The organism is Neobacillus sp. C211, assembly GCF_051842875.1.
GTDB lineage: Bacteria > Bacillota > Bacilli > Bacillales > Cytobacillaceae > Neobacillus.
Genome location: NZ_JBPXRO010000004.1, coordinates 57,672 through 115,342 on the forward strand (window position 1 = coordinate 57,672; position 57,671 = coordinate 115,342).

48 protein-coding genes, 2 tRNA genes and 1 pseudogene (2 of these 51 cut by a window edge) are annotated in these 57,671 nt (G+C 38.2%); 40 read left to right on the forward strand and 11 right to left on the reverse strand.

The features are described from left to right. Positions 1-607: the 3' portion of a DMT family transporter gene (locus ACSU6B_RS05450; protein WP_410883418.1), read on the forward strand. It extends 311 nt beyond the left edge of the window; the window shows 607 of its 918 coding nt (coding positions 312-918); the start codon falls outside the window, past its left edge; the stop codon is at positions 605-607. A gap of 147 nt (positions 608-754) precedes the next feature. Here ACSU6B_RS05450 and ACSU6B_RS05455 read toward each other — a convergent pair whose 3' ends face one another. Beyond that, the gene (locus ACSU6B_RS05455; RefSeq protein WP_439276538.1) at positions 755-1,990 is read right to left on the reverse strand and encodes a helix-turn-helix domain-containing protein; all 1,236 of its coding nucleotides are present in this window, start codon (positions 1,988-1,990) and stop codon (positions 755-757) included. A gap of 163 nt (positions 1,991-2,153) precedes the next feature. On the opposite strand from ACSU6B_RS05455, the gene ACSU6B_RS05460 reads away from it, so the two are divergent. Continuing rightward, positions 2,154-4,454 (forward strand): glycoside hydrolase family 3 C-terminal domain-containing protein, encoded by a 2,301-nt coding sequence (locus ACSU6B_RS05460; protein WP_410883422.1) that lies wholly within the window; start codon positions 2,154-2,156, stop codon positions 4,452-4,454. 143 nt (positions 4,455-4,597) lie between these two features. Here the strand turns inward: ACSU6B_RS05460 and ACSU6B_RS05465 are convergent, their stop codons facing one another. After that, on the reverse strand, positions 4,598-5,482 hold the full coding sequence (locus ACSU6B_RS05465; RefSeq protein ID WP_410883424.1) for a LysR family transcriptional regulator: 885 nt from the start codon (positions 5,480-5,482) through the stop codon (positions 4,598-4,600). Positions 5,483-5,652: 170 nt separating this feature from the next. On the opposite strand from ACSU6B_RS05465, the gene ACSU6B_RS05470 reads away from it, so the two are divergent. From ACSU6B_RS05470 to carB, 4 genes are all read left to right on the forward strand, one after another. After that, the gene (locus ACSU6B_RS05470; RefSeq protein ID WP_410883426.1) at positions 5,653-8,532 is read left to right on the forward strand and encodes a 2-oxoglutarate dehydrogenase E1 component; all 2,880 of its coding nucleotides are present in this window, start codon (positions 5,653-5,655) and stop codon (positions 8,530-8,532) included. A 96-nt stretch (positions 8,533-8,628) separates the two neighbouring features. Continuing rightward, on the forward strand, positions 8,629-9,888 hold the full coding sequence (gene odhB, locus ACSU6B_RS05475; RefSeq protein ID WP_410883428.1) for a 2-oxoglutarate dehydrogenase complex dihydrolipoyllysine-residue succinyltransferase: 1,260 nt from the start codon (positions 8,629-8,631) through the stop codon (positions 9,886-9,888). A gap of 706 nt (positions 9,889-10,594) precedes the next feature. Beyond that, positions 10,595-11,701 (forward strand): carbamoyl phosphate synthase small subunit, encoded by a 1,107-nt coding sequence (locus ACSU6B_RS05480; protein WP_410883430.1) that lies wholly within the window; start codon positions 10,595-10,597, stop codon positions 11,699-11,701. Then, entirely contained in the window at positions 11,679-14,864 is a 3,186-nt protein-coding gene (gene carB, locus ACSU6B_RS05485) for a carbamoyl-phosphate synthase large subunit (RefSeq protein ID WP_410883432.1), read from the forward strand. Before ACSU6B_RS05480 ends, carB begins: the two co-directional genes overlap by 23 nt. Positions 14,865-15,295: 431 nt before the next feature. Here carB and ACSU6B_RS05490 read toward each other — a convergent pair. Both ACSU6B_RS05490 and ACSU6B_RS05495 read right to left on the reverse strand, forming a co-directional pair. Continuing rightward, positions 15,296-15,369: transfer RNA gene (locus tag ACSU6B_RS05490), tRNA-Arg, on the reverse strand. Positions 15,370-15,433: 64 nt separating this feature from the next. Then, positions 15,434-16,177, reverse strand: a complete 744-nt coding sequence (locus tag ACSU6B_RS05495; protein ID WP_410883434.1) for a YwaF family protein — start codon at positions 16,175-16,177, stop codon at positions 15,434-15,436. A 230-nt stretch (positions 16,178-16,407) separates the two neighbouring features. Here ACSU6B_RS05495 and mutS point away from each other — a divergent pair, with 230 nt between their 5' ends. Both mutS and mutL read left to right on the forward strand, forming a co-directional pair. Further along, positions 16,408-19,017: a DNA mismatch repair protein MutS gene (gene mutS / locus ACSU6B_RS05500; protein WP_410883436.1), complete on the forward strand. Its 2,610-nt coding sequence runs from the start codon at positions 16,408-16,410 to the stop codon at positions 19,015-19,017. 13 nt (positions 19,018-19,030) lie between these two features. Beyond that, the gene (gene mutL / locus ACSU6B_RS05505; protein WP_410883438.1) at positions 19,031-20,947 is read left to right on the forward strand and encodes a DNA mismatch repair endonuclease MutL; all 1,917 of its coding nucleotides are present in this window, start codon (positions 19,031-19,033) and stop codon (positions 20,945-20,947) included. 314 nt (positions 20,948-21,261) lie between these two features. On the opposite strand, the gene mreBH is transcribed toward mutL, so the two are convergent. Then, a complete protein-coding gene (gene mreBH, locus ACSU6B_RS05510) occupies positions 21,262-22,269 on the reverse strand; it encodes a rod-share determining protein MreBH (protein WP_088086524.1) in 1,008 nt (335 codons plus the stop codon). A 309-nt stretch (positions 22,270-22,578) separates the two neighbouring features. Between mreBH and miaA the strand changes: the two genes are divergently transcribed. From miaA to spoVK, 3 genes are all read left to right on the forward strand, one after another. After that, positions 22,579-23,535: a tRNA (adenosine(37)-N6)-dimethylallyltransferase MiaA gene (gene miaA / locus ACSU6B_RS05515; protein ID WP_410883733.1), complete on the forward strand. Its 957-nt coding sequence runs from the start codon at positions 22,579-22,581 to the stop codon at positions 23,533-23,535. 26 nt (positions 23,536-23,561) lie between these two features. Next, on the forward strand, positions 23,562-23,792 hold the full coding sequence (gene hfq / locus ACSU6B_RS05520) for an RNA chaperone Hfq (protein WP_088086525.1): 231 nt from the start codon (positions 23,562-23,564) through the stop codon (positions 23,790-23,792). A 198-nt stretch (positions 23,793-23,990) separates the two neighbouring features. Beyond that, a complete protein-coding gene (spoVK, locus tag ACSU6B_RS05525; RefSeq protein WP_088086526.1) occupies positions 23,991-24,938 on the forward strand; it encodes a stage V sporulation protein K in 948 nt (315 codons plus the stop codon). Between the two features lie 53 nt (positions 24,939-24,991). Here the strand turns inward: spoVK and ACSU6B_RS05530 are convergent, their stop codons facing one another. Continuing rightward, a complete protein-coding gene (locus tag ACSU6B_RS05530) occupies positions 24,992-25,597 on the reverse strand; it encodes a trimeric intracellular cation channel family protein (RefSeq protein ID WP_214716009.1) in 606 nt (201 codons plus the stop codon). A 194-nt stretch (positions 25,598-25,791) separates the two neighbouring features. Here ACSU6B_RS05530 and hflX point away from each other — a divergent pair, with 194 nt between their 5' ends. The 5 genes from hflX (at position 25,792) to ACSU6B_RS05555 (ending at position 30,844) form a co-directional block, all read left to right on the forward strand. Further along, a complete protein-coding gene (gene hflX / locus ACSU6B_RS05535; protein WP_215000537.1) occupies positions 25,792-27,051 on the forward strand; it encodes a GTPase HflX in 1,260 nt (419 codons plus the stop codon). Between the two features lie 14 nt (positions 27,052-27,065). Next, on the forward strand, positions 27,066-28,337 hold the full coding sequence (locus ACSU6B_RS05540; protein WP_410883441.1) for an aminotransferase class I/II-fold pyridoxal phosphate-dependent enzyme: 1,272 nt from the start codon (positions 27,066-27,068) through the stop codon (positions 28,335-28,337). A 124-nt stretch (positions 28,338-28,461) separates the two neighbouring features. Next, on the forward strand, positions 28,462-28,863 hold the full coding sequence (locus tag ACSU6B_RS05545; RefSeq protein ID WP_215000541.1) for a MerR family transcriptional regulator: 402 nt from the start codon (positions 28,462-28,464) through the stop codon (positions 28,861-28,863). Positions 28,864-28,901: 38 nt separating this feature from the next. Then, positions 28,902-30,236 carry a type I glutamate--ammonia ligase gene (gene glnA, locus ACSU6B_RS05550; protein ID WP_410883443.1) on the forward strand — a complete coding sequence of 445 codons (1,335 nt, stop codon included), beginning with the start codon at positions 28,902-28,904 and terminating at the stop codon, positions 30,234-30,236. A gap of 353 nt (positions 30,237-30,589) precedes the next feature. Continuing rightward, a complete protein-coding gene (locus ACSU6B_RS05555; protein WP_215000545.1) occupies positions 30,590-30,844 on the forward strand; it encodes a hypothetical protein in 255 nt (84 codons plus the stop codon). Positions 30,845-31,350: 506 nt separating this feature from the next. Here ACSU6B_RS05555 and lexA read toward each other — a convergent pair. After that, on the reverse strand, positions 31,351-31,974 hold the full coding sequence (gene lexA, locus ACSU6B_RS05560) for a transcriptional repressor LexA (RefSeq protein WP_168242900.1): 624 nt from the start codon (positions 31,972-31,974) through the stop codon (positions 31,351-31,353). A gap of 157 nt (positions 31,975-32,131) precedes the next feature. On the opposite strand from lexA, the gene yneA reads away from it, so the two are divergent. From yneA to ACSU6B_RS05600, 8 genes are all read left to right on the forward strand, one after another. Then, entirely contained in the window at positions 32,132-32,455 is a 324-nt protein-coding gene (gene yneA / locus ACSU6B_RS05565; protein WP_215000547.1) for a cell division suppressor protein YneA, read from the forward strand. Between the two features lie 12 nt (positions 32,456-32,467). Next, positions 32,468-33,115 carry a YneB family resolvase-like protein gene (locus ACSU6B_RS05570; protein ID WP_215000549.1) on the forward strand — a complete coding sequence of 216 codons (648 nt, stop codon included), beginning with the start codon at positions 32,468-32,470 and terminating at the stop codon, positions 33,113-33,115. 77 nt (positions 33,116-33,192) lie between these two features. Next, positions 33,193-33,423: a DUF896 domain-containing protein gene (locus ACSU6B_RS05575; protein WP_088086536.1), complete on the forward strand. Its 231-nt coding sequence runs from the start codon at positions 33,193-33,195 to the stop codon at positions 33,421-33,423. Positions 33,424-33,600: 177 nt separating this feature from the next. Then, positions 33,601-35,607 (forward strand): transketolase, encoded by a 2,007-nt coding sequence (tkt, locus tag ACSU6B_RS05580; RefSeq protein ID WP_410883446.1) that lies wholly within the window; start codon positions 33,601-33,603, stop codon positions 35,605-35,607. Between the two features lie 256 nt (positions 35,608-35,863). Next, entirely contained in the window at positions 35,864-36,304 is a 441-nt protein-coding gene (gene sirA / locus ACSU6B_RS05585) for a sporulation inhibitor of replication protein SirA (protein WP_215000553.1), read from the forward strand. A 71-nt stretch (positions 36,305-36,375) separates the two neighbouring features. Continuing rightward, positions 36,376-36,591 (forward strand): YneF family protein, encoded by a 216-nt coding sequence (locus ACSU6B_RS05590; protein WP_215000555.1) that lies wholly within the window; start codon positions 36,376-36,378, stop codon positions 36,589-36,591. A gap of 187 nt (positions 36,592-36,778) precedes the next feature. Then, complete coding sequence (locus ACSU6B_RS05595) at positions 36,779-38,530, forward strand: ABC transporter transmembrane domain-containing protein (protein ID WP_410883448.1); 1,752 nt, start codon at positions 36,779-36,781, stop codon at positions 38,528-38,530. Position 38,531: 1 nt separating this feature from the next. Further along, a complete protein-coding gene (locus tag ACSU6B_RS05600) occupies positions 38,532-40,325 on the forward strand; it encodes an ABC transporter ATP-binding protein (protein ID WP_410883450.1) in 1,794 nt (597 codons plus the stop codon). A gap of 89 nt (positions 40,326-40,414) precedes the next feature. Here ACSU6B_RS05600 and ACSU6B_RS05605 read toward each other — a convergent pair whose 3' ends face one another. Beyond that, positions 40,415-40,591, reverse strand: a complete 177-nt coding sequence (locus ACSU6B_RS05605) for an aspartyl-phosphate phosphatase Spo0E family protein (RefSeq protein WP_098932905.1) — start codon at positions 40,589-40,591, stop codon at positions 40,415-40,417. A gap of 276 nt (positions 40,592-40,867) precedes the next feature. On the opposite strand from ACSU6B_RS05605, the gene ACSU6B_RS05610 reads away from it, so the two are divergent. Continuing rightward, entirely contained in the window at positions 40,868-41,575 is a 708-nt protein-coding gene (locus ACSU6B_RS05610; RefSeq protein ID WP_168242909.1) for a cytochrome c biogenesis CcdA family protein, read from the forward strand. Between the two features lie 197 nt (positions 41,576-41,772). After that, entirely contained in the window at positions 41,773-42,252 is a 480-nt protein-coding gene (locus ACSU6B_RS05615; RefSeq protein WP_410883453.1) for a CcdC family protein, read from the forward strand. A gap of 399 nt (positions 42,253-42,651) precedes the next feature. On the opposite strand, the gene ACSU6B_RS05620 is transcribed toward ACSU6B_RS05615, so the two are convergent. Next, positions 42,652-43,077 carry a DUF2621 domain-containing protein gene (locus ACSU6B_RS05620; protein WP_098932902.1) on the reverse strand — a complete coding sequence of 142 codons (426 nt, stop codon included), beginning with the start codon at positions 43,075-43,077 and terminating at the stop codon, positions 42,652-42,654. A gap of 323 nt (positions 43,078-43,400) precedes the next feature. On the opposite strand from ACSU6B_RS05620, the gene ACSU6B_RS05625 reads away from it, so the two are divergent. From ACSU6B_RS05625 to ACSU6B_RS05665, 9 genes are all read left to right on the forward strand, one after another. Next, positions 43,401-43,497, forward strand: a tRNA-Sec gene (locus ACSU6B_RS05625). A 510-nt stretch (positions 43,498-44,007) separates the two neighbouring features. Continuing rightward, a complete protein-coding gene (locus tag ACSU6B_RS05630) occupies positions 44,008-45,723 on the forward strand; it encodes a sensor histidine kinase (protein ID WP_410883455.1) in 1,716 nt (571 codons plus the stop codon). A 23-nt stretch (positions 45,724-45,746) separates the two neighbouring features. Next, positions 45,747-47,366, forward strand: a complete 1,620-nt coding sequence (locus tag ACSU6B_RS05635; RefSeq protein ID WP_439276551.1) for a response regulator transcription factor — start codon at positions 45,747-45,749, stop codon at positions 47,364-47,366. A 128-nt stretch (positions 47,367-47,494) separates the two neighbouring features. After that, positions 47,495-48,988: an ABC transporter substrate-binding protein gene (locus ACSU6B_RS05640; RefSeq protein ID WP_410883459.1), complete on the forward strand. Its 1,494-nt coding sequence runs from the start codon at positions 47,495-47,497 to the stop codon at positions 48,986-48,988. A 281-nt stretch (positions 48,989-49,269) separates the two neighbouring features. Continuing rightward, entirely contained in the window at positions 49,270-50,175 is a 906-nt protein-coding gene (locus ACSU6B_RS05645; protein WP_374103847.1) for an ABC transporter permease, read from the forward strand. A gap of 17 nt (positions 50,176-50,192) precedes the next feature. Next, on the forward strand, positions 50,193-51,080 hold the full coding sequence (locus tag ACSU6B_RS05650) for a carbohydrate ABC transporter permease (RefSeq protein WP_410883461.1): 888 nt from the start codon (positions 50,193-50,195) through the stop codon (positions 51,078-51,080). Between the two features lie 88 nt (positions 51,081-51,168). Next, entirely contained in the window at positions 51,169-51,780 is a 612-nt protein-coding gene (locus tag ACSU6B_RS05655) for a YesL family protein (protein ID WP_410883463.1), read from the forward strand. Positions 51,781-52,112: 332 nt separating this feature from the next. Further along, positions 52,113-53,900: a beta-glucuronidase gene (gene uidA, locus ACSU6B_RS05660; RefSeq protein WP_410883465.1), complete on the forward strand. Its 1,788-nt coding sequence runs from the start codon at positions 52,113-52,115 to the stop codon at positions 53,898-53,900. 114 nt (positions 53,901-54,014) lie between these two features. Then, positions 54,015-54,209 carry a hypothetical protein gene (locus ACSU6B_RS05665; protein ID WP_410883467.1) on the forward strand — a complete coding sequence of 65 codons (195 nt, stop codon included), beginning with the start codon at positions 54,015-54,017 and terminating at the stop codon, positions 54,207-54,209. An 11-nt stretch (positions 54,210-54,220) separates the two neighbouring features. Here ACSU6B_RS05665 and ACSU6B_RS05670 read toward each other — a convergent pair whose 3' ends face one another. Next, positions 54,221-54,397, reverse strand: coding sequence for a hypothetical protein (locus ACSU6B_RS05670; protein WP_410883469.1), 177 nt, complete (start codon positions 54,395-54,397; stop codon positions 54,221-54,223). A 382-nt stretch (positions 54,398-54,779) separates the two neighbouring features. On the opposite strand from ACSU6B_RS05670, the pseudogene ACSU6B_RS05675 reads away from it, so the two are divergent. Then, positions 54,780-55,267: pseudogene (locus ACSU6B_RS05675) on the forward strand (aminotransferase class I/II-fold pyridoxal phosphate-dependent enzyme); the annotation flags it as partial. On the opposite strand, the gene ACSU6B_RS05680 reads toward ACSU6B_RS05675, so the two are convergent. Beyond that, positions 55,260-55,418, reverse strand: a complete 159-nt coding sequence (locus tag ACSU6B_RS05680) for a hypothetical protein (RefSeq protein WP_410883471.1) — start codon at positions 55,416-55,418, stop codon at positions 55,260-55,262. The pseudogene ACSU6B_RS05675 and the gene ACSU6B_RS05680 overlap by 8 nt on opposite strands. Before the next feature lie 210 nt (positions 55,419-55,628). On the opposite strand from ACSU6B_RS05680, the gene ACSU6B_RS05685 reads away from it, so the two are divergent. The 4 genes from ACSU6B_RS05685 to ACSU6B_RS05700 all read left to right on the forward strand — a co-directional run. Next, a complete protein-coding gene (locus ACSU6B_RS05685; protein WP_215000581.1) occupies positions 55,629-55,820 on the forward strand; it encodes a hypothetical protein in 192 nt (63 codons plus the stop codon). Between the two features lie 119 nt (positions 55,821-55,939). After that, on the forward strand, positions 55,940-56,470 hold the full coding sequence (locus ACSU6B_RS05690) for a PLP-dependent aminotransferase family protein (protein ID WP_410883473.1): 531 nt from the start codon (positions 55,940-55,942) through the stop codon (positions 56,468-56,470). Beyond that, positions 56,457-56,771, forward strand: a complete 315-nt coding sequence (locus ACSU6B_RS05695) for an FAD-dependent oxidoreductase (protein ID WP_410883475.1) — start codon at positions 56,457-56,459, stop codon at positions 56,769-56,771. Before ACSU6B_RS05690 ends, ACSU6B_RS05695 begins: the two co-directional genes overlap by 14 nt. Before the next feature lie 151 nt (positions 56,772-56,922). Then, positions 56,923-57,671: the 5' portion of a VOC family protein gene (locus ACSU6B_RS05700; RefSeq protein ID WP_410883477.1), read on the forward strand. It continues 64 nt past the right edge of the window; only the first 749 of its 813 coding nucleotides appear in the window; it begins with the start codon at positions 56,923-56,925; the stop codon falls past the right edge of the window.

The following is a 57,671-nucleotide window of genomic DNA, read 5'->3' on the forward strand; positions in this document are numbered from 1 at the left end:
GGCACCGATAGCGACAATTCTATTGGAACGAATCATCTTTAAGGTCAAGTTTACCGTTAAAAAATCGGCAGGAGCCATTATTAGTTTAATTGGTGTTTTTTCAATTATTGGTGTAGCAAATGGCGGTTTGGGAATCTCATGGGGAGATTTTAACATACTAATCGCCATGCTTTGCCTCTCGATTAGTATATTATTTATCCGAGGTTTATCAAAAACTATGAACACATTTATTATTACAATATACTCAACCGTACTAGGAAGTGTACTAATGATTCCTGCTGCCGGAGTCGAAAACTTTGTGAGCGGCTCTGTCATCAGCCATTCTCTTTTTATGTGGATTTTGTTAATTTTTGCTGGGATCATGGCGCAAGGTATTGCCGGATTTTGGTGGAATAAAGGCGTAGCTAAAGTTGGTGCAGGTACAGCTTCAATGTTCATGAATATCCAGCCGTTTGTCGCCATCCTAGCCTCTCATTTTATTTTAGGGAATCATATCTTGCTGAATCAAATCATTGGCGGTATTTTGGTATTACTAGGCGTATTTATTGCAAATATGCCATCGGCTAAAACCATGGTTTCTACTGGGTCAAATAAAGCGGTAATGTAAAGAGTCCTCCAACTGATTGGTCTAAAAGATCGATCTTTCACAAAAAATATCAATACATCCTGAGAAATGGGAAGGGAATATGAGATAAAAACACCACAGATTCATTTATAATTTTTGATGAGACCGTGGCAGATATACACGGTCTCTTTAATTTACAGGATTATCTTTAAAATGCTTGGGGGTAACTCCTGCAAATTTCTTAAACACTTTTATAAAATAGCTTTGATCCGTAAAGTTTAATAGCGTACAAATTTCGGATAGAGAAGAGGAAGTTAATGTTAATAAATTTTTTGCTTCATCTATTTTCACTTTTTGAATATATTCGCTCAAAGAAACTCCTGTTTCTTTTTTAAAAAGCGAGGATAAATAATTTGGAGTCAATTGTACCAGTTCTGATAATTGAGACAATGTAATGTTTTCATATACATGGTTAAAAATAAAATTCTGACAGAGTGAGATAGGTTTAGAATACTGTTCAATTTGGCTGGTATGAACTCTTTCAGCAAAGTCAGCAAATGCTTTTTCCATTAATTTCTTTACCTCGTGAATATCCTGTAATTCTTCGAGTCTTTGAATATATATATCACTTAAGGAATAGGCGATTTCTGGATATAAACCGCCTTCCATTGCAGCTCTAGTGGCTAAGGTAATGCCTGAAATGGTTAAATTCTTTTCACTTCTTAATTGACTATTCTTTGATAGGACTCCATATTCAAATTCTTCATTAGCGATGTTCAAATAGTTTAACAGTTCCTCTTTTTTTCCTTTTGTTATTGCTCCAAAAAGTTTCTTTTCAATTAAATAATCATGATGGAATTTAGTATTTTGACGTCTTAAAGATATTTCCAAATCGGGACTTTCAGTAAGAACCTCCTGATCACCCATTATTTGATTTTGTTTGATAACATAGTCTGTATTAAGTAATTGATGATAGATCATATAGTGGACAAGGATACCGGCACGTGTCAAGTCATGTAGCTTCATAACTGGAAGTGATTGATAGTAAAGAATAATGAACTCTTGATCGATAAAAAATCCAAGGTCATGATTCATCCTTCTTATCATGTCTTCAGAGTAATTAGTAAAAACGGATGGACCTCCAATAATACTCCCTTGGAATGTATCGCCACCCTGTAAATTAACAATCAAGTAATTTTCAAGTAATTTAGTCGATTTGATTATCGGGTATTCTGATGAATCATCATTCTTCATTAGCTGACTTAAATAGTCTATTTTTGCATGGTATAGTGGGTTTTGTCTATAACCTGATGATGATTCAAAAAGTAATTCACCTTTTGAATCAAGTAGGAAAAAGGGAATTTTGAAAGTCTCATTCATATGCCTGCAAATATACTCTAAGTGGTCTCTATTAAGATATGGCATGTTTAGTTAGTTCCCCTTTTAAAGTAAACGAATTTCAATATTATTTCATTTAGTTAATAAGATAATACTATTTTTCGATAAATATTACCATAACTAACAGAGATAAATTAATACAATATAAAAATAGAAAGCGTTTTCTATTAACCATATTAGGAGGTTCACAATGCGAGATATCAAACAATTAATTTCACAAATGACATTAGAAGAAAAAGCGAGCCTATGCTCTGGATTAGATTTCTGGCATTTAAAAGGGATTGAACGACTAGGGATTCCATCTCTTATGGTGACAGACGGACCCCACGGTTTGCGTAAGCAGGCAGAGGGTTCAGACCATTTGGGGATTTATAACAGTGTTCCTGCCACTTGTTTTCCGTCAGCGGCCGGAATGGCCAGCTCTTGGAATCGCGAACTCATTGAAAAAGTAGGGATAGCTCTAGGAGAAGAATGCCAGGCAGAGGATGTAGCAGTTTTGCTTGGACCTGGAGTGAATATTAAGCGTTCACCGCTTTGTGGAAGAAACTTTGAGTATTTCTCTGAAGATCCTTATTTAGCTTCAGAAATGGCGGCGGGCCATGTAAAAGGGGTTCAAAGCCAGGGAGTCGGAACATCTTTGAAACACTTTGCAGCTAATAACCAGGAGCACCGCAGGATGTCAACGGATGCTGTTGTTGATGAAAGAACATTGCGCGAAATTTATTTGGCCAGCTTTGAAGGCGTGGTCAAACAGTCCCAGCCATGGACAGTTATGTGCTCCTACAACAAAGTAAACGGTGAATACGCATCTGAAAATGAATATTTGTTAAATGAGATTCTGAAAGATGAATGGGGCTTTGAAGGCTTTGTTGTTTCCGACTGGGGTGCGGTGAATGAACGTGCAGAAGGATTGGCAGCCGGATTGGAACTTGAAATGCCATCTAGTAATGGCATCGGTGACCAAAAGATTGTCGACGCTGTGAAGAGCGGTAAATTGTCTGAAGAAAAACTCAATAAAGCAGTTGAACGATTATTGCGGATTATTTTTATGGCCGTTGATCATAAAAAAGAAAATGCTGTCTATGACAAGGATGCCCATCACCAGCTTGCTAGAGAAATGGCAAGGGAAAGCATGGTGTTATTAAAAAATGAAGAAGCTATTCTTCCGCTGAAAAAAGAAGGAACCATTGCCGTTATTGGAGAATTTGCTAAAAAGCCAAGATATCAAGGCGGGGGAAGTTCTCATGTAAAACCGACAAAGCTTGAAAACATTGTGGAAGAAATCGAAAAAACTGCTGGTAAGCACACGAATGTGTTATATGCACAAGGATACAGTCTCGACTCTGACGAAATCGATGGAGCGCTAATTGCAGAAGCAAAAGAAGTGGCGGCTCAAGCAGATACGGTGATCCTTTTTGCCGGACTTCCTGATCGTTATGAATCGGAAGGCTATGACCGCGAACATTTGCGCATGCCGGAAAACCACCGTGTATTAGTCGAAGCAGTTGCGGAAGTGAACCACAATATCATTGTTGTGTTAAGCAACGGCTCACCGATTGAAATGCCATGGATTGGAAATGTAAGAGGTATACTTGAATCTTATTTAGGCGGACAAGCACTTGGAGGTGCCATCGCAGATTTATTATTTGGCGATGCAAATCCGAGCGGAAAATTGGCAGAATCGTTCCCTAAACAATTAAGCGATAACCCTTCTTTCTTGAACTTCCCGGGAGAAGGAGACAAAGTGGAATACAAGGAAGGTATTTTTGTCGGTTATAGATACTATGATACGAAAAAAGTTGAACCTCTATTCCCGTTCGGATTTGGATTAAGCTACACTACCTTTGAATATAGCAATCTTTCAATCAGTCAAACAGAGATTCAAGATACCGAAACTGTGGCAGTCAGTGTAATCGTTAAAAATACAGGTGATCGAGCTGGAAAAGAGATTGTGCAGCTTTATGTAAAAGATGTAAAGAGCAGTGTTAACAGACCTGAAAAAGAGCTGAAAGGCTTTGAAAAAGTAGACTTGCAGCCAGGTGAGGAAAAAACGGTTACGTTCTTATTAAATAACCGGGCATTTGCTTACTATAATGTGGAAATGAAAGACTGGCATGTGGAAACAGGAGAGTTTGAAATTTTAGTAGGAGAATCGTCGCAAGAGATTGTCCTTAAAGATAGCATCGTTGTTCAATCAACAGTTTCCATTAAAAAGCAGGTTCATCGCAATACCCTAGTTGGTGATTTGCTTGCTGACCCGCTTTTAGGGACGTTGGCAACGGAACTAATAAATAAACACAATCCATTCCCAGATTTAGGTGCGAATGAAGGGGATGCTGCCGAAATGATGGAAGCCATGATGAAATATATGCCTCTCCGTGCATTAGTCAACTTCAGCATGGGTGCGTTTACAGAAGAAATGCTAACAAATCTGATGGATCAGTTAAATCGATTTTCCACTAATAATGAACCCAATCTTGTAAAAAAATAGGTAAATTAATACTTTTACCCCCTTCTCACAACTAGAGGAGGGGGTAAAAAATATGATACATTTTAGAAGGATTTTCTTAATGGAGCAGCTATTTATGGAGTGGTCTATTATGATTAAGCTAACCTTTGTCCAGTTTGTTAAATTCAATTGTCCTTCCAATCAAAGTTTTCAATAAAGCGTACAAATGCCTTAACAACATTCCATTCCAGAGATTCCTTATGATAATACATCCACGTTCTTCGCAATATAGGATTTCCTTCTTGATCAAGTAGGTGGATTTTATGTAAATCTTCTATGCCGGTAAGAACCCTGCTAGACAGGATGCCATAGCCTAAACCATTTATAACCATTTCCTTACACGTATCAACTTGGTCAACTTCTATACTAATAAAGGGTGCTTGCGAATAATTTTCACCCCACCAATGATCAATTACTGATTTTAATAAATAATCTCCTCTATATTCGATTCTAGGAAGACGAGGGAGATCCGTTATATCAATCTCATCCATTGACGCAATGCATATGTCTTCCTCAAATAATTGGTGTTTTGATAATCCCCGCCAACCATAGTCCCCTCGAACAAAGCTGATATGAACATCCTTATTGTGTATAAGTTGTGTTACGTCTCTGCTCCACCCTGTAACCACTTTGAATTCCACATGTGGATATTGCATTTTAAATAATTTCAAAACATAGGGAAGTTCATAATTCGCGAAAAAATTGGATACTCCCAATTTCAACGTACCTACCACTTCGTCACTTTCATTATTACTCATATTTTGGACATTTTCTTTAATCTTTTCATAATGAGCAAGGGCCTCCTCAGCACAATGAACAAGATATTCTCCTTGTGGGGTAAAATGCACTCCTCTGCTTTCACGAGTTACGATTTTAACGCCTAGTTCTTCCTGCATATGCTTTAATCGAGTCGTTAACGCGGGCTGAGTAAGAAATAAGAGGCGAGCAGTTTTTGTTAGATTCTTTTGATGATAAAGCACCTTTAGTATTTCCCAGTCACGATAATCCATTTTTCCACCCATCTATCTGATATAAATATTTTTTATAGATTAATATAATTTTTTAGCATTTTATTTATTTCAATTATTACATTATCCTTAACCTAAAGCAATTGATAATTACTTCACTAAATAGTCCGAAACAAAACATATAAAGTAACACAACAATGGGGGAATTGGGAATGGGAGTACAAAAAAACGAACATAATCCATGGCGGAAATTTAATGGTCCAAACCTGGGCTATGTAATCGAACAATATGAGCGGTACACGAACGGGGAAGACACCCTTGATCCAAAATTAAAAGAGCTTTTTATTAAATGGGGCTCACCTTTGTCTTTTGAATCAAGTCATACCGAAGAAACCATCAATAATGAATCTGTCAATCCTAATAATTCCATAAATATACAGAAAGTACTTAAAGTGGTAAAACTGCTTGAAGATATTCGTTCAAACGGTCATTTAGCGGCAAACATGAACCCATTAGAGGGGAATCCACAAAATCAAGAGTTGTTTAATCCAGAAAAACATGGGGTAAGTGAGCAAGACCTGAAAGCGATTCCATCCAAACTTGTTTGGGAGGAGGCACCAGCAGGTATTCAAACCGCATGGGATGCTATCAACCATTTAAAGCGTATTTATACCTCAACACTAGCCTATGAATTTAACCATGTGCAACATATGGATGAACGAGCATGGTTAACTCAAATGGTGGAGACAGGTTCCTTGCATCGCTCCTTATCTAAAGAAGAACAAACGAACTTGTTACAGAGTTTGACAGAGGTTGAAGGATTTGAACAATTTTTGCATAAAACCTTTGTCGGTCAAAAGAGATTTTCCATTGAAGGCGTTGACATGCTTGTCCCCATGCTGAATGAAGCTGTGCACGAAGGTGTCGGGGATGGAGCGCATAATGTCGTGATTGGAATGGCGCATCGCGGCCGCCTAAGTGTCCTTGCGCATGTGTTAAACAAACCATACAGAAAAATGTTCTCTGAATTTCAGCACTCGTCTGCCAAACAACAGGGTCCGTCAGAAGATTTGGTCGACATTAGTGAGGGCTGGACTGGAGATGTGAAATACCATTTAGGGCGAAATCGATTCATGGAAGGCCCCGGAAACGTTCGCGCACGTATTACTTTAGCTAATAATCCGAGTCATCTTGAATTTGTCGATCCGGTAGTCGAAGGTTTTGCAAGAGCTGCCCAAGAAGAACGAAAGTCTGCCGGTTACCCTAAGCAGGATGTTAAGAGGGCGTTTGCGATTTTAGTCCATGGGGATGCAGCCTTTCCGGGTCAGGGGATTGTAGCGGAGACCTTGAATTTAAGCGGGTTAAAAGGATATCGAATAGGTGGAACCATCCACATCATTGCCAACAACATGGTCGGCTTTACGACAGATAGTCACGATTCTCGTTCAACGAGATATTCGAGTGACTTAGCAAAAGGATTTGAGATTCCGATTGTACATGTAAATGCGGACGATCCAGAAGCATGTCTGGCTGCAGTTCGTCTGGCTTATCAATACCGAACTCGGTTCCAAAAGGACTTTTTGATTGATTTAGTTGGGTACCGGCGATTTGGTCATAATGAAATGGACGATGCAGCGGTCACCCAGCCACAGGTTTACAAAAAAATCGCGAACCATCCAACGGTAAGAGCGGTTTATTCCAAACAGTTGCAAAATAGTGGCATTCTCAAACAAGAAGAAGTTGAGCACATTAACCGCAGCGTGCAAGAAATGTTGCAAGCTGAGTTTGAAAAAGCGTCCGAGAAGAAGCAGAGTGAACCCCTTGCAGAAGTAGAGGTTCCGAGGGTGATCGCCAAAGGAATTCCACCGGTGGAAACAAGCGTGCCCCTTGATACCCTTCGTGAAATAAACCAAGATTTGCTGAAATGGCCGGATGGTTTTCATGTTTATCCAAAATTAAAGCGGATTCTGGAGCGCCGCAATTCGGCACTAGAAGAGAACGGGAAAGTAGAATGGGCGGTAGCAGAAGTGCTGGCATTTGCATCGATGTTAAAAGATGGGACGCCGATTCGTCTAACCGGCCAAGATTCTGAGCGTGGAACGTTTGCGCAGCGGCACATTGTGCTCCACGACACGGAAACAAACGATACCTATTCACCACTGCACCAGCTTCCGCAAACACGAGCTTCGTTTGCGGTTCATAATAGCCCGCTGTCGGAAGCAGCGGTTGTAGGTTTTGAATATGGATATAATGTATTTGCTCCTGAAACACTTGTCATGTGGGAAGCACAATATGGCGACTTTGCCAACACAGCACAACCCCTCTATGATCAATTTGTTTCATCCGCAAGAGCAAAATGGGGGCAAAAATCAGGGCTTATCCTCCTGTTGCCTCACGGGTATGAAGGCCAAGGTCCGGAGCATTCCAGTGCCCGTCCGGAACGCTTTTTACAATTAGCTGCTGAAAACAACTGGACAGTCGCCAACTTGACAAGTGCGGCCCAATATTTTCATATTTTACGCCGTCAAGCATCCATCTTAGGAACAGAGTTTGTTCGGCCATTGGTGATCATGACGCCAAAGAGTCTGCTTCGTCACCCGTTGGTCGCTTCTCCAGGTACTGCGCTAAGCGAAGGCCATTTCCAAACAGTAGTGGAACAGCCTCAGCTCGGAAAAGAGATAGATAAGGTAAAGCGTTTAGTATTAACAACTGGTAAGATGGCCATCGATTTGGCTGTAGAAGTCGATGCAAAGAAAGAAAATCGAAACTTAGAAGAGTTACACATCGTTCGAATCGAACAATTGTATCCATTTCCTCAGGAAAAAGTAGAAGCAATCTTGAAGCGTTACCCAAACTTGAAGGAAATAATTTGGGTACAGGAAGAACCGAAAAATATGGGTGCGTGGCACTATATCGCCCCAATTCTCTTTGATCTTGCTCCCGGAAGCCTGACAGTTGGTTACATTGGACGTCAGGAGCGTTCAAGTACGGCAGGCGGTGATCCAATCGTTCATAAAAAGGAACAAGAGCGCATTATCCAACAGGCTTTGAACTATATAGAGTCTAGTAGATACTCAGAAACAAGAAAGTGATTTTAGTTCTAACTAACCATTATCACTCACAAATTACGATAGTTGAAATACAAGCATAATAGGAGACTTACCATCATACCTAGGAGGATACACCACATGATAGAAATAAAAGTACCAGAACTGGCAGAATCCATTACAGAAGGAACCATTTCACAATGGCTCATTAACATTGGTGATAAAGTGACCAAAGGAGATAGTGTTGTTGAACTGGAAACAGACAAAGTGAATATCGAATTAAATACCGAATACTCAGGTATAGTTTCAAAATTATTAAAAGAGACGGGCGATATCGTCGAAGTAGGCGATGTAATTGCGATTATCGAAGAGAATACGGCTGCAGGAGCCACTCCAGGCACTCCAACTGTTCCAGTTGCAGCTCCGGAAAGACCGGCAGAAGAAACTTATAATCAACAAAGCAACCAACCTGAGCCAGAACTTTCGAAAGCCCTACGTCCAATTGCTTCACCAGCGGCAAGAAAATTGGCAAGAGAACGGGGAATCGATTTACATCAAGTAAGCAGCCGTGATCCACTTGGCAGAGTTAGAACAGAGGATGTAAAAGCATATACACATACACCTGCGGTTAAAGAAGAACCAAGGTTGGAAAAGACCAGCCCTAAACCTGTCGTACAACAAATAGATGAAGAGTTTGACAAACCAGTAGAACGTGTGAAAATGTCCCGCCGGCGTCAAACCATCGCTAAACGCTTAGTAGAAGTCCAGCATACAGCGGCAATGTTAACTACATTTAACGAAGTGGATATGTCTGCTGTCATGGATTTACGCACGAAGCGGAAAGATGCCTTTTTTGAAAAACATGGGGTTCGTCTTGGGTTCATGTCGTTCTTTACAAAAGCCGTGGTTTCGGCTTTGAAGCAATTCCCGCTTTTAAATGCTGAAATTCAAGGCGATGAATTGATTTTGAAGAAGTTTTATGATATCGGAATTGCCGTGGCAGCACCAGAGGGGTTGGTCGTACCGGTTGTACGCAATGCGAACCAGAAAAACTTTGCCGAAATCGAACAAGAAATCAGTAATCTCGGTAAAAAAGCTCGTGATAATGCCCTTACTTTAAATGATTTGCAAGGTGGAACATTTACGATTACAAATGGCGGAGTTTTCGGTTCATTAATGTCAACGCCAATCTTGAATAGCCCGCAAGTGGGAATTCTCGGTATGCATAAGATCCAAATAAGGCCAGTAGCGATTGATCGTGAACGAATGGAAAACCGTCCGATGATGTATATTGCCCTTTCTTACGACCATCGAATTGTAGACGGAAAAGAAGCTGTTAGCTTCCTAGTTGCAGTGAAAGAATTGTTGGAGGATCCTCACTCTTTACTATTAGAAGGATAAATCTTATTGATTTGCTTGTTTAATTTAATTCTAAAAAACCAAACAAAAACAGACCTTTGAGGTCTGTCAGGCTGTTGAAAAACCGATACCATTGCGCCACCTTAACGGTGGCGTTTTTTTATATCAAAAAAATGTACGTTTTAACCTCAACTTGTCCCTATCAAAATGAACGCCTTTTGCATTTACTAGTAGATTTTTATTTGCAAGGAATGAATTTGTGAAAATAACAATTATTCATTTTAGCAAAAACAACTGTAAATAAAATTCTATTTAAACAAAAGAAAAGGTACAATTTTTAAACTCAATATTATGTTGTGGGAGAATTCTATACGGAGGAGTTCGATCAGCAATAAATAACCAAGTTTGTTTTTCTAAATGAAAAGGAATGAAAGGATTATATAATAGATGAACCCAATAATAGTGGACAATTTTTCTTATTTATATAATACATTATAGTGGCAAATAAGGAGATTATAGGGAATGACCTGTAAAAAATACAAATTAGGAATAAAGTAGTTCTAACTTTACGCAATATTAGAATTTTTAGCGGAAATACTTCAATTTGTAAATCATTGGAAATGCTCGTGATGCCCTCCAATTACTATAAAATGAACCCTCCTTTTACGAGGAAGAGAAGATCAACAGGGTTAATCAAACGATTGCGGGGTAGAAGGATAATGCGTATGGAAGGAAGGAGTGTAATGGTATGAAACGTCAACTCATTTTAGAAGATGGTACTGTATTTGTTGGAAAAGGATTTGGCAGTGAGAAGGAATTGATAGGTGAAGTTGTATTTAACACAGGGATGACCGGCTATCAGGAAATTTTGTCGGATCCTTCTTATTGCAGTCAAATTGTTACATTGACTTACCCGCTTATTGGTAACTATGGAATTAATCGTGATGATTTTGAATCAATTGAACCAACAATTAATGGTTTGATTGTAAAAGAATTTTGCGAAATACCGTCAAATTTCCGTAGTCAATTTCCACTTGATAAATATTTAAAGGACAAAGATATTCCAGGTTTAGCGGGAATTGATACAAGGAAGCTTACAAGAAAAATCCGCGAGCATGGGATTCTAAAAGGAAGAATCTGCAGCATGGATGTTATTGTTGAAGAAGTAGTGGCAGATTTAAAGAAAGCAGAATGGACGAGAGATCAGGTGAAACAAGTATCAACAAAACGTTCCTATCCGAGTCCTGGAAGAGGTTTTAAAGTCGTGCTAGTCGACTACGGAATGAAGCACGGTATTTTACGGGAGTTAACGCTGCGCAACTGTGATGTTATAGTCGTTCCGTATGATACAACGGCAGAAAAAATATTTAATCTAAATCCGGATGGCATCATGTTAAGTAATGGGCCTGGGGATCCGAAAGAAATAACAGAAGGAATTGAAATGATTAAAGGTGTGCTTGGGAAAATACCATTGTTCGGCATTTGCTTAGGTCATCAATTGGTCGCCCTTGCATGCGGAGCAGATACAGAAAGATTGAAGTTTGGCCACCGCGGGTCAAACCATCCTGTTAAAAATTTAGAATCAAATCGCGTTGAAATTACCTCGCAAAACCATGGGTATACAGTTTGTATGGATTCTTTAGAAGGAACTGATTTATCAGTAACACATATTGCATTAAATGACGGGACAGTTGAGGGGTTAAAGCATGACAAATATCCAGCTTTTACTATCCAATACCATCCTGAGGCATCCCCGGGACCAGAAGACGCAAACTATTTATTTGACCGTTTCATTGAATTAATGGAAGCAAGGAAGAAGGAAGGGACGAACGATGACAAAACGCTTAGACATTGAAACAATTTTAGTAATTGGATCAGGACCAATTGTTATTGGACAAGCGGCAGAGTTTGATTATGCGGGCACGCAGGCATGTATCGCATTAAAAGAAGAAGGGTACAAAGTCATTCTTGTTAACTCAAACCCAGCGACAATTATGACCGATACGGAAATGGCAGATAAAGTATACATTGAGCCGTTAACTGTTGAGTTCGTAAGCTCCATCATATATAAAGAACGTCCGGATGCCATTTTACCGACACTAGGTGGACAAACAGGGTTAAATCTTACCGTAGAACTTGCCAAATCAGGTATTTTAGAAGAGCTGGGAGTTGAAATTTTAGGAACAAAATTAAGCGCGATTGAACAAGCAGAAGACCGAGATTTGTTCCGTTCATTAATGAACGAATTGAATGAACCAGTTCCGGATAGTGAAATTATTCATACGGTTGAAGAGGGATATGCATTCGTGGAACAAGTCGGCTATCCTGTTATTGTTCGTCCGGCCTATACACTTGGAGGAACGGGCGGCGGTATTTGCCACAATAAAGAGGAATTAATTGAAACTGTAACGAGCGGCTTAAAATACAGTCCTGTTACCCAATGCCTGCTCGAGAAAAGTATTGCCGGGTTTAAAGAAATAGAGTACGAAGTAATGCGTGACAGTAACGACAATGCTATTGTTGTGTGCAACATGGAAAACATCGATCCTGTTGGTGTCCATACGGGTGATTCAATTGTTGTAGCACCGAGTCAAACTTTAAGCGATCGTGAGTATCAATTATTGCGTAATGCCTCTTTAAAGATTATTCGTGCACTGAAGATTGAGGGTGGATGCAATGTTCAGCTTGCTTTAGATCCCTTGAGCTTCCAATACTATGTCATTGAGGTAAACCCGCGTGTCAGCCGCTCATCTGCGCTAGCATCAAAAGCAACAGGGTACCCAATTGCGAAACTTTCGGCGAAAATTGCAGTAGGTTTTACGTTAGATGAAATGATGAATCCTGTAACAGAAAGAACATATGCATCGTTTGAACCTGCCCTAGATTATGTGGTAACTAAAATTCCGCGCTGGCCATTTGATAAATTCGAATCGGCCAATCGTAAGCTTGGTACACAAATGAAAGCGACAGGTGAAGTAATGGCAATCGGACGTACTCTCGAAGAGTCATTATTAAAAGCAGTTCGTTCACTTGAATTAAAAGTATATCATCTAAATTTAAAAGATGCCGATCAAATCAATGACGAATTGATTGAAAAACGTATTCGTGTTGCGGGTGACGAGCGCTTATTCTACATAGGTGAAGCACTCAGAAGAGGTATAACGATTGAACAAATTCATGAGTGGAGCCAAATTGATATTTTCTTTCTTGCGAAGTTTGACAATATAGTCAAATTTGAGAAGGTTATGGAAGAAAACAAAGGCGATAGAGAGGTTTTGCTTGAAGCAAAGAAAATCGGTTTCTCAGATAAAACGATAGCAAAACTATGGGGTATGACAGAACGTAAAGTTTATGAATATCGGAAAGAGAATGGAATTATCCCTGTCTATAAAATGGTGGATACATGTGCAGCTGAATTTGAATCTGAAACGCCTTATTTTTACGGTACGTATGAAGATGAAAACGAATCAGCTGTGACTGAAAAGAAGAGTGTGATCGTACTTGGATCTGGACCAATTCGTATCGGACAAGGAGTGGAGTTCGACTATGCAACGGTTCACTCTGTCTGGGCTATTCGCGAAGCCGGTTACGAGGCAATTATTATTAATAATAACCCCGAAACTGTTTCAACCGATTTTAGTATTTCAGACAAGCTGTATTTTGAGCCATTAACGATCGAAGATGTTATGCATATTATTGATTTAGAAAAACCACTTGGTGTTGTTGTACAATTTGGAGGACAAACAGGGATTAACTTGGCTGGAGAATTGGCAAGCCGAGGTGTGAAAATTTTAGGAACATCGCTTGAGTGTCTTGAGGCAGCAGAAGACCGTGAAAAGTTCGAAAAAACATTGGCATCTCTGGATATTCCGCAGCCTTTAGGGAAAACAGCAAAGTCTGTAGAAGAAGCGGTTAAAATTGCAGAGACAATTGGCTTCCCTGTACTTATTCGGCCTTCTTATGTACTAGGCGGAAGGGCAATGGAAATTGTATATCAAACAGAGGAATTACTTCATTACATGAAAAATGCGGTCCAAGTACATGAGGATCAGCCGGTATTGATTGACCGTTATTTAACAGGCCAGGAAATGGAAGTAGATGCTATCTCTGATGGGGAGAATGTATTCATTCCAGGTATTATGGAACATATTGAGCGTGCAGGTGTCCATTCAGGTGACTCGATTGGTGTGTATCCACCACAAAGCCTATCAGAAGATACAAAGGCGACAATTATTGACTATACAACAAGAATTGCAAAAGGTTTTCAAATAGTAGGTTTACTTAATATTCAGTTCGTCTTATCAAAGGGTAAAGTGTATGTATTGGAAGTTAATCCGCGCGCGAGCCGTACAGTGCCATTCCTAAGCAAAATTACACTTGTTCCTATGGCGAATCTTGCTACCAAAATAATGTTAGGAAAAACGTTACCGGAGCTCGGGCTTCAATCAGGTATTCATCCTGAAGAGAACAATGTTTATGTGAAAGTCCCTGTATTCTCATTTGCAAAGCTAAGAAAAGTAGATATAACACTTGGACCCGAAATGAAATCAACCGGGGAAGTTATGGGACAAGATACAACATTGGAAAAAGCACTGTATAAAGGATTTATTGCTGCCGGTACTTCAATCAAGCCCCACGGGTATGTATTGTTCACAGTTGCGGACAAAGATAAGGCAGAAGCTGCTGAACTAGCTAAACGTTTTTATAACATTGGGTATCGAATCCTGGCAACAGCAGGGACTGCTGCTGCATTTAAGCAAGAAGGGATTCCTGTAAATGTTGTGAATAAAATCGAATCCGAAGAGGAAAACTTGTTAGAGGTAATTCGTAATGGTAAAGCACAGCTTGTGGTCAATACACTAACAAAGGGAAAACAGCCTGCACGTGACGGATTTAAAATTCGCCGTGAAGCAGTTGAAAATGGTATTCCATGTTTAACCTCTCTTGATACAGTAGTTGCAATCTTTCGTGTACTTGAAACCATTCGTTTCCAAACAACACCAATGCGAAGTAAATAAGAGCTCGCTTGGTTTTATGATGAAGCTAAGACAATACACAATTGATTCCGTTTTTTAACACTAGGACAAAGTTGCTCTAATAATCAGAGTAATACTAGATTTTTTTCAGGTCAAATTCAAAAAGTTATTGGTAGGATAGGGAGGGGTAAATATTAATAAGTCGGAAGCTGTTACTAAAAAGGAACAGAAACAAGATAACATTAAAAAATACAGTGAAGTCAATGAATTCAACCATGAAAGCAATCAAGTGGCCAAAGCGCAAAAACAAATGTCTTCACAAGAGACAACTGGAGTACTAGATCAGGAATAGTTCCGGTGCCTGGAACGCCCCGAAATCTTGTTTCACAGGTGTATTTAATTATTTAGGAACTATACCAAGTAATTAACAGTTAAATCAGAAAAAAACCCTTGCAATGGCAAGGGTTTTTAGATGTCCCAGAGAGGATTCGAACCTCCGACCTACAGTTTAGGAAACTGTTGCTCTATCCTACTGAGCTACTGAGACAAATAAAATAGGAACGTTATTTATTATAATTTGTTAATTCTAAAAGGTCAATAAAAAGTTGAGATTATTGAATTGGCAGGTCTCTGGTAACTTCGCTTTTTTTCGCACCCTTTTCACGGAATATCAACCAAACGATTAAACTAAGCCCAATTAATAAACCTTCCAGCGATAAAATGTACCAAGGATAGGGTCCTAATACATCTAATAAACTTGCACTGTCAGGTTTATGACTTAAGAACATATAATTTCCGTCTACCAGCTTATTGATCAACATTATAATCGGCATGAGTACATTCAAAAAGATACATAATTTTAATACAGACCAAATTGTCGGTCGGTATCCCTTTGCCCATGTAAAATAAAGCGGCACCCAGATCTCCATCAAATGTGTATAAAAGAAATGGAAAAACCTAAAATGCGGGAAATCATAATTTAATGATGGTGTTAATAACGCCTGTGATGCGCCTAATAATGCAGTGAATAATAAAATCTCATAGATTATTTTTTTCTTAGTTAGCAATAAAATGACGGTTAATATCAGACTGATGCTGCACAATTCTAATGGGATGGCGTGACTCACATCCCAACTTCCATTTAAAAGCATCCAGGTATGATAAGTCGTTTCCATGATGATTAGTGAAATAGCGACCCCGATTTCAGTTCGTCGCCATTCATTAGCCTTCAATTTATCTCTAAACAGGAATAGGCAGACTGAAACTAAGAGTAAGATAGAGATAATAACAAAGTGACTTGCAGAAAACATCTCAAAATCAAAGTTTTTGTTACTTCGGCCAAACACTCCCTCCATATTACCACCACCCCTGTAGACAATAATCAAAACAATTATCAATTGTAAATTAATGCTAGTTTTACCTTAATAATTATATTCTATGGGATATGCTTTTACTCCTCTTAAGAAATTTTAATTATTTCTATTTTGACTACGATTAGGTTTTTTCTTCCTAATAAAGTTTTCTCGAATTATGGTATAATAATTTGTCGAAGAAAATCGAAAGTCTTTATATAGTGGAGGTCATTATGGCTGCATATACGCCGATGATACAGCAATACTTAACAGTTAAGGCAGATTACCAAGATGCCTTTTTATTTTTTCGTTTAGGCGATTTTTATGAAATGTTTTTTGACGATGCGATTAAAGCTTCGCAAGAATTAGAAATAACTTTAACGAGCAGACAAGGTGGCACGGATGACCGGATTCCGATGTGCGGCGTTCCCTACCATGCGGCACCGAACTATATTGAACAACTCATTTCAAAAGGCTACAAAGTGGCCATTTGTGAGCAAGTGGAAGACCCGAAACTGACCAAAGGGATGGTAAAAAGGGAAGTTGTCCAATTGATCACACCGGGAACAGTGATGGAGGGCAAGGGGTTAAATGATAAAGAGAATAACTATATTGCCTCGATCACAAGCTTTGATGACCAAACCTATGGTTTTGCCTACAATGATATCTCAACTGGTGAAAGCCGGGTTACGTTACTATCGAATAATTTTGACGAAGTTTTAAATGAGTTAGCCGTATTAAGTGCAAAGGAAGTCGTTGTCTCTAGCAGTTTTGACGGAGAATTACAAAAAAAACTTCGTGAACGCGATGTACTAGCGATTTCGTTTGAAGATAATAGTTCAATAGATATCAATTATTCGCATTTACTTCAAGATTTGAATCAAGAAAAATTAAAGCAATCCATCGCAAGACTTTTTAACTATTTATACCGGTCACAAAAAAGAAGTTTGGACCATCTTCAGCCAGTCACTACCTATCAAATCCATCAATATATGAAAATTGATTACTATTCAAAGCGCAATCTTGAACTTACGGAAACGATTCGTTCCAAAGGAAAGAAAGGTTCATTATTATGGCTCCTTGATGAGACGATGACCGCTATGGGCGGAAGAATGTTAAAACACTGGATCGACCGACCGTTAATCAATCAGAATGAAATTGAATTACGTCAAACCATCGTTGAAGTCTTGATGTCTTATTATTTTGAGCGTCAGGAACTTCGTGAAAAGCTGAAGGAAGTTTACGATTTAGAACGATTAGCGGGAAGAGTAGCCTTTGGCAATATTAATGCCCGTGATTTGGTTCAATTAAAACGTTCTTTAATGCAGGTCCCTTACTTGAAACAAATCCTTGCAGGCATGCAGAATGAAAAAGTGAGCCAAATTGCCGATCTTCTTGACCCATGTGAAGAGATCACAGATCTATTGGAGCAGTCGATTGTTGAAAATCCACCGCTTTCCTTAAAAGAAGGCAATATGATTCGTGATGGATACAATGCTCAGCTCGATCAATATCGTGATGCCAGCCGGAACGGGAAAACGTGGATTGCCCAACTTGAACGTGAAGAGCGTGAGAAAACCGGTATTAAATCGTTGAAGGTTGGCTATAATCGTGTATTTGGTTACTATATTGAGATTACCCGGGCGAATCTGCATCTTTTAACAGAAGGTCAGTATGAACGGAAGCAAACCTTATCGAACGCAGAACGGTTTATTACTCCAGATTTAAAAGAAAAAGAAGCATTAATTTTACAAGCTGAAGAAAAATGCGGTGAACTTGAATATGAGTTGTTTACCGAAATTCGCGAAATTGTGAAGGAACAAATCCCGCGCCTACAGGCCTTGGCAAAAGCGATTAGTGAGCTTGATGTCTTGCAGTGTTTTGCTCAAGTAAGTGAAGACCGGCACTATATAAAACCGCAGTTTTCTATGGAAGGCCGGGTCGTTGTAAAGGAAGGCCGCCATCCAGTCGTTGAAAAGGTATTAAACGCCCAGGAATATGTTCCGAATGATTGTTTCATGGACAGCGAGCGCGAAGTCATGTTGATCACGGGTCCGAACATGTCAGGGAAAAGTACGTACATGCGCCAAATCGCGTTAATCTCGATATTAGCCCAAATTGGTTGTAATGTTCCGGCCACAGAAGCCATACTGCCGATTTTTGACCAAATATTTACCCGTATTGGTGCCGCGGATGATTTGATCTCAGGACAAAGTACCTTTATGGTTGAAATGTTGGAAGCCAAAAATGCGATTTCAAATGCGACACAAAACAGCTTAATTTTGTTTGACGAAATCGGGCGAGGTACATCTACTTATGATGGAATGGCACTTGCTCAAGCTATCATTGAATATATTCATACCCAGATTGGGGCAAAGACTCTTTTCTCCACCCATTATCATGAATTAACGGTTTTAGAGGAAGAACTGGATAAGTTAAAAAACATTCACGTCAGTGCGATTGAACATAATGGAAAAGTTGTTTTCCTTCATAAAATTAAAGAAGGACCGGCTGATAAGAGCTACGGGATTCATGTTGCCCAGCTTGCAGGACTGCCGTCAGAATTAATCAGCCGCGCTAATGAAATATTAACAGCACTCGAGCAGTCTGATAACCAACTAGACACGCCAAAAAAAGATGTGGTAAAAGTAGCGGAAGTAGTGGAGGTACAAGAACAACCTGCCCAACTATCTTTCTTTGATGAACCAAAAGATGTGAAAAAGCAGGAACTCTCCTCGAAAGAGAAACGTGTAATCGAGAAAATGAAAGAATTAGATATATTGGATTTAACACCACTTCAGGCGATCAACCTGTTGTACGAGCTTCAGAAAAAGTTAAAGTAGGGGGTGAATCCGAATGGGTAAAATTATTCAATTGGATGATGCCTTATCCAATAAAATCGCGGCCGGGGAAGTAGTCGAACGGCCTGCATCTGTTGTAAAAGAGTTGGTTGAAAATTCGATTGATGCCGGCAGCACCGTGATTGAAATTGAGGTAGAAGAAGCGGGCCTCGCCAAAATCCGCATTACCGATAATGGAAATGGAATCGAGGAAGAGGATGTTTTACTCGCCTTTCAACGTCATGCCACATCCAAAATCAAAAATGAAAATGATTTGTTCCGAATTCGGACTCTCGGGTTCCGTGGAGAAGCCCTGCCAAGTGTTGCCTCGGTTTCACGGCTCGAGATGAAGACTTCTACAGGAGAAGGTGCTGGAAATCGATTGGTGATTGAAGGCGGTAAAGTAGAAACGTTTGAAAAAGCTTCAAGCAGGCGCGGGACTGATATCTCGATCACCGATTTATTTTACAACACACCTGCCCGCTTGAAGTATATGAAGACGATTCATACTGAGCTTGGAAATATTACGGATGTCGTGAATCGACTGGCCCTTTCTCATCCAGAGGTGGCCTTCCGCCTCATTCATAATGATCGCAAACTGCTGCAAACGAATGGTAATGGGGATGTTCGTCAGGTGCTGGCATCGATCTATGGTATGGGGATCGCCAAGCAATTAGTTCCAATCACCGGCCATTCGCTTGATTACAAAATTAGTGGATTTGCTTCGATGCCTGAGGTAACAAGAGCCTCAAGAAACTATATTTCGACGATGATTAATGGCCGATTCATTAAAAACTATCCATTGGCCAAGGCAATTCAGGAAGGCTATCATACCTTGCTTCCGATCGGCAGGTTCCCGATTGTGCTCCTTAATATTGAAATGGACCCTTTACTCGTTGATGTCAATGTTCACCCCTCGAAAATGGAGGTCCGCATTAGTAAAGAAGCGGAACTGAATGAGCTTGTCACTTCGATTATAAAAGAAGCGTTTAAATCAAAGATCCTTATCCCGACAGCATATACAGCGGTGAAAAAGGATGTACCGAAGGAAGAACAAACTTCTTTGGTTCTGGATGAAGGTACAAGACAGGCAAATGATGAGAAAGAGTTTGAATGGAAACAACCAGTTGCAGCTGCAACTATTCATGAGACCCGTCCATGGATGGAAGTGCCTGTTGAGACACCTGTTAATAAATTACCGAGTTTCCAGCGTGATGAAGCGACGGGTGGAAGAGACAGTTGGCAATCTATTAATCCATTTAGTGACTCAGATGACGAACCTGATGATAGTAATCAAACGATTGAACCTAATATGAATACTGTTGAGTCAGGAAATGTTTCGGTCGAGAGTAGAGTTCCACGGTTATATCCGATTGGACAAATGCACGGAACTTACATTTTTGCTCAAAATGAAAATGGCCTTTATATCATTGATCAGCATGCGGCCCAGGAACGATTGAAGTATGAGTATTTCCGGGAGAAAGTTGGGCAAGTCCAATCAGAACTGCAGGAAATGCTTGTGCCATTAACCTTTGAATACTCGACGGATGAATTTTTGAAAATAAATGAATACCAAATTGAGCTTGAAAAGGTCGGGGTTTTTCTTGAGGAATTTGGACTAAATAGTTTTATTGTCCGATCCCATCCGCAGTGGTTCCCAAAAGGGGAAGAAAAACAAATCATAGAAGACATGATTGAACAGCTTTTATTGATGAAAAAGGTGGATATTAAGAAACTACGTGAAGAAGCAGCGATTATGATGAGCTGCAAGGCATCCATTAAAGCCAATCGGCATTTACGAAATGATGAGATTCAAGCACTCCTTGATGATTTGAGGAAAGCATCTGATCCATTTACTTGTCCGCACGGCAGACCGATCATTGTTCATTATTCGGTTTATGAGATGGAGAAAATGTTTAAACGGGTGATGTAACTAAAAAGAACGTTCCTATTTTATTAGGGTGCGTTCTTTTTTTTGAGTGTTGGTTAAGTGATTTTATTGAAAAGATGGATGGCTCTACGTGCCCGAAACCGAGGGTAAACATTGAATATGGTCACGTAGAGAGGTCCTACGTGCCCGAAACCGAGGGGAAATAATGAATCGGGTAACGTAGACATGCTATTCATGACGACCCAAAAGAAAAAAAGCTGCAGAAAAGGATTTTTCTGCAACTTTGATATTACTATTAATTTGATTACTATTAATATGAGTGCAATCTCTGGAAATGATCTTGCCGCCCAAGTTGCTTATTTCACAGCTACTGGGAGCTTGCTCATATACATTAGGGCCTTTCCAGTTCCTATCGCTACCGATTCTAGAGGGTTTGGGGCAAGCTGGACAGGAACAACTATCTCTTCACTTAGCCATGCCTCCATCCCATTCAATAATGCTCCACCGCCGGTCAGAATTACGCCCCTGTCGACGATGTCTCCACTGAGCTCTGCTGGGCAATCCTCTAGGGTTGCACGAATGGCTTCTAAAATATGCAATAGTGCTTCCTTGATCGCCACACGAATTTCATAGGATGATAGTTTAATCGTTTTTGGCAGTCCAGTTAATAGGTCGCGACCCCGGACATCCATGAAACGTTCTTCATGGTCAATGAGAGCAAAACCAATTTCCATTTTGATGTTTTCCGCAGTTCTTTCACCAATTAGGATATTATATTCTTTCCGAACATGTTGAATAATATCTTCATCGAGGCGGTCACCGCCAATTTTAATGGAATGGCATGCAACTACCCCGCCAAAGGAAATAATTGCTACCTCAGTATTCCCGCCTCCAATATCCACTACCACATTGGCAACTGGTTCATCGACAGGTAATCCAGCACCAATTGCGGCTGCAACTGGTTCCTCAATTAAGCTGATTTTTTTGGCCCCAGCCTGTCTTACTGCATCTTGGATCGCTCTTCTTTCCACACTTGTGGAACCAGATGGAATACTAACAACGACATTTGGTTTACGCACAGCAAAACCAATCTTTTTGGATGCATTGCGCATAATGTGTTTTAGCAATTCAGTGGTTACATCATAATCTGCGATTACGCCATCCTTCATGGGACGAATGGCGACGATTTTTTCAGGTGTCTTTCCTATCATTTCCTTTGCTTCTGTACCAACAGCTACAACATTTTTTGTCACTGTATCAATCGCCACAACAGAAGGTTCATTAATAACGATTCCTTTATTTTTACTATAAACTAGTATATTTGCAGTTCCTAAATCAATACCTATATCAAAAGTAGATAACATATTCCTTCACCTAATTTCCCTATTTTTCATTCAAAATAAGCTACGAGTTAGTCTACCATAAATTTGGGGGTGGAAAGCCTTTTGTAAATGAACCGTTATCCTTTTGTAAATTTACAAGAAAATTATCCCTATTTAGGAATAAAAGTGGATGAAATAAATTTCATGTCCAATTAACGGCATAGAAATGAACTTTTATGTATATACTAGTTTGATGTTCTACTGCTTTTAAAAATTATGTTACGATAAAGGGGTGGAAGTGGAATCATAAACCTGCTTTCACTGAAAATGGGATAAGGCAGTGTGAAAATATTGGATTCAAAACAAAAATTATTAGTGATCATCGGACCAACCGCCGTCGGAAAAACAAAGTTAAGTATCGAAATGGCTAAACTCTATAATGGTGAAATTATCAGCGGAGATTCTATGCAAATCTATCGTGGCATGGATATTGGGACGGCAAAAATCAAAAAGGATGAAATGGAAGGTATTCCTCACTATCTGATTGATATTAAAGAGCCATTTGAAAATTTTTCCGTTGCTGAATTTCAACTCCTTGTTCGGGCTAAAATAGGTGAGATTGCTAAAAAGGGAAAGCTGCCCATTATTGTCGGTGGAACAGGGTTGTATATACAGTCCGTCATTTATGATTATCAATTTTCTGATGTACCAGGCGATGAGTCTTATCGTCTTAAGCTAGAGGAAAGAGTCAAGAAAATAGGGAATGAGGCACTTTATAAAGAATTGTTGGAGGTGGATCCAGGTAGTGCTTCACAAATCCATCCAAATAATGTAAGAAGAGTCATTCGCGCACTTGAAATCTTCCATCTTACAGGTAAGACGATGCAAGAATTCCAAAGCATACAACAACCAGATCTTTTGTACAATACAGCAATAGTTGGTTTATCGATGGAACGCGAGAAACTTTATGAGCGCATTAATTATCGAGTGGATTTAATGATGGAGGAAGGGCTTATCGAGGAAGTAAAAGGTTTGTATCAAAGGGGTTTGCGCGATTGTCAATCGATCCAAGCAATTGGCTACAAAGAAATGTATGCCTATTTAGAAGGTAGAGTACCTTTAGAAGAGGCTATAGAGAATTTAAAACAAAATTCAAGAAGATACGCAAAAAGGCAATTAACTTGGTTTCGGAACAAAATGGAGGTATCATGGTTTGATATGACCAATGTGGAGGACACCTCAAAAAAAATAACGGAAATTTCACATTGTGTTGAAGGAAAGCTTAAAGTAAAATCGAATACATATTAGTAGAGATAAAAGAGGAGGAAATACAAATGAAAACAACAATCAATATTCAGGACCAATTTTTAAACCAGTGCCGCAAAGATAACATACATGTTACCGTCTTTTTACTTAACGGTTTTCAATTAAGAGGCCAAATTAAGGGCTTTGATAATTTTACAGTTCTTTTTGAATCAGAAGGAAAGCAACAATTAGTATATAAGCATGCTATTTCAACTTTTGCACCGCAAAGAAACGTGCAGCTTGAACTGGATAACCAATAAGTCATAGTTAGGAGCCCATTTATTGGGCTTTTTTTATTTATTATAAAAAACTTTTTTAATGAAATTCAGGGAGTTTGAATACATATAAAATGAAGGATTATGCTTTCCTTTGTGCAAATAATCAGTTCAGAATGTAAATTCTGAGTGGCCATAAAAACTCATCATATAAACTGTTGGTAAAAATGAGAGGTGAAAGCTTTGGACCAACCCATCAGAATGAAAAGTAACGGCCAAATAAGAGTAGTTCTCAATTCACAAATAGGGAAAACGATGACAAAAGAGTTACCTGACTTTCAGGTGGTTCCAAAGGACATTCCACCTGAGCATTCGGCTCTAAAGGAAATTGAAGAGGAGTTAGGGGCTCTTGTTGGTATGGAAGAAATGAAAAAAATGATAAAGGAAATTTATGCATGGATTTACGTGAATAAAAAACGTGAGGAAATGGGTTTAAAAGCAAGAAAACAAGCCCTCCATATGATGTTTAAAGGAAATCCTGGAACAGGTAAAACGACAGTCGCTAGATTAATAGGTAAGTTATTTCAAAAAATGAGTGTTTTAACAAAAGGACACTTAATTGAGGCGGAACGTGCGGACCTCGTGGGGGAGTATATTGGTCATACAGCACAGAAGACAAGGGATTTAATCAAGAAGGCCCAAGGAGGGATTTTGTTCATCGATGAGGCTTACTCATTGGGGCGCGGCGGTGAGAAGGATTTCGGCAAAGAAGCAATCGATACATTGGTTAAGCATATGGAAGATAAGCAGCATGAGTTTATTCTTATCCTTGCTGGATACTCCCGTGAAATGGAGTATTTCTTGACCCTTAATCCTGGGCTCCATTCACGCTTTCCATTAGTTATTGATTTTCCTGACTACAATATAAATCAACTAATGGAAATTTCGGCGAGAATGTTAATCGAAAGAGAATACACGTTTAGCCATGAGGCGGAAAAAAAGTTAAAAGAACATTTAATATGGGTTAAAGCGGTATTAAGTCCAAATAGTTTTTCAAATGGAAGGTATGTACGAAATATCATTGAAAAATCGATCCGCGCCCAGGCCATGAGGCTGCTCATGTTAAATAGTTATGACAGGCATGAATTAATGACAATTAGAAGTAATGATCTTGTGTTTGAAGAAGATTAGAGACAAAAAAACGGCAGATTCTAAGCAATCTGCCGTTTCTATTGGATTAGTTATTAATTGGCCTCAAATTTACGTATCGGCAGCTTCCAATCAAAGGTATAGGAGAGGACGCGTAAAACCGTCACAAGGAAAAAGAGAGAATACAATTCCCAAGAATGCGTCACGATCTTAAGTCCGATAAATAAGCCTGTCAATATCGCCCATATTGCATAGATTTCCGATCGTAAGACGATTGGTTTTCTTCCTGCCAATAAATCACGAATAATCCCGCCGCCGATTCCGGTTAGCACCGCTGCAACAATAACTGCACTAAGCGGGTGATTCATTTTAACGGCGTAAAGAGCACCTTGGATGGCAAAGGCTGAAAGGCCAATCGCATCAAATAAGTTTCCCCATTTTTGCCAGTGTTTTAAAAGGTTGCTTGGAAATAAAAACACAGCAGTTATGGATAATAAGGCAATTTGAAAAAATAACCCTTGTTCCCAAAGTGCTGATACAGGTACACCGATTAATAGGTTTCGAATCGCCCCTCCGCCAAAAGCGGTGACAATACCTAAAATGTATACGCCAAAAATATCATATTCCTCTTCCATCGCAACAATGGCCCCACTAACGGCGAAGGCGATTGTTCCAATCATACTTAAAACTTCCCATGTCATCTATCCGAATTCTCCTTGAAATCTTTATTTTATTTAACTATATGAAAATAGTAATAATGATATTAGAAAACAGTAAGATTATATCAAGATATGGGGAAATTACAATAAGTTTTTTCTAATGTTGGGCAAATTAGAGTATACAACCTTTTTTTGTTATGATGGGAGAAAGAAGATTTCGGAAGGAACGATGCCTTATGGAACAAAAAGACACGAAAGAAAAGGCGATCCTCGTTGGCTGTCAAACCAATGGGGATACGGATTTACGTTTTCATTATTCAATGGAAGAGTTAGGAGCACTAACAGAAACCGCTCAGGGTGAAGTATTGATGTCGGTCGTTCAAAAAAGGGACCGCCGCCACCCAGCTACCTATATAGGTAAAGGGAAAGTGGAGGAACTTAATGTCCTGGTGGATGAACTGGAGGCAGATATAGTCATTTTTAATGACGAGCTTTCACCCAGTCAAAAAAGAAATCTCTCTACGGAAATAAATGCCCGAATCATCGACAGAACCCAGCTCATCTTAGACATTTTTGCACAAAGGGCTCGCTCCAAAGAAGGGAAATTACAGGTTGAACTTGCCCAATTGCAATACATGCTTCCTCGTCTTGCGGGTCAGGGAACTGCATTATCCCGTTTGGGGGCTGGGATAGGAACAAGGGGTCCTGGTGAAACAAAGTTAGAATCAGACCGCCGGCATATCCGCCGCAGAATCGATGAAATTAAAACCCAACTTTCCGTCATCGTTCAGCACAGGGATCGATACAGAGAAAGAAGAAAGAAAAATAAAACCTTTCAGGTCGCGATTGTCGGTTATACCAATGCCGGTAAATCCAGTCTTTTCAATCGTTTATCTGAAGCAGAATCGTATGAGGAAAATCAATTGTTTGCAACCCTAGATCCAATGACACGAAAATTGATTTTACCAAGTGGTTTCCTAGCCTTGATTACCGATACGGTTGGGTTTATACAAGATTTACCGACAACACTAATTGCTGCATTTCGATCGACGCTTGAGGAAGTCAAGGAAGCTGATTTGCTTCTTCATGTGGTCGATATGTCCAACCCAGATTATTTCCATCACGAAAAAACAGTTAAAAAGCTGCTTGAAGACTTGGAAGTTAAAGATATCCCGCAAATAACAGTATATAATAAGAAAGATATTCAGCATTCAGATTTTGTCCCAACCGCAGATACACCGACCGCATTTATTAGTGCATTTGATAAAGAGGACCGTCAAGCCTTGAAGCAGCAAATGGAGAAGGTAGTTATGGAAATGATGGATTCTTACGAAGTTCAGATTCCGTCCACAGAAGGAAAGCTGCTTTCTTTATTAAAAAATGAGACAATATTAAGAGAGCTTGTGTTTGATGAAGAAGATCAATTCTATCGATGCAAAGGATATACACTTCAGGATCATCAAATAACAGGACAATTACAGAAATTCACTATATAGATAGGGGTCAAAACATGTTTCAACAGTTAAAAAATGGGGAAAAGCTTCAGCCGTTGGTAGAGGAAGTTGAACAACAAATCGCTAAAGTACATAAAGAAATAGACAATAGAATCGAATCAAATCAATTTCGGGTATTAAAAAGCTTTCAAAACAAAAGAGTGAGTGATTCACATTTTAATCCGTCGACAGGGTATGGCTATGACGATCAAGGCAGGGATACACTAGAAATGGTCTATGCAGACGTCTTTGGGGGAGAAGCAGGACTTGTTCGTCCACAAATAATCTCTGGCACACATGCCATTTCCATTGCCTTATTTGGCGTCCTTCGACCTGGGGATGAACTTCTATATATAACGGGCAAACCCTATGATACGCTTGAAGAAATTGTTGGACTTCGTGGGAACGGGGTTGGCTCATTAAAGGAATTTGGAATTTCCTATGATAGTGTAGCTCTGACGAATCAAGGTGGAATTGATTGGGAGGCTGTCTCAAAGAAAATAAAACCTAATACAAAAATGATTGGCATTCAGCGTTCCAAGGGCTATGCCACAAGACCATCATTTACGATTGCAGAAATCGCAGAAATGATCACGTTTGTCAAAGAAATTAAACAGGATGTGGTCGTATTTGTAGATAATTGCTATGGGGAATTTGTTGAGGAGACCGAGCCTTGTCATGTCGGTGCGGACTTAATCGCAGGGTCACTAATCAAAAATCCAGGCGGAGGGATTGTGAAGACTGGCGGCTATATTGTTGGTAAAAAACAGTGGGTGGAGGCATGTTCGTATCGAATGACTTCACCAGGGATAGGAGCCGAAGCAGGAGCGTCCCTCTATAGTCTTCAAGAAATGTATCAAGGTTTTTTTCTTGCCCCCCATGTGGTTGGGCAGGCATTAAAAGGGGCCGTTTTCACAGCAGCGATGTTGGAGAAATTAGGCATGAATTCTTCTCCGAAATGGAATGCTAAAAGGACGGACTTAATTCAGTCTGTCCAGTTTGATGACCGAGATAAAATGATTGCTTTTTGTCAGGCTATTCAATTCGCATCACCGATTAATTCTTATGTCACACCCCATGCCAGTTATATGCCAGGGTATGAGGACGATGTAATTATGGCAGCAGGTACTTTTATTCAGGGGGCGAGCATTGAACTCACCGCAGATGGACCGATTAGACCACCATATGTTGCCTATGTACAAGGTGGTTTAACCTATGCACACGTAAAGATGGCTGTTTGTCTGGCCATAGACCACTTAACGGATAAAGGATTAATCGAATTGTTTTAGGAGAACAGCTAAGTGTCCAATTATTTTAAAAATTTTAATGTAAGAAAACCTAACATATCATTGACAACTTTTCTAACACGAAATATAATAGTATTATAATCAACCCGAGGGGAGGAGGAATTAGATGAGTGGAAAGGAAATTCGCCGTTCCATGCCACTGTTTCCAATCGGAACAGTCATGCAACTAACGGAACTCACAGCCAGGCAAATTCGTTACTACGAAGAACACCAATTGATTTCTCCGGCAAGAACCGAGGGGAATAGACGTTTATATTGTTTAAATGATATTGATAGGCTTCTAGAAATTAAGGATTTAATTGATCAAGGTGTCAATATGGCTGGCATTAAACAATTGTTCCTAGTAAAAGCGCAACAATCAAACATTCTTGAGCAACAAACAGAAAAGACTAAGCGCGAATTAACAGATGAACAGCTTAGAAAGCTGCTACGCAACGAAATGATGCATTTAGGTCGAAACAATCGATCCTCTTTACGTCAAGGAGATATGTCAAGATTCTTTCATTAATGTGGAAGTTTTCTTTTTAAAAAATAGGAGGTAAGGAAATGGCAAAGTATTCAAGAGAAGATATTAAAAGATTAGCGGTCGAAGAAAACGTGAAATTTATTCGTTTGCAATTCACAGACATCCTTGGAACTATCAAAAACGTGGAGATTCCAATTAGCCAATTAGAAAAAGCACTTGATAACAAAATGATGTTTGACGGTTCTTCAATTGAAGGTTTTGTACGTATTGAAGAATCTGATATGTTACTATATCCTGACCTTAACACATGGGTTGTATTCCCATGGACAGCAGAAAAAGGGAAAGTTGCCCGCTTAATTTGTGATATTTATACTCCAGAAGGAAAACCATTTGAAGGGGATCCTCGTAATAACTTAAGAAGAGTATTAAAAGAAATGGAAGAGTTAGGTTTCACTAACTTTAACCTTGGACCTGAGCCGGAATTCTTCTTATTTAAATTAGATGAAAAAGGCGAACCAAGTTTAGAGTTAAATGACCAAGGCGGATATTTTGACTTAGCACCAACAGATTTAGGTGAAAACTGTCGTCGTGATATCGTGCTTGAGTTAGAAGAAATGGGCTTTGAAATTGAAGCTTCTCACCATGAGGTAGCACCAGGTCAGCATGAAATTGACTTTAAATATGCAGATGCATTAACAGCATGTGACCAAATCCAAACGTTTAAGCTAGTTGTTAAAACAATTGCTCGTAAACACGGTTTGCACGCAACATTCATGCCAAAACCGTTATACGGAGTCAATGGATCTGGAATGCACATGAACCTTTCATTATTTACAAATGGAGAAAATGCATTCTATCAGCCAAGCGGCGACTTAGAAATGAGCGATACAGCTCGTCAATTTATTGCAGGTATCCTTAAGCACGCTCCAGCCTTTACAGCGGTGACAAACCCAACTGTAAACTCTTATAAGCGTCTTGTTCCAGGTTATGAAGCACCTTGCTACGTTGCTTGGTCAGCTAGAAACCGTTCACCATTAATTCGTATTCCTGCTTCTCGTGGATTAAGTACACGTGTTGAAGTAAGAAGTGTAGACCCATCTGCTAATCCATACCTTGCAATGGCTGTACTTCTTAAAGCTGGCTTAGACGGAATTAAAAATAAATTAACTCCGCCGGCACCAGTTGACAGAAACATCTATGTAATGAGCAAAGAAGAAAGAATCGAAGAAGGAATCATCGATCTTCCAGCAACATTAGCTCAAGCATTAGATCAACTGAAAGCTAATGAAGTGATTGTGTCTGGTCTTGGCGAGCACATTATGGAACACTTCCTTGAAGCTAAAGAAATCGAGTGGGATATGTTCCGTACAGTCGTTCACCAATGGGAACGCGATCAATATATGAGCATGTATTAATATTATCTCAAGCCCTGGCGCCTAGCGTCAGGGTTTTTCTATGTCGCGCTTCTTTTCTTAGATTCTTTCAGTGAAAAATGCCATCCTATTGCCTACCCGGTTTTTCCATAACAATTACGGTAGCCAATAAGCCCGATTGTCGACCCAAATTGCTCTTCCTCAACGACTTCGGACGGCAATAAATTCAATGGCTCTTTTGCCAATTAGGCATACTCGATCATTCTAAATAAAATTAATAGGAATAGAATAGTAAAAGAGGTGCTTGATGTTCTTTAAAAATTCACAATTTTTACGGTTTACTTAATCCTAAATAATATATGCTTAAGTTGTAAACATTTGGGAGGTGCTTTAAATTGTATAAACTGCAAATTTGTAATGCTCTAACCCAAGAAATACTACGAGAAAAGACGTATAAGAAGCCTGATCTTATTTTAAGTTTGATAGAATCAGGAACAAAAGGTCAGGAATGTTTTCTATTTGATGAACAGCTCAAGACCTTGAAAGGAACGTATGTTACACATTCCAGTTTTAATGAAGGGGACACGAAAGTATATAAAGTGCTTTTTAAGGTGAAACTATCTGAAATACAAGCAAGAATAGCGAAATAGGAATTAATGGAGTAGCATATGGCTGCTCCTTTTTATTTTGAGTATTAAAGCAGTTCTTCTGGAACGTCACGTAGGAATTCTTCCGGAAAGGTCACGTAGTCCGTCTCTACGTGCCCCACCTCGTAGAAATTCATCTAGAAAGGTTACGTAGGTCGCCTCTACGTGCTCAAACTCGTAGAAGTTCTTCTGGAAAGGTCACGTAGTCTTTCTCTACGTGCCCCACCTCGTAGAAATTCTTCCGGAAAGGTCAAGTAGTCCGTCTCTACGTGCCCCACCTCGTAGGAATTCTTCCGGAAAGGTCACGTAGTCCGCCTCTACGTGCCCCACCTCGTAGAAATTCATCTAGAAAGGTCACGTAGTCTGTCTCTACGTGCCCCAACTAGTAGGAATTCTTCTACAATGGTTACGTAGACCCATTCTATCCCGGATTCTGTAATTCCTTCAGCTTGAGGTTGATTAGCCACAACCAAAAAAGAGTCGGCACGTATATGCCAACTCTCTTAAACTTAATGAATATGTCGGTAAACCCCAATGACTTTACCTAAAATCGAAACATTCCTTAAGATAATAGGGTCCATTGTAGAATTTTCCGGCTGCAGGCGTATGTAATCTTTTTCCTTGAAAAATCTTTTACAGGTGGCTTCATCTTCCTCGGTCATTGCTACAACAATATCCCCGTTATTAGCGGTTGGCTGCTGTTTCACAATTACATAATCCCCGTCTAGGATCCCAGCTTCTATCATACTCTCACCCATGATTTCTAACATGAAAACTTGTTCATCTGCAGGTGCAAGACTTTCTGGAAGTGGAAAATACTCTTCCACATTTTCAATCGCTGTAATTGGGAGTCCTGCCGTTACTTTCCCAACCACTGGAACATTGACAACTGTATTTCTTGGTATATGTGCAGCAACATCTGCTTCTAATATTTCAATTGCTCTTGGTTTTGTGGGATCCCGTCTAATAAGTCCTTTGCTTTCCAATCTTGCTAGATGTCCGTGAACAGTAGAACTGGATGCGAGTCCAACCGCTTCTCCAATTTCCCTTACTGAAGGGGGATATCCTTTACTCTTAACCTCACTTTTAATGAAGTCTAAGATATCTTGCTGCCTCTTTGATATTTTAGCCATGATAAAATCCACCTCGCCTGGTTAATGTTGTCTTTATTATAACATGTTCGTATTTTTTATACAAACATAAGTTCGAAAATACAGTTGACAACAAACAAACGTTCGATTTATAATAAGAATAATAAAACGAACATACATTCTTAAAGAGGTGTTATTTATGAAAAAATTATGGAACAAATACTCCTATGCTATTACTCTTATTATTTTAAGTTGTTCACTTTCAATCATATTATCATTCCAACATCATTCGAACGCGCAAGATGATTATTTAAAGGTTACAATCACTGAAGGAGATTCACTATGGGAAATCTCTAATCAATTTTCCAATCAACATTCATTATCAAACAAGGAATTTGTTGCTTGGATAAAAAAGCATAATGAATTAGATGATGATCAAATTTTTCCAGGTGAAGAAATTATCATCCCGGTGAGTAAAGAAGTCTCATCTACAAATGAATTTGCTAGCGCCGTTGGTGAATAGAAAGGAACTTTTATGAAAGCAATTATATACTGCCGTGTCAGCACAAATAAGGAAACACAAGAATCTTCTTTAAAGCGCCAGGAAGAGGAATTAACGCAACTAGCTAGCACCTATCACTTTGAGATTGATAGGGTAATTAAAGAAAAGGCTAGTGGTTATGATTTCAATCGTGAGGGGATATTTCAATTATTAGAACGAATTAGAGATAAGCAGGTACAAGCCCTCTTAATTCAGGATGAAACACGACTCGGAAGGGGGAATGCCAAAATTGCACTCTTGCATTGCATATTAAAAGAAAATATTAAACTTTATAGTATCTCCCATAGTGGAGAATTACAGCTTTCAGAATCGGATTCCATGGTTTTGAACATCGTAAGTATGGTTGAAGAGTACCAACGTAAACTACATAATGCAAAAATCAAACGTGGAATGAAGCGAGCAGTTCAGAATGGTTATAAACCTGAAAAAAACTTAAAAAATCTTGGAGAAGCCTCCGGTCGTGAGAAAATTGAAGTTCCGATTGAAGAAATTGTCCGGTTAAGAAAAAATGGATTAATTTTTTCAGAAATAGCTGCTACACTTAGAGGTTTTGGATATAACATTTCTAAAGCCACGGTTCATAGAAGATTCCAGGAATATATTGAATCACAAGAAGAGTAGACCTTTTGCCTTGTCATTAGGTTTTTTTTTTAGTAAAATCAGGTGTCATGTAAATAGTTTGAAAGGAAGGTCTTGGAATGCTTTCAAAAGAAAAGATGGCTAGAATTAATGAGCTGGCACGAAAAGCAAAAGCAACGGGATTAACTGAAACAGAAGCGAAAGAGCAAACTAAATTAAGAAGTGAATATTTGGCTACTTTTCGTTCGAATATGCTTGATACCCTTACCAACACCAAGTTTATTGATCCGGAAGGAAATGACGTTACACCGGAAAAAATCAAGGCTAGGAAAAAAAATACACTTCACTAAAAGTTCAGGAATACATTTTTTGTATTCCTATTTACATATACTGACTATTTTTGTGTAAAAATAAAAAAATAGTGAATTTTGTTTCTTATTATTATGCTATTTGTTGAATAAAAAACGGTAGCGATATAAAATTGAAAATGTATTTAGTAACCTTGTGATTAGGAAAGGATGTAATTCATGTTTAATACTATTGATGATTTATCTGTAACCTCCATTCGAACGCTTTCCATTGATGCGATCGAAAAAGCAAACTCAGGACATCCAGGAATGCCGATGGGTGCAGCGCCAATGACCTATACTTTATGGACGCGTTTCTTGAACCAAAATCCAAAGAATCCACAGTGGTTTAACCGTGATCGTTTTGTCTTGTCAGCAGGTCATGGTTCAGCGTTGTTATACAGCATGCTTCACTTGTCTGGTTTCAACTTAACAATGGATGACTTAAAGCAATTCCGCCAATGGGGCTCTAAAACGCCTGGACACCCAGAGTATGGTCACACTGAGGGTGTAGAAGCAACTACTGGTCCACTTGGACAGGGGATTGCAATGGCAGTAGGAATGGCAATGGCAGAACGCCATGTTGCAAGTGTTTATAATAAAGATAAATATGAACTTGTGAACCATTTTACATACAGTATCTGTGGAGATGGAGATTTGATGGAGGGTGTATCTGCTGAGGCAGCGTCGCTAGCAGGACACTTGAAATTAGGGCGATTGGTAGTCCTTTATGATTCAAACGATATCTCACTTGATGGAGACCTAGATAAGTCGTTCTCAGAAAGTGTCAAAGATCGCTTCCTATCATACGGATGGCAATATGTTCGTGTCGAAGACGGCAATAATTTAGAAGAAATCGCAAAAGCTCTTGAAGAAGCTAAAAACGATCTAGACAGACCAACGATGATTGAAGTAAGAACAGTAATTGGATACGGTTCACCAAACCGTGCGGGAACTTCAGGTGTTCATGGCTCACCCCTTGGAGCAAATGAATTAAAACTTACTAAAGAAGCCTATAAATGGACTTTTGAAGAAGATTTCCATGTACCACAGGAAGTCTATGACAACTTCCAGAAGCTGATCGTTGAAAATGGCGAGAAAAAGGAAAAAGAGTGGAATGATCTTTTCGCTCAATATAAAAAAGAGTACCCTGAACTAGCTACTCAGCTTGAACAAGCATTAAATAATGAACTTCCTGCAGGTTGGGATAAAGAAATCCCTGTATATCCAGAAGGAAAAAGCCTTGCAAGCCGTGCCTCTTCAGGTGAAGTATTAAATGGTATTGCTAAGAATCTACCTATTTTTATCGGTGGATCCGCAGACCTTGCTGGTTCGAATAAAACGATGATTAAAGGTACGAAAGATTTTATGCCTGGTTCCTATGAAGGCCGTAATATCTGGTTTGGTGTTCGTGAATTTGCGATGGGTGCTGCAATGAACGGTATTGCTCTTCATGGCGGCGTAAAAGTATTTGGCGGAACATTCTTTGTCTTCTCTGACTACTTGCGTCCTGCCATTCGTCTAGCAGCGTTAATGGGATTACCTGTCACTTATGTCTTTACCCATGACAGTATTGCTGTTGGGGAAGATGGACCAACACATGAGCCAGTTGAACAGCTTGCAGCATTGCGTGCCATGTCAGGATTATCAATCATTCGTCCTGCAGACGGTAATGAAACGGCAGCGGCTTGGAAACTTGCAGTTGAGTCTACCAACAAACCAACTGCACTTGTTTTAACTCGTCAAGATTTACCTACATTAAAAGGAACGGATATCAATGCGTACGAGGGAGTTTCTAAAGGGGCATATGTGGTGTCTCCTTCAGAAAGAGAAACTCCAGATGCGTTGTTATTAGCAACTGGATCAGAAGTAAGCCTTGCAGTGGAAGCTCAAAAAGCGCTTGCTGGAGAAGGTGTTCATGTTTCGGTTGTAAGTATGCCTTCATGGGATCGATTCGAGCAGCAATCTCAAGAGTACAAAGAGTCTGTTCTGCCAAGAAGTGTGAAAAAGCGTCTTGGAATTGAAGTGGGAGCATCATTTGGCTGGCACAAATACACTGGTGACGAAGGCGATGTTCTTGCTATTGATCATTTCGGAGCTTCAGCACCGGGAGAAAAGATTATGGAAGAATTCGGGTTCACTGTAAACAACGTAGTTGCACGTGTAAAAGCACTTCTGCAAAAATAAAATAATGAGATTTTAGGGAGAGCGGAAATCATCCGTTCTCCTTTTTTGATGGTATAAAGGGTCAAATTTCAACAATATTATGAACAAAGTTAATTTTTGAAGGAAAATTCAACAAATCTACCGAATTTATAGAAGAATAGTTTAGATTCCTGCTAATCGACAAAAATAGTGAAAGTTTTTGCCGCCGTAAGACATATGTTTCGTTAATCTTTTTTTATAATAGTAAAAAGGGTAATCAACGAAGGAGAGAACAGTGGTGAGAAAATATCAGCTATATTTAATAGAAGATGAATTTGCGACCCATTACTTCGGAAGAGAACGATTGTTTTTTCGGCTTTTTCAGGAACATCGAAAAGCAAACGGCGAACTTAAATTTATTACACAAAAACAAATTTCCTATATAACAAAAAAGGTTGAGGTTCTAAAGATCCATCAACTTATCCAAAAGCAGCTTGGAAAAATCAAGGGATTTAAAGCTGAACATGGTGCATATTCAATTGAATTAAGCGGAAAACTAAGTACGGCAAAGTTAGAGGTTTTTCAAGACTTAATTACAATCGAGGCACAAGGCAGCTATGAAGCTGAGACGGCTTTTTTTGAAGTTCTAAGAAAATGTGAGACTTCCTTTTTGGCACTTGACCTTGAACATCAGCGATACGGTTGGTTAAAGCCGATAAAGGAAAGAAAATTTATCTAATTGCAGATATTGTCTAATCGTGTTTTATTTAGTACACTGTATGGTAGACAACATGAAGGAGGAAGTTGAATATGGTTTATTACATTCTAGTTGGTATACTAGCATTAGCAGCTGGTGTAGCACTAGGATTTTTCATTGCTCGTAAATATATGATGAGCTACTTAAAGAAAAATCCGCCAATCAATGAACAAATGTTAAAAATGATGATGATGCAAATGGGACAAAAACCATCACAAAAGAAGATCAACCAAATGATGGCTGCCATGAACAAACAACAATCAAAATAAAACGGACTAGCACTCATATAGATGAGTGCTTTTTTCGTGCGGATAAAAATATTCTAAATCTTTATTATTTTATAAAAATTTGGTAAAATTAAACCTCAGCCCGTTGGATTATTTTTCCGAATAACTTTAATTATCAAACGTATTCAATTTTTGGCAGATCGATTACTCGTGATTTGGGGGCGGTTTAATGAAAGTATTTTTAGAATTAGGCTGGTATTTTAAACAGGAGAAAAAAGCATATATATCCGGGATTTTCCTCCTAATGCTTGTAGCAATATTGCAACTGGTGCCGCCTAAGATCATAGGAATCATAGCTGACCAAGTTAAGAATGGGACGATGACAACGGGAATTCTCTTACAGTGGATGGCCGTATTAGTTATTGTTGCCCTTGCAATGTATTTCCTTAGGTACTACTGGAGAATTATGATTTTTGGATCATCAGTTAAGTTAAGTAAGTTGCTTCGAAATCGGCTGTATCATCATTTTACAAATATGTCGCCATCATTTTACCAAAAACGTCGAATAGGGGATTTAATGGCACATGCCACCAACGATCTGTCAGCCATTCAACAAACAGCGGGCGTAGGCGTGCTAACCTTCGTTGATTCTCTTTCAACTGGCGGGTTTGTTATCTGTGCAATGGCATTTACGATTAGCTGGAAATTAACATTAATCTGTTTAATTCCGATGCCCTTTATGGTAATCCTTACAAGCTGGTTTGGGACAATGCTCCATCGAACCTTTTATCAGGCACAGGAAGCATTTTCGTCATTAAATGATAAAACTCAGGAAAGTATTACTGGGATTAAAGTGATTAAGACGTTTGGCCAGGAAAAGGAAGATATCGAGGATTTTCGGAAGCAATCAGAAGATGTCGTCCAAAAAAATATCACCGTCGCAAAAATTGATTCTCTCTTCGATCCGACGATTTCGATCATCGTAGGTATTTCCTTCTTCTTATCGATTGTGTTTGGTGCAAAATACGTGCTTAATGGGGAACTAACAATCGGGCAATTACTCTCGTTTACTACATATTTAGGGTTACTTATCTGGCCGATGCTTGCATTTGGCTGGTTATTTAACATTGTTGAGCGAGGCAGTGCTTCCTATGACAGAGTTTCCATGCTCCTTCAAGAAAAAGAAGATATTACCGATAAGGAAGGGGCCATAAACGTGGTGCCCGCAGGTGATATTGAATACAAACTTTCTAGCTTTACCTATCCTGGGGAAACCACACCGGTTTTAAAGGATATATATTTTTCGATATATACCGGCGAGACGGTAGGTATCGTTGGTAAAACCGGTGCTGGTAAAACCACTCTTTTAAAACTGCTCATTCGTGAGTTTGATAGTTATCAAGGTGAGATTAGATTTGGAGGGAAATCTCTGCAGGAATACAAGCTTGAAAAATTACGCGAGGCCATTGGTTATGTACCGCAAGATCATTTCTTGTTTTCAGCCTCTGTTAGTGAAAATATCGCCTTTACAAACCACGGGGCATCAATAGAGGAAGTTGAGAATGCCGCTAAGCTTGCCAATATCCATACTGATATCCTTCAATTTACTGAAGGGTATCAAACGGTTGTTGGAGAGCGTGGGGTATCCTTATCGGGCGGGCAGAAGCAAAGGATTTCGATTGCCCGGGCTATTTTGATGAAGCCAGAAGTGTTAGTACTCGATGATTCCTTATCTGCAGTAGATGCAAAAACAGAAGAAGCCATTCTTTCAGCATTAAAACAGAATAGGGAAGGAAAAACAACCATCATCACTTCACACCGATTAAGTGCCATTCAACATGCAAATCTCATTCTGGTTCTTGAGGATGGAAAGATTGTGGAAAGAGGTAGACATGAAGTATTGATGGAATCGGGTGGATGGTATAAGGAAATGTATTTACGCCAGCAGCTAGAAGAGTTGGTTGAGCATGGAGGGCGTTAAGATGGACGAAAAAATTCAGCTTACAGAGCGTGAACAAAGAAATATTTTATTCCGTTTGCTTTCCTATACGAAGCCACATAAAAAAACGATTGTCATAGCATTTATCTTCTTACTATTAACAACCATCGGCGATATTGTTTTACCGATTATCGTAAAAATATTTATCGATGATTATTTAACTCCTGGGAAGCTAGAGTTTCAGCCACTTCTGATCCTAGGTTCCACGTACATGTCAATCCAAATCATTAAAGCGATTGTCATGTTTTTTCAATTGGTTAAATTCCAGGAACTGGCTTTGAAAATTATCCAACAGCTGCGCATTGATGTTTTTTCTAAAGTACAGTCGCTCGGGCTAAAGTATTTTGATAAGACCCCAGCAGGAAGTATCGTTTCAAGGGTGACCAATGATACGGAAGCCATTAAAGACATGTTTGTTACCGTTATTGCAACGTTTATCCAAGGTGGATTTTTATTACTAGGTATTTTTATTGCGATGTTTATTCTGGACATCAGACTTGGCTTATTATGTGTCGTGATTCTTCCGCTATTATTGTTTGTCATGAACCTGTACAGAAAATTAAGTTCACGATTTTACCTTGATATGCGCGAACGGCTGAGCCAATTGAATGCCAAGCTCAGTGAATCATTATCTGGAATGGGAATAATTCAAGTGTTTCGGCAGGAAAAAAGACTACGAGAAGAATTCGGAGCTATTAATGAACAACACTATCAGGCAGGAATGAAAAATATCAAAATAGATGGCCTCCTGTTAAGACCAGCGATTGATTTAATTTATATTTTGGGCTTAATCATTGTATTAAGTTATTTTGGAATAACGTCTTTTAACCATGTGGTGGAAATCGGCGTGTTATATGCCTTCATAAATTATTTGGATCGTTTTTTCGAACCGGTTAATCAGATGATGATGAGGCTTTCCTTGTACCAACAAGCGATTGTCGCTGGCTCGCGTGTTTTTAAACTGTTGGATGAGGAAGAATTAGCACCAATACAAAAAGAAGAGCGGACCAATTCCATTGAAAAAGGAATGATTGAGTTTAAGAATTTAAGTTTTTCCTACGATGGAAAACGGGATGTGCTAAAATCTATTTCCTTCATGGTAAATCCTGGTGAAACAGTCGCACTGGTTGGCCATACCGGAAGTGGAAAAAGCTCGATTATCAATTTGTTATTGCGTTTTTATGAGTATGAACGGGGGGACATTTTGATTGATGGTCAATCGATTCGGAACTTCACAAAGACAGAACTCAGGGAGAAAATGGGCTTAGTATTACAAGATCCATTCTTGTTCTACGGAACGGTGAAGGATAATATTCGCCTTCATTCGAATGACATGACGGATGAACAAGTCGAAGAAGCAGCAAAGTTTGTCCAAGCCCACACCTTTATTGAAAAGTTGGAGGATGGCTTTGAACATAAGGTTGTCGAGCGTGGTACCACATTTTCAAGCGGTCAAAGGCAACTACTCGCTTTTGCCCGAACGATCGCCGCTAATCCCAAAATATTGGTTCTCGACGAAGCGACCGCCAACATTGATACAGAAACAGAAGAAGCCATTCAAACCGCACTTGCCAAAATGCGAAAAGGGCGAACGACTATAGCCATTGCGCATCGACTGTCAACCATTCAGGATGCTGATTTAATCTTAGTATTGCATCAGGGGGAAATTGTTGAAAGGGGAACCCATCAACAACTGCTTGCCCAGGGTGGCTTGTACCATAAAATGTTCCTTTTGCAAAACGGAGAGGTAGAACGTCTTGAGGATGTTGTGAATTAATGGAAAAAAGCCTGGCGATTTGCCAGGCTTTTTTCATTATATAGGTCTATTGTCTATTTCTAATGATGACGACATACAACGACGTTCTTTTAACTAGCTGATGAAGGCATCTTGTTTATATATACTCTATGATATTCATTTAAGAGATGATCAAGTTCCTGGCTGTAGCGAATTGCAACGGAGGATGTCAAGCCGTTGGTGATGGCGACTTGAATTAATTCAGCTCGTTTTTTTTCAATTAATGTAACCAAATCATTTTTTGTCACGGCCGATGTCCTTTCCGGAGTAACTCCTAAATTATGGTGCAAATAGACTACTAATATATCAAAATGACATTGGTTTTACTAGTATAACCTATGATGTAAATTTTTTCAAAGACATTTGTAAATAAATATCCAACGAATTTATGCATATATTTTATGGAAGAGGCATTTCAGTGGAACAAAAAAAGGCGGCGACACAAAATATTCAAGTTAACCATTATCATTTATATCAAACATTTGTTAGAATATAAACGTATCGACTATAGTGGGAGTGTTAATATGTCAGATGTAAATATATTTTTAGCCTTAGGGGCAGGATTTTTAAGCTTTATTTCTCCTTGTTGTTTACCACTTTATCCTGCATTTCTCTCGTACATCACAGGTATGTCTGTTGGGGAGCTAAAAAGTGAAAACGCCATGCTTCAAAAGCGGAGTCTACTCCACACATTATTTTTCCTTTTAGGCTTTTCTATTATTTTTATTGCGATTGGATTTGGAACTTCGTTTCTAGGAAGCTTTTTCTTACAGTATAAAGATCTTATTCGTCAACTAGGCGGAATTTTTATTGTTTTCTTTGGTTTAGTGATCGTTGGGATTTTAAATCCGAAGTTTATGATGAAGGATCGCCGAATTGAATTTAAAAATCGTCCTTCAGGTTATTTTGGTTCTGTTTTAATTGGGATGGCATTTGCAGCGGGGTGGACGCCTTGTACAGGTCCGATTCTTTCGTTTGTTATTTCCCTAGCAGCCACAAATCCAGGTTCAGGTATGATGTATATGATTGCCTATTGTCTAGGCTTTGCCATACCATTCTTTATTCTTTCGTTCTTCCTTGGGCGCATGACTTGGATTAAGAAGAACAGCGGTAAAATTGTAAAAATTGGCGGTTACATAATGATTGTAATGGGGGTTGTCCTATTCTTTGACTGGATGACTAAAATCATTACTATTTTTTCAGGAATGTTTGGTGGCTTTACGGGGTTCTAATGTAAACACGAAAATGATAAATATATAAAAATATTATATTTTTTGAAAGGGAACTTCCTTAGGAGGTTTTTTCCTTTTTTTGTATCGATCACCTGTGTGTTAGAATTGGGAACATTTTATCATGAGTTAATTTTTTTCAAATGAATTTATTTGCGATATAATGGGTTAGTAAATAAATTAGATAAGGAATGAATCTAATGAACATAGTTCTTGCTTCTTCAATTGGAGCGGTATTTATGGGCACCCTGGCCTTGGTAGTCCGGATGAAAGCCGCAAAGAAACCCACGAATGCTCGTAAAATAATTCTACCTCCATTTTTCATGTCGAGTGGGGCTTTAATGTATATGGATCCGCAATTTAGACTAACTGGAGCAGAAATGATCGAGGCAGCGATTGTGGGGATGCTATTCTCTATCTTACTCATTAAAACTTCAAAGTTTGAAATCCGCGATAACGATATTTATCTAAAGCGATCTAAGGCATTTTTCTTTATTTTGATTGGTCTATTAGTTGTTCGCCTTGTTATGAAGTCCGTTCTAAGTGCAACCATTGATTTTGGAGAATTAAGCGGCATGTTCTTCTTCCTTGCCTATTGTATGATTGTCCCATGGCGGATTGCGATGTATATGGACTACAAAAAGTTGTTTAGACAACTTCATGGTGATAAGCAATTATAATTATGTGAGAGACTGGTCCTTTATTGGGATCAGTTTTTCTTTTTGGGATTTGTTGGATAATGTTATTGAATTGTGGAGGGAATAGTTTGATAGGGACCGGGTATTGGCTATAGAATTCAGGGGAAATTAATGAAAATTCTTCAATAAGGGCTATTGACGACAAAAGGCAGGAAAAAACAGTGAAAAGTGTCGCCAATAAGGCCTATTGGCGACAAAATTTAGGGAAAAACAATGAGAAGTGTCTCCAATAAAAGTTATTGGCGACAGAAATCAGAAAAAAGATGTGGAAAGAGTCGCCAATGAGGGCTGTTGACGACAAAAGTTAGGAAAAAACTATGAAAAATGTATCCAATGGAATCCGTTGATGACAAAATAAAAAACCATCTATTAGCTAGACGGTTAAAATAGATGCTCAAAAGGAGCAACATCAATTCTATTTTCAAAAAGCTTTTTTCGTAAAAATTTATGATCCCTTTTTGGTGTGGCTTGAATATAGCCACGAATGACGAGGTCTTGAGTAATTTTTGATGCCTTTTCTCGAAGGGCGATTTCGCCAATTTTTCCGGCAATCTTATGTCTGGCAACATCACGGAATAATTCGGGAACAGGGCTTACTAAATCCTCTAGGAGTTCTTTCTCCTCGGGCCCCCACAAGTGCCGCGATTCATTTACATAATGTTCTTCCCAATCCATAACTGATTTGCCATCTTCTTTCGGCATCTTCTTCAAAAACTTTCGGAACATAAAAAATCCACCAATGGCAAATGACCCAACAAGGAAAAATACCCAGAACAGGATAAACCATAGAAACCAACCATGAAGCATATCTATTCACCTACAAGATAACTATTTTTCTTATTATTATAGTCTGTTTTTATGAATTAAGACAAGTATTGGACAAAATTGAATGAAATTATACTTAAGCTTTTAATCAAGAATCTAATCATAGTGAATGCGCGAAACAGGTAATGGTTCTGTAGTTTCCTGATGAAAAGCTTGTCGAAAAAATGACAAGTACGCTGATTCTATTGATTATCACCATATTCCATAGTAATATAATAACAATAGATAGGGAAGCGAAGTAATTTGTTTCTTTCGCCAAATGACTGTGTTACTGTAGTCCAAACATCTTGATATTTTCCATCCATGGGGCTGAATGGGGTACTGGTGTCCTCCACAGTCTTCAAAACTGCTTGAGACCTGCGTGCCAGGTCTGGTGGGTTCGATTCCCACGCAGTCCCGCCAACAATTAATTCTCACCACCACAGTCTTTTGCTCATTTTGAACGAATCTGTATGAAACAGAAAACATGATATTGTGTGCGTTAAGAGCCTTCAAATTATAAATTTGGAGGTTTTTTGTTTGAGAAAAGGTATTCGAGAACATGGAAGGGATTACCCTATTCAGCTAAAAAAGTCGGAAATTTGATAAAAGAAGTCGTTTTTACAGTAGGAAAGGGCTTTCAGTTATTTTATAGTAATTAAACAGGTGTTTAGATAACTTTAAAGGGGAGGAAAAAGTAAAGAAAAAGTTAGAACGAGAAATTTATATTTTTAACCCTTCTGATTAATTCCCTTACTAAGATAGGAAGGGTTATTATTTTTAATCTTCACTAATACTTTCATGAATCTCTTTTTTTAAAAATACCTTCCAATTATTGTTGATTCATTATTTTTATATTTTCGCAATCTTTTTACAACGATAATGTATAATAGAAAATTATATTAATAAAGTTGTAAATCAGGAGGAACACATATGAAACCGCTTAAACCAATTTTTAATTCATTAATGTTTAAGCTCTTTTTGACTATTTTCCTCATAATCGGTCCATTAATCATCTTTCATATTATTAATAATTATTATGCTAATGAAGTAATTCGAAGCCAAGTGGCTCAATCTAACAAAAATATGCTGAATATTTATATGGATCAAATCGATAAAAGTTTGGAAGGTGTTGGAAATTATATATTTCAACTTTCCGCGAATACCGATTTATATTTCCTTCAATATCATGAAAACTTTGATCTTAACGACTACGAAGAGGCAAAAATAAGATTGTTTAATTCTATCAATAATCAATCTTATTTTTATACAGCAATTGACTCTATTTTTCTTTATTCATCATCCTATAAAGATTTCCTATATACTCAGAAAAATGATGAAGATTTTACAGACCGCATGAATGCAACGGATGAAATTCATGAATTGCTTGAGAAAAAGCCCGAAAATCTTCTTGAAGGCAAATGGAACTTATGGAAGGGAAAGAAAAATTATTATTTACTATACTATTTAAATATAGATGGAGTCTACGTAGGGGCTTGGGTAAATGTGAACAATTTGATTAAGCCTTTTAAGTATATTGATTTTGGAGAAACAGGTAGAGCCCTGCTTGCAACTTCCGAATTGCAGCCGATCACCAATAAAAAATTTATAGAAGATGAAAAAATAGACTTAACATTGAAGGGAAATAAGTTTGCAGTGTCTGGGGAAAATGACCGCTTTATGGTCATGAAGGAAAAATCATCAAATGGTGATTTTTATCTTTTAGCATTGATACCAGAAAGTGAAATTTTAGAGAAACTTCCTTTTTTACAAAGAATTTCATCGGTTATTTCTTTTGGAGCTGTTTTGTTCTTATTTCTATTTATCTTTATCATGAGAAAGGTTTTTCTTCAACCAATAAATCGTATTGTTTCAGCCATGAAAAAGCTTCGTGAGGGTGATATGGAAGTACGGCTTCCTATGAACCATAATTCTACGGAGTTTGAAGTGATGAATGGGTCCTTCAACCATATGATATCGGAGATAAAAGACTTAAAAATCAATGTTTACGAAGAAAAGTTAAATTTACAAAGGGCGGAATTAAAGCATTTACAATTACAAATTAACCCGCACTTTTTTCTTAACTCATTAAACATTATTTATAATCTTGCAACAGTTAAAGATTTTGCCATCATTCAAGAAATGTCCAAATGCCTAGCCAATTACTTTCGGTTTATGTTTCGTAGTAATTCGTATTTCGTTAGCTTAGAAGAAGAATTAAATCATACGGAGAATTATATAAAGATTCAACAACTTAGATTTCCAGAAGCTATCTATTATGATGTGGAAGCATCTTCAGAATTGATGAAATGCAATATACCGCCTTTGGTCATTCAAACGATTGTTGAAAATTCTATTAAACATGCTTTTAATATGGATGAACCGATTGAAATTAAAATAACTGTTAAAAAAGACAATGAAGACCCCGGTTTGATGGAAATTAAAATCCAGGATACTGGTGAAGGATTCCCTGAAGAGGTTTTATGGAGTTTAGAAAATAACGAATCACTTACAAACCAGAATGGGGAACGAATTGGACTTTGGAATGTTAAGCGACGGTTGAATTTGTTATATGAAGGGTATGCTCATATACACTTTTCAAACGAACAAGGAAAAGGTGCAACAGTCCGCATGAAGGTACCGATATAAAAATTCCAATAAAGGAAAGGGGTATGATGATGAATCAATTTCATGTACTTATCGTTGATGATGAAATTCATTCAATTAGAGGCGTTCAGGCGGGTGTTGATTGGAAAAAGCACCATATCTCTACTGTTTATACAGCCAATAACATGAGGCAGGCACAAGAGGTGTTTTTAAATAATAGGGTGGATCTTTTGCTTTGTGATATTGAAATGCCTAAAGGATCGGGAATTGACCTTTTAAAATGGGTCAGGAAACATTACCCAAGTACGGAAGCGATTTTTTTAACGTGTCATTCAGATTTCGGATATGCAAAGCAAGCATTGCAGTTGAAAAGTCTCAACTATTTACTCAAACCAGTCGATTATCAAGAGCTGGAAGGTGTTATTCACAATGCCTTGGAAAAAATTAAAAAGGATCAGGATGCAAAACTGGTGGAGGTGTCTTACCATCAATTGAAGAAATCGCACCAATCTGTCATGAAGGATCGATTCTGGTTAGATCTCATTCACCAAGTTGTCCCTTCTACCATTGACAAGATTAATGAGCATAAGAAGTACCATCATTTATCGTATTCAGAGTACACAACTTTTTTGCCCATTTTATTTCATGTTCAACGTTGGAAAAAGGAACTGTCGGTCCATGAAGAAAAATTAAGGGAGAATGGCCTTCAGAATGCAGTAAATGAAGAAATTGCCAAATCCAATATGGATGCCCATGTGGTAAATTTGGGAACTGGTTATATTTTGGTCATTTTGCCCCTAGTAAAAGCAACAAACATCGAGGAGCAAACATGTAATTTTAATGATTTTATTTCTCGATTTGCTCTATATTTCTCATGCGAACTTTGCTGTTATATTGGCAATCAGGTTCCTATTGAGGAAGTAGTAAGCATGGTTCATTTGTTGCAGGATCTTGATCGTAACAATGTAACCAAGAGTAACCAGACCATTGTGTATAATAATAAAAAAAAGGATTCATGCTCGATTCCGTTGCTACCTGTTTATTGGTCGAGTTTAATGAAAAGTGGTCCAAAGGAAAAATTGTTGGATGCAATTAATCAATATTTTAAGGATTGGAAAAAATCAAATGATGATATAACCGCACAATCACTTCATTTATTTTATCAGGATTTTTTGCAATTGGTTTTTTATGTACTCCAAGTAAAAGGGATTCAGGCAAATCAGGTTTTTTCACAAAACTTGCTGACTGAAAAGCCTGTTAAAGTGTTGAAATCATTAGATTTTCTACAAGATTGGGTTATTTATATTGCGGATGTAGCCATGCATCAGCTTCATGTTCCTCAAGAAAAAGGTTCTGTAGTTAACATTGTTAAACAATATATTCAAAACCATCTTGGTGAACAGAGGTTAACACGAGAAGAAATTGCAAATTATGTTTATCTCAATCCTGACTACTTAACAAGACTTTTTAAAAAACAAACAGGAGTATCTATATCCGAATACTTGCAACAGCAGCGTATTGAATATGCAAAAAAACTATTGGCTGGAACAAATTTACCTGTAAGTGAAGTGGCTTTATCTGCTGGATATTCGAATTTTTCCTATTTCTCTACTATTTTCAAAAAGGCAACTGAATTAAATCCAATGGAATATCGAAAAATGGCACTCTCCTTAGATAAGTCGTAATAACAAAAATAAAATGTCGTTTTTTTAGTAAGTGTATTTCTACCCATCCTCTATACTAAAACTAGATAGTTGACAACGCTTTCAACAAGAGTTTTCAACAGATCAAAAAGAATAAGGGGGAAAGAAAGTTGAAGAGTATTAAGTCATTTACAAAGTTTTTAATGATTATTATGTCTGTGCTTTTGGTTATGGCTGGGTGCAGTTCTAAGGAAAGCAGTACAAGTAAAAAGGACGGAACTAGCTCCAATAATAAGCCATATGAAATTACAATGGCTTATTTAACATTAAATACCAAAATAGATGAACTTCCATTGGTTCAAGAAGAAATTAATAAAATTACTAAAAAGAAGATTAATGCTACGGTTAAATTAGTCCCAATAAGTGGCGCTGCATGGCAACAGCAACAAAATTTAATGTTAACAAGTAACGAAAAGCTGGATTTAATCATGTCTTCATCATTCTATGGCTACAATACACAAGCAGCAAAAGGTCAATACCTTCCATTAGATGATTTGCTCCAATCACATGGTCAAGGAATTTTTAAAGTGGTTCCTAAACGTCTTATAGAAGGTAATAAAGTTAATGGGAAAATATACGGTATTCCAAGTATAAGAGACTGGGGTTCTTATTATGGCTTTGCTATGAGAAAGGATTTAGTCGACAAATATAAGATTGATCTTTCTCAAATCAAAACATTTACGGACTTGGAAGATGTCTTTAAAATGGTCAAAGAAAAAGAACCAACATTAACACCAGTAGTCAACACATCAATGGGAACATCGGTTGCCACCGCAATTACTGCTGGAAAATTTGATGTGCTAGGGGACAACCTTGGAGTGGTGTCATTTAAAGATAAGAAAATTGTAAATATGTTTAAAGACCCGCAATATGTAGAAGCTGTTAAATTAGCACGAAAGTGGTTCCAAGAGGGTTACATCATTAAGGATTCAGCCACATCAAAAGAATCTGCCGCCAATCTTGTAAAAGCAAATAAAGGATTTGGCTATTTCGCTAAAATGAAGCCAGGTTTTGATGTCCAGGAGAAGGGAATAACTGGCTATGAAATGGTTTCAGTAAAATTAACGGATGTTTATTCGTACACAGATGCAGCCACGGGCTTCAACATGTCTATTGCGAGAAACAGTCAAAATCCTGAAAAAGCGATGGAATTTATCAATTTACTATATACTGATAAAGACATTATGAATTTACTAGATCTTGGCGTGGAAGGTAAACATTATGTGAAAAATTCGGATGGAACCATTAAATTGCCTGACGGCGTTAAGGAATCAAAATATGCATTTAACCAGTGGGAAATTGGAAATAACTTCTTGACTTTTCCTTGGGAAGGAAACCCTGCAAATTACTGGGATATAATGAAAGAACATAACGATTCAGCTATTTTTTCTCCAGCATTTGGCTTTACGTTCAATCCAGATCCAGTAAAAACTGAAATTGCTGCATCGACAAACGTATTAAATCAGTACAAGCTAGGACTTGAATCAGGTACTCTAAATCCGGAGAAAAGTTTGCCGGAATTTAATAGTAAGCTTAAAGCATCAGGTCTGGGGAAAATTATTGTGGAAAAACAAAAACAATTTGACAAGTGGAAAGAGAAGTAAGGTGAGAAAAGAGAGCTAGTAGTGCTAGCTCTCTTTTTTTCACTGGCTTGTCTTGAGATGGATTTCATGTTCCCAATAGTCGGATAAACGAAAATAAGAAGTCGTATTATGGGTAGTTTCAATAGAACTAGTTTAATAAAATAAAATTATAGCAATAAATGAAAGTTGTTTGTAAGCGGAAACATTTTAATCAGCAAGGGGGAAAAAGGATGTCAGAAGTGACAGTAAAAAAAATGAAAGCAAGCATCCAGGCGATACCAGCTAAAAAGGTAAATAACAGGATGATCAAGTTTAAAAGATTTTTACCTCTTTTTATCATGATGGTACCTGGGTTAATTTATTTGCTGATAAACAATTATTTACCGATGTTCGGATTGGTCATTGCTTTTAAGGATGTTAACTATGCGAAAGGAATCTTCGCAAGTGATTGGATAGGCTTTAAAAACTTTGAGTACCTATTTAGTTCAAGAGATGCCTTTGTTATTACCCGAAATACCATTCTCTATAATGGAGGATTTATTATCTTAAATACGATACTGGCGATTGGAATAGCCATAATGCTCAATGAAATTAAAAATAAGCTCGCGAAAAGCTTTTATCAAAGTGTTATTCTATTGCCATTCTTGATCTCGATGGTTATTGTCAGTTATCTGGGATTTGCCTTTTTAAGTGAAGATGTGGGTTATCTGAATAAAACGATTCTGCCTTTACTTGGGCTGGATGGTGTTTCATGGTATAACGAAGCAAAATATTGGCCCTATATATTAACCTTCATCAATTTATGGAAGGGTGTCGGATTCCTATGTGTCATTTATTTGGCGGCTATTATCGGGATCGACCAGGAGTACTATGAAGCAGCCACTTTAGATGGGGCGAATAAATGGCATCAAATTATTCATATTACAATTCCATCGATTATGCCAGTCATTATCATGATGACATTACTGTCAATAGGACGAATTTTCTACTCTGATTTTGGTTTGTTTTATCAAGTACCAATGAACTCAGGGGCAATCTACGATACCACGAATGTTATTGACACTTATGTTTACCGAGGTTTAATGCAGCTTGGGGATATCGGGATGTCCGCTGCAGCCGGCCTATATCAATCCATCGTTGGATTTGTACTGGTCCTGATATCCAATTATCTCGTCCGCAGAAAAAGTAAAGACAATGCATTATTTTAAGCAGGAGGTAAGGAAGAATGTATAAATCTGATCGAATAACACAATGGGTTTCCCATATCTTTTTAATCGTACTTGCAGCAGGCAGCATTATTCCCTTTATCATTCTTTTATCTTCTTCTCTAACAGGTGAAAAGGTCATTTTGAAGGATGGTTATTCCTTTTTCCCTAGGGAATTTAGCTTTGCAGCTTATGAGTATTTGTTAAATAATTCTTCAAGTATTTTAAGGGCCTACGGTATTACAATTTTCGTAACTGTATTTGGAACGGTTGTTAGTTTGGCTTTAACTGCGTTTTTGGCATATGCACTTTCACGTCGAGATTTACCTTACAGAAATGTTTTTGCTTTCTTTGTATTCTTTACCTTATTATTCAACGGTGGACTTGTACCAACCTATCTGGTTTATACACAAATCTTTGATTTGAAAAATACGATTTGGGCATTAATTGTACCTGGTCTGCTTATGAATGGTTTTAACGTATTATTAATGAGAACATTTTTTATAACTTCCATTCCAGAGCCTGTGATTGAATCAGCACGGATGGATGGTGCAGGTGAATTCAGGACCTTTTTCTCCATAGTCCTGCCTTTATCACTGCCTATTTTGGCAACGATTGGATTACTTCAAACCATTCATTATTGGAATGACTGGTTTAACGGTCTCATTTATATTACCGACCCACAACTATTCAGTATCCAAAACATTTTAAACAGGATGCTTGCGGATATTCAGTTTTTAGCGACCAGTGATTTGGGTTCAAACGCCAGTCAGGCAGCTTCGGAAATTCCTTCAACAGGTGTACGGATGGCGATTGCTGTTGTAGGGGTATTACCGATTTTAATTGCGTATCCATTTTTCCAAAAATACCTTGTAAAAGGAATTGCATTAGGCTCTGTAAAAGGATGATATTTTTGTCTAAGAGTAGCCCTATCTTAGGGCTATTTTCCTTAATATGATTGAGTCATTGCAGCGATAAAGGAAGGAGTTATCCTTAATGGAAGGTTTTATGAAGGGCATTCATCGTGTTTCCGAGTGGGGTATGAGATTAATGTATGCAAACGTGCTTTGGATTGTCTTCACGTTTCTTGGTCTAATTGTTCTAGGTTTTTTTCCTGCAACAGCAGCGATGTTCGCCGTTGTCCGAAAGTGGGTAATGAAGCAGGATATTCATGTATTTAGAACGTTTTGGACGGTTTATAAAAGTGAATTTCTAAAAAGTAATGGTGTCGGTTTAATTCTGATAGCGTTAGGAAGTTTCCTATACTCTAATATAAAGATAATAGAAGTCATATCGTTACCAATATTCAAATTACTTTATATTCCCAATGTTATTTTGATTTTTATTTTCTTCTTTACCTTATTTTATATTTTTCCCGTCCTTGTACATTTTCATGTGGGGGTAAAAGGAGTCATTAAAAATGCGGTTATTCTAATGACGACCAACCCAATGGCAACCTTTATAATGGCTGTGTTTACAGGGATTTTCTTTTTTATAACATTTAAGTTTCCTGGATTAATTCCTTTTTTTAGTGGAAGTGTCCCTGCATTTTTACTTATGTCTTTATGCAATTATACATTCAAAAAATATCATCAAAAGTCGGATTAATGAAAATAGGTAGTCGTAATTCGAATAGTGGAAACAATGCGAGTGTTTTAAAATGAAATTAAAAGGCAGTTAACTTAGAACAAAAGTAATATTATCCGTCATATCAAATTATGAAAGCGTTAAACATTTACTAGGGAGGATACTATGAAAAGAAATATCAGACAATTAATTGAAAAAATGACACTTGAAGAAAAGGCGAGTCTTTGCTCAGGTTTAAATAATAAACTAAATGATGTATTAGATAATGTTTAAGAAGATTTAATCTTACGAAACTATTAATTTACTATCAAATTTACTAAACAGATCTATGATTATAAAAAAGGAGAATGAAGATGTTATATCCTATCGTAACTGAAACACGCAGTATCATTGATTTAAACGGGATATGGAATTTTAAGCTTGATTCGGGAAATGGTTTTCAGGAAAACTGGCAAAATTCCAAATTGACCGATGCATTCAGCATGGCTGTTCCATCCTCTTTTAATGATATTGGTGTAAATGCAAGTATACGTGATCATGTTGGCTGGGTTTGGTATGAACGGGAGTTTTCTGTTCCGTCCAAACTGCAATCTGAGCGTGTGGTTTTGCGGTTCGGTTCGGCCACTCATCAAGCTAAGGTGTATGTCAATGGAGAGCTTGTTGTCGAGCATAAAGGTGGCTTCTTACCGTTTGAGGCAGAATTAAATAATTTTTTACAAAAAGGGAAAAATCGATTAACTGTTGCAGTCAACAATATTGTTGATTACTCAACTTTACCGGTTGGCACAGTAATTGAGAAGGATATTCCTGGTGTTGGCAAAGTAAAACGTAACCAGCCAAATTTTGACTTTTTCAACTACGCCGGTTTGCACCGTCCAGTGAAAATTTATACTACACCGACTATTTATGTTAAGGATGTAACGATTGTAACGGATATAGATGGACAAGTTCACTATTCAATTGAAGGAGCAGGCACAGTACAAGTAAAAGTAAAGGCCATTGACGAATATGGAATCGTAGTAGGTGAGGCAGAAGGAGTTACTGGCACCATCAACATTCCAAATGTAAGGCTGTGGGAGCCATTAAATGCCTATTTGTACACACTCCAGGTAGAGCTAGAAAAAGATGGGGAATCCGTTGATATTTATGAACAGCCATTTGGTGTTAGAACAGTTGCTGTCGATGATGGAAAGTTCCTTATTAATAATAAGCCATTTTATTTCAAAGGCTTTGGCAAGCACGAAGATACACCGATTCATGGTAGAGGCTTTGATGAAGCCGCTAACGTAATGGATTTCAATCTGATGAAATGGATGGGAGCAAATTCATTCCGTACAGCCCATTACCCATATTCAGAAGAAATTATGCGCCTTGCTGACCGCGAAGGTTTTGTCATCATTGATGAAGTGCCTGCCGTTGGTTTGCACTTGAACATGTTGGTGGTCTTTTTGGGTGGACCCAAACGGGATACCTGGAAGGAGCTTAAAACCTTCGAACATCATCAGCAGGTGATCAAGGAACTAATCAATCGTGATAAAAACCATCCTTCTGTCGTATTGTGGAATATAGCCAATGAAGCTGCAACTGAAGAAGAGGGAGCATATGAATACTTTAAGCCGCTAGTCGAGCTGGCAAAAGAACTTGACCCGCAAAAACGTCCTGTTACTATTGTTACTGAAATTCAATCTTCACCTGAAAACGATCAAATAGCGGAATTACTGGATATCCTTGCCTTTAACCGATACTACGGCTGGTATGTGGATGGCGGTGATTTAGTGTCAGCTAAAGAAAGGCTTCGTGCTGAGTTTAATAGCTGGCTTAAAAGGTGCCCGAACAAACCATTTATGATGACTGAGTATGGTGCAGATACGGTAGCAGGATTACACGATGTAGAACCTGTCATGTTTACGGAAGAATATCAAGCAGCGTTTTATAGAGCAAACCATGAAGTGTTTGATGAATTTGATCATTTCGTTGGTGAACAGGTATGGAACTTTGCTGATTTTGCAACGGGCCAAGGAATTGTTCGGGTTCAAGGAAACAAAAAAGGCATTTTTACTCGCGACCGGAAACCAAAATATGCTGCACATGAGCTGAGAAAACGTTGGACAGAAATACCTGATTTTAACTATAAGGGATAAAACCAAGCCTATCATATGCTCATAAATAGTTGTTTAATATAAATATTTTGTTTGAATAGTGGTTAGCTTTATGGAATTTGTGTTGCTGCTTATCTTAAGAAGATAAATAAAAGTTTGGTCTTAAGTAAAATTATTAAGCATGAGTTGATCTCTAGGGCAGAATTAGCAAATATCACAAAACTAACAAAGGCAACGATTTCTTCACAGGCAGCGGAGTTATTTACCAATTACGTCACCTTCACGGGTGGCGTTTTTATTTGTACTAAAATTAAAGAAAGCCCTATGTTCAAGGGCCCAATTGCCGTATAAAGTATCGATAATTAATTCTTAGAGTTTTCCTCAATTTTATGAATATACACGACACCGCTCGTTACAACTGAACCATTTGTTTCACCGCAATGGGGGCAATTTATATACTCACGCTCTTTACCTCCAGGGACATTCATTTCCGTAACTTGGAAATAAAACTCTTTTTCACATTTTTTGCAGTTCAACAAAAGACATCCCTCCGTGTACTTTTATTAGTAACTCAAAGTATATATTCGCCAAATTGTAAGCGTTTTCCTTCTTGATATTATTTATTTGACGGAATTATAGAGGACATTACGAATATACCTACCGGGGTATATGAGGATGGTTGGGATTCGAGGTGTAGCGATAGGGTTCCGATTCACTAGAACGAGGCGACTGGCGTGGATGACCGTCTCGAACTCGAGGGGGTATCGTATGGACTTTCCTAATTAAGACATGTTTAGTGTAAAGTATTTTGTAAAGCACAAATTTCATAGCTTAGGAGTTGGTAAAATGATTACATTTGAGAATGAGAGAGGTTTAGTTTTAAAGTAAAAAGAATCGCTACACGTATATTCACTAAAGGGCATATATATTGCGAGTTTATCGAAATCAATAGCACCGGGGTTACGCCTAGCCTATGTAGCAGTGCCGAGTCGATTCAAGGAGCCAATTTCAAAGGCACTTTATAATCTAAATATATCGGTTTCCCCATTATTAGCAGAATTGGCGGCACGTACAATTGTATCGAATCAATTTGAAAACATCATTAAGGTTCATCGGGAACAAACGATTCGTAGAAACCAAGTCGTAAATCAATATTTGTCAGACTATACCTGTTTAGGTACTGAAACAGGTATCTTTCGTTGGTTACTATTACCGGGCAAAATCACAGGTACGGAATTTGAAAGGGTAGCTGCACAAAATGGGTACAAGTGTATGCGGCGGAACGATTTGTGGTTGGAAATAGTTGTCCAGAGCGGGCTGTAAGAGTTTCGATCTGTGCTCCACAATCACTCGAAGAGCTTGAGCAAGGATTGATAATCCTTAAACGTTTACTAAAAGAACTTACATAATATTATTTGCCATACAATTAATATTGTATGGCTTTTTTGTGTTTTTTGGGTCTTCCTCTTCTCGTGAACTGATTGCAAGCGTGATAAAACGAACAAAGACAATTCGACCCTTGATTACTTTTCTGGTTGTATCTGCGCCTAATCCTACCACACCTCCAAGGAAGGACAAATTTTATAAAAATATTGTAAACGCCAACAGAAGGAGGGATTCTCCCTTCATCTCCGCTTTTTATCAAGAAGCTAAACTTGTGAAGGGGGACAGAGTGTTTTTTCCTGGCAAGGTTCGTCGAGGTGTTAACATTATCTGTTTACCATATAAAAAATAAAGTGAAATGCACAAAGTAATGAGGAGGAAAATGAAATGAGTAAAAAAATACACGTACAGTCTTACGAGAAAGAAGACTTGAAGAGAGGTCTGTCAAGTCGTCATATCCAGATGATTGCCATAGGGGGCTCAATTGGAACTGGTCTCTTCTATGGTTCTTCCTGGGCCATTAGCAGAGGGGGACCGGCAGTTCTGCTGACATATTTACTTGTTATTGGAAGTCTATAATAATGGTTATTTTAGCATAGATTATGTGAAGGAAATTGTTTGCCATGCAATTATAATATTGTACGGTTTTTTGATGCGTGTTAAAATGTTTTAAATCTGCTGGAGAGGCACTCCCGCCTGTGAAATATTTTGACACTGCGGGTAGAGTAATTTATATCAGTACCTTTTCTAAGATTTTTACTCCTGGTCTTCGACTTGGGTGGATTTGTGCAGACGAATCTTTCATTGAAAAGTACGTTGCTTTTAAGCAAACAGCTGACTTACATACTGACAGTTTTGCTCAAAGAATTACAGCTAAGTATTTGGAACTTTACGATATCGATGAGCACATTAATAAAATCAAAGCTGTTTATAAAGAAAGATGCACAGTCATGTTATCTTGCATTGAAGAATTTTTCCCAAAGAATTTGTCTTACAGTAAACCAGAAGGTGGATTATTTATTTGGGTTGAGTTTCCTGAGTCTGTTGATTCTAGGGAATTATTCACTGAATGTTTGGCAAATAATGTTGCGTTTGTTCCTGGTACCCCATTCTTTTCGAATGGAACAAAGAATAATGCTTTACGTTTAAATTACTCGAATATGCCTAAAGAGAAAATTAGGGAAGGTATGAAGCGTATGGGAGAAGTGCTAAAAAATGGGTCAAGATAAAATTTTAAAATTGGTTGTTGACCAGTTAGTTAAGCTCTTTGGAAGTGAAGCTAAAAATTTAAAGGCTCTTCTTTATAAAGATTGGTCCAGCGATTCTGAAACCACTGTTGAGGAATACTTAAGTCCTCTTAAAAATTACCAGAGCTATGGTCCACAACCAGTAGAAGGTGTATGGGAAAAGAAAATTATTTTTGCTGGTACAGAAACGAATTCAGAATATAGTGGACATCTTGAAGGTGCCCTTCAGTCCGCTGAACAGGCAGTTTTTGAAATCATTCATTTAAATAACAAGCCTTTATGACTCGATTTTTGATGAGTATCGTATCTGAACTATAGTTTTGAATATTTCTGGAGGAAATCTTTAAAGGAGTTAAATAATATAATAGAAGAAATTTATCCCGTTCCAAGGATAAATTGTAATGTTTATTTTATCCTTAGTAAGGAGTACTATAATGCAATTTTTCTTTGATCACCTTGTTTGGTTCTTTAAGAAACCAGAGAAAGCAATTTCACCGTTAAAACAAGGAGGACTTCATGCGGTGAAGGGGGGACGTCATGAATCTTGGGGAACATATAATACCCTAACCTATTTTGGCTTAAGTTATATTGAATTTTTAGGAATTGAAAATTTATCAATAGCTGAAAAACATGGTGAAAATCGATTGATTATGCAAATCGTTGAACAGCTAGCAAAAGAAAGTCGGGAAGGCCCTGCGAAAGTAGCGATCCAAACAAATCAAATTGAAGAACTAGCAATAAAACTTAAAGCAGAAGGACTTACAGTATATGGGCCGCTTACTGGGGAGAGAGTTCGTGCAGATGGTCAGGTAATCAGGTGGTCATTGTTATTCCCTGAATACGCGGAAAACAAGGTTCCTTTACCATTTTTTATTGAATGGGAAAAATCAGATGAAGAAAGGTACTCGGAATTAGAGGAACAAAGACTCATAGGGTCACACATATTAGGTCAGCCAAAATTGGAAAGTGTTGGTTTCGTCGTAAATAATTTGGATAAAACATTAGAAATTTGGAGGAAATTGTTTTGCCTTAAACAAGGCGAGGAGTATATCGATACGGAAATCAATGCACGTTGTAGAATTTTAAAATTGAACAGAACTAATTTATTATTTTTTACACCAATTGGAGATGGTCCGGCTGCTAAGGTATTAAAAGAAAAAGGGGAGACTCCTTTTTTAGTGAA

What these genes read in the sequence shown, in the direction of transcription:
- ACSU6B_RS05455 (WP_439276538.1), bottom strand. Translation starts at nt 1,990, where the DNA reads ATGCCATATCTTAATAGAGACCACTTAGAGTATATTTGCAGGCATATG.
- ACSU6B_RS05460 (WP_410883422.1), top strand. Translation starts at nt 2,154, where the DNA reads ATGCGAGATATCAAACAATTAATTTCACAAATGACATTAGAAGAAAAA.
- ACSU6B_RS05465 (WP_410883424.1), bottom strand. Translation starts at nt 5,482, where the DNA reads ATGGATTATCGTGACTGGGAAATACTAAAGGTGCTTTATCATCAAAAG.
- ACSU6B_RS05470 (WP_410883426.1), top strand. Translation starts at nt 5,653, where the DNA reads ATGGGAGTACAAAAAAACGAACATAATCCATGGCGGAAATTTAATGGT.
- odhB (WP_410883428.1), top strand. Translation starts at nt 8,629, where the DNA reads ATGATAGAAATAAAAGTACCAGAACTGGCAGAATCCATTACAGAAGGA.
- ACSU6B_RS05480 (WP_410883430.1), top strand. Translation starts at nt 10,595, where the DNA reads ATGAAACGTCAACTCATTTTAGAAGATGGTACTGTATTTGTTGGAAAA.
- carB (WP_410883432.1), top strand. Translation starts at nt 11,679, where the DNA reads ATGACAAAACGCTTAGACATTGAAACAATTTTAGTAATTGGATCAGGA.
- ACSU6B_RS05495 (WP_410883434.1), bottom strand. Translation starts at nt 16,177, where the DNA reads ATGGAGGGAGTGTTTGGCCGAAGTAACAAAAACTTTGATTTTGAGATG.
- mutS (WP_410883436.1), top strand. Translation starts at nt 16,408, where the DNA reads ATGGCTGCATATACGCCGATGATACAGCAATACTTAACAGTTAAGGCA.
- mutL (WP_410883438.1), top strand. Translation starts at nt 19,031, where the DNA reads ATGGGTAAAATTATTCAATTGGATGATGCCTTATCCAATAAAATCGCG.
- mreBH (WP_088086524.1), bottom strand. Translation starts at nt 22,269, where the DNA reads ATGTTATCTACTTTTGATATAGGTATTGATTTAGGAACTGCAAATATA.
- hfq (WP_088086525.1), top strand. Translation starts at nt 23,562, where the DNA reads ATGAAAACAACAATCAATATTCAGGACCAATTTTTAAACCAGTGCCGC.
- ACSU6B_RS05530 (WP_214716009.1), bottom strand. Translation starts at nt 25,597, where the DNA reads ATGACATGGGAAGTTTTAAGTATGATTGGAACAATCGCCTTCGCCGTT.
- hflX (WP_215000537.1), top strand. Translation starts at nt 25,792, where the DNA reads ATGGAACAAAAAGACACGAAAGAAAAGGCGATCCTCGTTGGCTGTCAA.
- ACSU6B_RS05540 (WP_410883441.1), top strand. Translation starts at nt 27,066, where the DNA reads ATGTTTCAACAGTTAAAAAATGGGGAAAAGCTTCAGCCGTTGGTAGAG.
- ACSU6B_RS05545 (WP_215000541.1), top strand. Translation starts at nt 28,462, where the DNA reads ATGAGTGGAAAGGAAATTCGCCGTTCCATGCCACTGTTTCCAATCGGA.
- glnA (WP_410883443.1), top strand. Translation starts at nt 28,902, where the DNA reads ATGGCAAAGTATTCAAGAGAAGATATTAAAAGATTAGCGGTCGAAGAA.
- lexA (WP_168242900.1), bottom strand. Translation starts at nt 31,974, where the DNA reads ATGGCTAAAATATCAAAGAGGCAGCAAGATATCTTAGACTTCATTAAA.
- yneA (WP_215000547.1), top strand. Translation starts at nt 32,132, where the DNA reads ATGAAAAAATTATGGAACAAATACTCCTATGCTATTACTCTTATTATT.
- ACSU6B_RS05570 (WP_215000549.1), top strand. Translation starts at nt 32,468, where the DNA reads ATGAAAGCAATTATATACTGCCGTGTCAGCACAAATAAGGAAACACAA.
- ACSU6B_RS05575 (WP_088086536.1), top strand. Translation starts at nt 33,193, where the DNA reads ATGCTTTCAAAAGAAAAGATGGCTAGAATTAATGAGCTGGCACGAAAA.
- tkt (WP_410883446.1), top strand. Translation starts at nt 33,601, where the DNA reads ATGTTTAATACTATTGATGATTTATCTGTAACCTCCATTCGAACGCTT.
- ACSU6B_RS05590 (WP_215000555.1), top strand. Translation starts at nt 36,376, where the DNA reads ATGGTTTATTACATTCTAGTTGGTATACTAGCATTAGCAGCTGGTGTA.
- ACSU6B_RS05595 (WP_410883448.1), top strand. Translation starts at nt 36,779, where the DNA reads ATGAAAGTATTTTTAGAATTAGGCTGGTATTTTAAACAGGAGAAAAAA.
- ACSU6B_RS05600 (WP_410883450.1), top strand. Translation starts at nt 38,532, where the DNA reads ATGGACGAAAAAATTCAGCTTACAGAGCGTGAACAAAGAAATATTTTA.
- ACSU6B_RS05610 (WP_168242909.1), top strand. Translation starts at nt 40,868, where the DNA reads ATGTCAGATGTAAATATATTTTTAGCCTTAGGGGCAGGATTTTTAAGC.
- ACSU6B_RS05615 (WP_410883453.1), top strand. Translation starts at nt 41,773, where the DNA reads ATGAACATAGTTCTTGCTTCTTCAATTGGAGCGGTATTTATGGGCACC.
- ACSU6B_RS05620 (WP_098932902.1), bottom strand. Translation starts at nt 43,077, where the DNA reads ATGCTTCATGGTTGGTTTCTATGGTTTATCCTGTTCTGGGTATTTTTC.
- ACSU6B_RS05630 (WP_410883455.1), top strand. Translation starts at nt 44,008, where the DNA reads ATGAAACCGCTTAAACCAATTTTTAATTCATTAATGTTTAAGCTCTTT.
- ACSU6B_RS05635 (WP_439276551.1), top strand. Translation starts at nt 45,747, where the DNA reads ATGATGATGAATCAATTTCATGTACTTATCGTTGATGATGAAATTCAT.
- ACSU6B_RS05645 (WP_374103847.1), top strand. Translation starts at nt 49,270, where the DNA reads ATGATCAAGTTTAAAAGATTTTTACCTCTTTTTATCATGATGGTACCT.
- ACSU6B_RS05650 (WP_410883461.1), top strand. Translation starts at nt 50,193, where the DNA reads ATGTATAAATCTGATCGAATAACACAATGGGTTTCCCATATCTTTTTA.
- ACSU6B_RS05655 (WP_410883463.1), top strand. Translation starts at nt 51,169, where the DNA reads ATGGAAGGTTTTATGAAGGGCATTCATCGTGTTTCCGAGTGGGGTATG.
- uidA (WP_410883465.1), top strand. Translation starts at nt 52,113, where the DNA reads ATGTTATATCCTATCGTAACTGAAACACGCAGTATCATTGATTTAAAC.
- ACSU6B_RS05685 (WP_215000581.1), top strand. Translation starts at nt 55,629, where the DNA reads ATGAGTAAAAAAATACACGTACAGTCTTACGAGAAAGAAGACTTGAAG.
- ACSU6B_RS05695 (WP_410883475.1), top strand. Translation starts at nt 56,457, where the DNA reads ATGGGTCAAGATAAAATTTTAAAATTGGTTGTTGACCAGTTAGTTAAG.